Annotated in this window: 37 protein-coding genes and 1 tRNA gene; 11 read left to right on the top strand and 27 right to left on the bottom strand. The window is 60.8% G+C overall.

What is annotated here, in order from left to right:
* Window positions 1-71: 71 nt before the first annotated feature.
* From DXD49_RS09915 to DXD49_RS06910, 4 genes are all read right to left on the bottom strand, one after another.
* Window positions 72-1,514: an RNA-binding domain-containing protein gene (locus tag DXD49_RS09915; protein WP_117794587.1), complete on the bottom strand. Its 1,443-nt coding sequence runs from the start codon at window positions 1,512-1,514 to the stop codon at window positions 72-74.
* A gap of 275 nt (window positions 1,515-1,789) precedes the next feature.
* Window positions 1,790-2,722: a DUF4268 domain-containing protein gene (locus DXD49_RS06920; protein ID WP_117794586.1), complete on the bottom strand. Its 933-nt coding sequence runs from the start codon at window positions 2,720-2,722 to the stop codon at window positions 1,790-1,792.
* Between the two features lie 92 nt (window positions 2,723-2,814).
* Complete coding sequence (locus DXD49_RS06915) at window positions 2,815-3,690, bottom strand: hypothetical protein (protein ID WP_147347839.1); 876 nt, start codon at window positions 3,688-3,690, stop codon at window positions 2,815-2,817.
* Window positions 3,683-4,825, bottom strand: coding sequence for a type IIL restriction-modification enzyme MmeI (locus DXD49_RS06910; RefSeq protein ID WP_369831611.1), 1,143 nt, complete (start codon window positions 4,823-4,825; stop codon window positions 3,683-3,685). Before DXD49_RS06910 ends, DXD49_RS06915 begins: the two co-directional genes overlap by 8 nt.
* Before the next feature lie 166 nt (window positions 4,826-4,991).
* Here DXD49_RS06910 and DXD49_RS06905 point away from each other — a divergent pair, with 166 nt between their 5' ends.
* On the top strand, window positions 4,992-5,963 hold the full coding sequence (locus DXD49_RS06905) for an IS1595 family transposase (protein ID WP_117794605.1): 972 nt from the start codon (window positions 4,992-4,994) through the stop codon (window positions 5,961-5,963).
* A gap of 8 nt (window positions 5,964-5,971) precedes the next feature.
* Here DXD49_RS06905 and DXD49_RS06900 read toward each other — a convergent pair whose 3' ends face one another.
* Together DXD49_RS06900 and DXD49_RS06895 are read right to left on the bottom strand one after the other, a co-directional pair.
* Complete coding sequence (locus tag DXD49_RS06900; RefSeq protein WP_117794583.1) at window positions 5,972-7,645, bottom strand: DNA methyltransferase; 1,674 nt, start codon at window positions 7,643-7,645, stop codon at window positions 5,972-5,974.
* 205 nt (window positions 7,646-7,850) lie between these two features.
* A tRNA-Met gene (locus DXD49_RS06895) sits at window positions 7,851-7,927 on the bottom strand.
* A 196-nt stretch (window positions 7,928-8,123) separates the two neighbouring features.
* Here DXD49_RS06895 and DXD49_RS06890 point away from each other — a divergent pair.
* The gene (locus DXD49_RS06890; protein WP_158553175.1) at window positions 8,124-8,897 is read left to right on the top strand and encodes a type III pantothenate kinase; all 774 of its coding nucleotides are present in this window, start codon (window positions 8,124-8,126) and stop codon (window positions 8,895-8,897) included.
* Between the two features lie 105 nt (window positions 8,898-9,002).
* Here DXD49_RS06890 and DXD49_RS06885 read toward each other — a convergent pair whose 3' ends face one another.
* The 4 genes from DXD49_RS06885 to DXD49_RS06870 all read right to left on the bottom strand — a co-directional run bounded on the left by DXD49_RS06885 (window position 9,003) and on the right by DXD49_RS06870 (window position 13,727).
* Window positions 9,003-10,199, bottom strand: coding sequence for an ATP-binding protein (locus tag DXD49_RS06885; protein WP_117794582.1), 1,197 nt, complete (start codon window positions 10,197-10,199; stop codon window positions 9,003-9,005).
* 251 nt (window positions 10,200-10,450) lie between these two features.
* The gene (locus tag DXD49_RS06880; protein ID WP_117734763.1) at window positions 10,451-11,152 is read right to left on the bottom strand and encodes a hypothetical protein; all 702 of its coding nucleotides are present in this window, start codon (window positions 11,150-11,152) and stop codon (window positions 10,451-10,453) included.
* Complete coding sequence (folP, locus tag DXD49_RS06875) at window positions 11,153-12,880, bottom strand: dihydropteroate synthase (RefSeq protein ID WP_117734764.1); 1,728 nt, start codon at window positions 12,878-12,880, stop codon at window positions 11,153-11,155.
* A 94-nt stretch (window positions 12,881-12,974) separates the two neighbouring features.
* The gene (locus DXD49_RS06870; RefSeq protein WP_117794581.1) at window positions 12,975-13,727 is read right to left on the bottom strand and encodes an NAD-dependent protein deacylase; all 753 of its coding nucleotides are present in this window, start codon (window positions 13,725-13,727) and stop codon (window positions 12,975-12,977) included.
* Between the two features lie 135 nt (window positions 13,728-13,862).
* Between DXD49_RS06870 and DXD49_RS06865 the strand changes: the two genes are divergently transcribed.
* Entirely contained in the window at window positions 13,863-14,681 is an 819-nt protein-coding gene (locus tag DXD49_RS06865; RefSeq protein ID WP_117794580.1) for an exodeoxyribonuclease III, read from the top strand.
* A 348-nt stretch (window positions 14,682-15,029) separates the two neighbouring features.
* On the opposite strand, the gene DXD49_RS06860 is transcribed toward DXD49_RS06865, so the two are convergent.
* Genes DXD49_RS06860 through DXD49_RS06850 form a run of 3 tightly spaced genes read right to left on the bottom strand, consistent with a single transcriptional unit; the run spans window position 15,030 to window position 18,190 of the window.
* Entirely contained in the window at window positions 15,030-15,743 is a 714-nt protein-coding gene (locus tag DXD49_RS06860; RefSeq protein ID WP_117794579.1) for a DUF6580 family putative transport protein, read from the bottom strand.
* A 4-nt stretch (window positions 15,744-15,747) separates the two neighbouring features.
* Window positions 15,748-17,181, bottom strand: a complete 1,434-nt coding sequence (locus tag DXD49_RS06855; protein WP_199568986.1) for an ABC transporter ATP-binding protein — start codon at window positions 17,179-17,181, stop codon at window positions 15,748-15,750.
* Window positions 17,182-17,200: 19 nt separating this feature from the next.
* The gene (locus DXD49_RS06850) at window positions 17,201-18,190 is read right to left on the bottom strand and encodes an energy-coupling factor transporter transmembrane component T (protein ID WP_233541762.1); all 990 of its coding nucleotides are present in this window, start codon (window positions 18,188-18,190) and stop codon (window positions 17,201-17,203) included.
* 96 nt (window positions 18,191-18,286) lie between these two features.
* On the opposite strand from DXD49_RS06850, the gene glmU reads away from it, so the two are divergent.
* The 6 genes from glmU to gltA all read left to right on the top strand — a co-directional run bounded on the left by glmU (window position 18,287) and on the right by gltA (window position 25,875).
* Window positions 18,287-19,699, top strand: coding sequence for a bifunctional UDP-N-acetylglucosamine diphosphorylase/glucosamine-1-phosphate N-acetyltransferase GlmU (glmU, locus tag DXD49_RS06845; RefSeq protein ID WP_117794578.1), 1,413 nt, complete (start codon window positions 18,287-18,289; stop codon window positions 19,697-19,699).
* A 192-nt stretch (window positions 19,700-19,891) separates the two neighbouring features.
* Window positions 19,892-20,878: a ribose-phosphate pyrophosphokinase gene (locus DXD49_RS06840; RefSeq protein ID WP_089573682.1), complete on the top strand. Its 987-nt coding sequence runs from the start codon at window positions 19,892-19,894 to the stop codon at window positions 20,876-20,878.
* Between the two features lie 452 nt (window positions 20,879-21,330).
* Window positions 21,331-22,458, top strand: coding sequence for a hypothetical protein (locus DXD49_RS06835; RefSeq protein ID WP_117794577.1), 1,128 nt, complete (start codon window positions 21,331-21,333; stop codon window positions 22,456-22,458).
* Between the two features lie 351 nt (window positions 22,459-22,809).
* A complete protein-coding gene (gene pth / locus DXD49_RS06830) occupies window positions 22,810-23,439 on the top strand; it encodes an aminoacyl-tRNA hydrolase (protein WP_195246394.1) in 630 nt (209 codons plus the stop codon).
* 196 nt (window positions 23,440-23,635) lie between these two features.
* Window positions 23,636-24,475: a sulfide/dihydroorotate dehydrogenase-like FAD/NAD-binding protein gene (locus DXD49_RS06825; RefSeq protein ID WP_006235793.1), complete on the top strand. Its 840-nt coding sequence runs from the start codon at window positions 23,636-23,638 to the stop codon at window positions 24,473-24,475.
* The gene (gene gltA, locus DXD49_RS06820; RefSeq protein ID WP_117734771.1) at window positions 24,466-25,875 is read left to right on the top strand and encodes an NADPH-dependent glutamate synthase; all 1,410 of its coding nucleotides are present in this window, start codon (window positions 24,466-24,468) and stop codon (window positions 25,873-25,875) included. The genes DXD49_RS06825 and gltA overlap by 10 nt, the downstream gene beginning before the upstream one ends.
* Before the next feature lie 232 nt (window positions 25,876-26,107).
* On the opposite strand, the gene DXD49_RS06815 is transcribed toward gltA, so the two are convergent.
* The 3 genes from DXD49_RS06815 to DXD49_RS06805 form a co-directional block, all read right to left on the bottom strand.
* Window positions 26,108-31,717, bottom strand: coding sequence for an FN3 associated domain-containing protein (locus tag DXD49_RS06815; RefSeq protein WP_233541765.1), 5,610 nt, complete (start codon window positions 31,715-31,717; stop codon window positions 26,108-26,110).
* Window positions 31,663-32,727: a leucine-rich repeat domain-containing protein gene (locus DXD49_RS09910; protein ID WP_233541761.1), complete on the bottom strand. Its 1,065-nt coding sequence runs from the start codon at window positions 32,725-32,727 to the stop codon at window positions 31,663-31,665. Before DXD49_RS09910 ends, DXD49_RS06815 begins: the two co-directional genes overlap by 55 nt.
* 173 nt (window positions 32,728-32,900) lie before the next feature.
* Window positions 32,901-34,952, bottom strand: a complete 2,052-nt coding sequence (locus DXD49_RS06805; protein WP_117794574.1) for a hypothetical protein — start codon at window positions 34,950-34,952, stop codon at window positions 32,901-32,903.
* A gap of 226 nt (window positions 34,953-35,178) precedes the next feature.
* On the opposite strand from DXD49_RS06805, the gene DXD49_RS06800 reads away from it, so the two are divergent.
* Window positions 35,179-36,582 carry a helix-turn-helix transcriptional regulator gene (locus DXD49_RS06800; protein ID WP_117794573.1) on the top strand — a complete coding sequence of 468 codons (1,404 nt, stop codon included), beginning with the start codon at window positions 35,179-35,181 and terminating at the stop codon, window positions 36,580-36,582.
* 51 nt (window positions 36,583-36,633) lie between these two features.
* Here the strand turns inward: DXD49_RS06800 and DXD49_RS06795 are convergent, their stop codons facing one another.
* The 11 genes from DXD49_RS06795 to DXD49_RS06745 form a co-directional block, all read right to left on the bottom strand.
* Window positions 36,634-37,257 (bottom strand): AAA family ATPase, encoded by a 624-nt coding sequence (locus DXD49_RS06795; protein WP_055251542.1) that lies wholly within the window; start codon window positions 37,255-37,257, stop codon window positions 36,634-36,636.
* A 171-nt stretch (window positions 37,258-37,428) separates the two neighbouring features.
* Window positions 37,429-38,067 carry an amino acid ABC transporter permease gene (locus DXD49_RS06790; protein WP_055285379.1) on the bottom strand — a complete coding sequence of 213 codons (639 nt, stop codon included), beginning with the start codon at window positions 38,065-38,067 and terminating at the stop codon, window positions 37,429-37,431.
* A 3-nt stretch (window positions 38,068-38,070) separates the two neighbouring features.
* The gene (locus DXD49_RS06785; protein ID WP_117743673.1) at window positions 38,071-38,817 is read right to left on the bottom strand and encodes an amino acid ABC transporter permease; all 747 of its coding nucleotides are present in this window, start codon (window positions 38,815-38,817) and stop codon (window positions 38,071-38,073) included.
* 25 nt (window positions 38,818-38,842) lie between these two features.
* A complete protein-coding gene (locus DXD49_RS06780) occupies window positions 38,843-39,718 on the bottom strand; it encodes a transporter substrate-binding domain-containing protein (protein WP_117794572.1) in 876 nt (291 codons plus the stop codon).
* Window positions 39,719-39,726: 8 nt separating this feature from the next.
* Window positions 39,727-40,458, bottom strand: coding sequence for an amino acid ABC transporter ATP-binding protein (locus tag DXD49_RS06775; protein ID WP_055251548.1), 732 nt, complete (start codon window positions 40,456-40,458; stop codon window positions 39,727-39,729).
* Window positions 40,459-40,874: 416 nt separating this feature from the next.
* Entirely contained in the window at window positions 40,875-41,318 is a 444-nt protein-coding gene (locus DXD49_RS06770) for a GatB/YqeY domain-containing protein (protein WP_117743340.1), read from the bottom strand.
* Between the two features lie 54 nt (window positions 41,319-41,372).
* Entirely contained in the window at window positions 41,373-42,593 is a 1,221-nt protein-coding gene (locus tag DXD49_RS06765; protein WP_117743341.1) for a peptidylprolyl isomerase, read from the bottom strand.
* Window positions 42,594-42,728: 135 nt separating this feature from the next.
* Complete coding sequence (locus tag DXD49_RS06760) at window positions 42,729-43,190, bottom strand: PTS sugar transporter subunit IIA (RefSeq protein ID WP_117794571.1); 462 nt, start codon at window positions 43,188-43,190, stop codon at window positions 42,729-42,731.
* 155 nt (window positions 43,191-43,345) lie between these two features.
* Entirely contained in the window at window positions 43,346-44,047 is a 702-nt protein-coding gene (purN, locus tag DXD49_RS06755; RefSeq protein WP_117794570.1) for a phosphoribosylglycinamide formyltransferase, read from the bottom strand.
* A complete protein-coding gene (gene purM, locus DXD49_RS06750) occupies window positions 44,037-45,140 on the bottom strand; it encodes a phosphoribosylformylglycinamidine cyclo-ligase (RefSeq protein ID WP_117655823.1) in 1,104 nt (367 codons plus the stop codon). The genes purN and purM overlap by 11 nt, the downstream gene beginning before the upstream one ends.
* 157 nt (window positions 45,141-45,297) lie before the next feature.
* Window positions 45,298-46,968: an amidophosphoribosyltransferase gene (locus tag DXD49_RS06745; RefSeq protein ID WP_117743345.1), complete on the bottom strand. Its 1,671-nt coding sequence runs from the start codon at window positions 46,966-46,968 to the stop codon at window positions 45,298-45,300.
* Window positions 46,969-47,253: 285 nt separating this feature from the next.
* Between DXD49_RS06745 and DXD49_RS06740 the strand changes: the two genes are divergently transcribed.
* Window positions 47,254-48,483: a putative ABC transporter permease gene (locus tag DXD49_RS06740; protein WP_117743346.1), complete on the top strand. Its 1,230-nt coding sequence runs from the start codon at window positions 47,254-47,256 to the stop codon at window positions 48,481-48,483.
* Window positions 48,484-48,545 lie beyond the last annotated feature (62 nt).

The raw sequence follows: 48,545 nt of genomic DNA, 5'->3' as shown, positions 1-48,545 counted from the left end.
ACAGAGGTGCGACATTACTGCGACAGAGGTGCGACATTACTGCGACAGAGGTGCGACATAGAGCGATCACCCTATCTTATCGTGTAGAACTGTTTTGGGTCGTTGGGAGAGGAGCCATGCCATTCGAGCAGCCCATCCTCCTCGATTAGCTTGCCAAGCACTCGGCTTGCTGTGCGGCGATTTCTCCCGATGTACGTCGCAAGTTCCCTTGCTGTTACCCTTCCGTTTGCGAAGGCCAACCTGACGGCGGCGAGCTCATACTCTCCCAACGAGGCGATTACCTCGGGCGACACTTTGTCCTCAAGAGCCTCGCTTCTCCTAACAGTTCTGGCAACGATATTGTTCTCAAGCGTTAGCTGGACCCTCGCCCCATCAGGCTCCGTGTAGACCGGGTCGTTGAGTAGGAAGTTTTGCATCTCGGTATAAATGCGCTTGACACCCTCATTTAGCTCTCGGACCCAACCGAACTCGACCAGCGTGCGTGCGATGCGTGGGTTGCGCGAGTAACGAGTGGTCCTCATGTTGTCGAGCGTCACGATATTGGGAAGCGCACCCGGGCTGACAATTACCAAACGGTCGTCGAACATCGAGACCCGAATATAGTCGCCGCGGAACGAGTAGTCGCGATGCGTCACCGCGTTGACCAGACCCTCGAACCAAGCGAACTCAGGATACTCGGGAACGGTCTGGAATTTCCCGTCGGCCCCCAGGAACTGAAATTCGCGGAGCATGCTCGAAATGAGTTCGTAGGCGTCTTGGATAACCTTGGGCAGCGGCCCACAGAAGCTTCGTTCTTTCGTGATGTTGAGACGCTCACCCGTCTCCATCTTGACGCCGTCATAGCGCAGGACACGGACTCGGGCCTGCGGCATTATTGCGGACGGATCCCGCGCGAATAGCAGGGCTCCGGCAACAGTCAGCTTTCCGTCACGCATGAAACGGCGACTTCTAAGAACCTGGTCGTCGGAAACTTCGGTTCCAAGAATCTTTTTGTAGCGATCAAGCACCTCGTGGTCCACGTCATCTAGGGAGGAATCCTCGATAAGCTCGTCCTCGAAGATTCTCTGCCCCTTGTCGTACTCGAGGGCGTAGACCTGTTCACGGCTGAGCTTCACGCTCTTGTCGTCCTGCCGCAAGAACACCTCGCCGTCACTCATGCGAGCAACAGAGTGATTGGTCGAGGCATCGACGTCCAAAACGAGAATGAAATCGTCCTCGCCCGAGGAATTGACCACGGGGATTCGGTCTTTATGGACAATAGGGGTCGGCGTGCAGGTCGTAAGTGCAGCGCGCTCAAAATTCTCAATGTCGCGCGCGCCATTACGCTTGAAGCCCGTTACCTCACCGTTATCCTCGATACCGATAACAAGCTTGCCTCCCGCCGAGTTGGCGAATGCGCTGATATGCTTCGCGATCTCCTTGTCATCCTTGCGGGCGCTCTTTCGATCGAAGTATTGATTCTCCCCGAGGGTAGAAAATAGATTCACATCGTTTGTCGCGATAGGTTGTTGCATTGTCGCCTCCTTATATGGCTCCATAAAGAAGTGTAAGCCAAAGGCATCATAAGACGGACTATGTCTAGCGGCTCCTTTACAGTCTATTCAGACGTCACCATTTTAGTTAAGGATTGTCACAACTCCTGCTAATTGGAGTCTATCGGTCGACAAGGCAAACCATCCGGTCCGTGATTATCGATGGCCCATCCGCTTCATATAACAAAAAGAGTCAAGATCCCTTCAAAGGAAAAGCGGCAATCAAAACGCCCCGGCATTTACTGCCGGGGCGTTTTCTAGAGCCCAATCTCCGCGATTATTTTTTTCATCTCGAGGGCCCATCCGAGCTGTTCCTCGATGTACCCCGGCCATGCGTCCTGGTGGCCCTTGATGGGGTGGCCCGCCTTGTAGAAGCGCAGTCCCGAGGCCTTTTTCGCATCGAAGGGTGCCGCCGTCAGCCCGAGGTGCTCCTCGAAGACCCCGCTGTTGGCGATGGCGCGGTGCCCGATCTCCTTGTCGTCGTCCACGTACAGCTCGATGCCCGTGCGGCCCTTTTGCGTATCGATGAGCAGGGCGAGATGGTATGCCGAGACCCCTAGGCGAAGCGTCGACCAATGGTCCTTGCTGGGCTTCTGCGGGCTGAACTCCTTGAGGAACTCCGGATGGCCGCCCGCCACATCGCGGTAGGCCGTCCAGTACGCCAGCTTGACCTTTTCGGTCTCGCTGAGCCCCTCGGAGAGCTTCACGGTCTTGGTCCACTCGTTCGGCTGCTCGACCACGCCGAAGCGCGGGGCGGGCAGGGAGTCCCCGATCTTCCAGAGCTCAACCTCGACCAGGAAGAACCCGAAGTCGCTGTCGGTGTGCTGGTTGAGCCACTCGATGGCCTGGCGGTGCTCGTCGCGGGCGCGCGCCACGACCCAGATGACGACCTCAGCGCCCTTGCCGGCGGCGTACGTGATCACCTTGCCGAGATGGTCGTGGTTGGTGTCCTCGAGCTGGTTCTCGATGATCACCTTGCGGCCCGTACCGGACTCCTGCGCGTAGATGTCCACGTTGAACGATCCGACCGAGGACTCCGTCTCTATGAGCTCGAGCTCGATTCCGACCGCCGTCCCGAGGGTTGCGAGGTTCTGCTCCTCGGCCAGCCACTTGGTGAAGTCGTGGGCCTCATGCGGCCACACCTCGCGCAGGGGGACTTTCTGAATGGTGTCCAGGTTATAAGTCTTCATCCGTCATCCTCTCGCCCGATACGTGCCTTTCGCAGTCTTCAAGTTAACTGCCATATCTGGCTCCTCTTTCTGTTCTAGTTTACCGAATCGGCTTATAGTCCAACGGGGCCCGACCGTTCCGCAGTTGCGGGGCCTGTCGCCTGTGGCAATGACCTGAGCTCCCCTGCAAGTCTCCTGGACCCGCCCTTTAGGCTGACGAACGTGAGGCCTCCCGAGATGAACCCGCCGACGACCGGAACGACTTTGCTCACCGCGTCGCCGAAACTGCTTTTGGTGATCTTGACGCCGATCCCGGCAAGGACCTTTTTGATAATCGGGTAGTAACTTGTCTGCATAAGCGCCTTGTTGGCGACCTTCTTGGCCACATTGGCCTGAACCGTTTTGGAAAACGCCGTCAAGGCGGAGTTGGCACCGCTCACGCCGGCCATCACGGCCAGGAGAAGAGCGAAGGCCGCCAAGGTCTCATCGTCCATCTCGTCGCAATCGTCGATAAATGACTGCCAGCCGTAGAGATACGCCAGTTTCTGCATGATTCGAAAGGCGTGGACATAGTACTGCGTCACATCCGCCGGGATCGTTCCGAGCATCGCGAGCCCTCCGGGCAATCCCGCGGAAAACGAAAGGACGGTCGATTTCTTCGCCTCGAAATCAATAACGTCCATGGCGATGGAGTCGACAAGGCCGGAATCCAGCCCGGCGGATGCCGGGCTCGTTGAAATCGCGAGCTCCACTCGCTCGTCCGAGACGCCCCGCTTACGAAACTCTGAGCGGAGGAAATGGTCGCGCTCGATCGCCACGCCCTTCAGCCTCATCACCTTCTGGAGGAAGGCAATGGCATATCTCTGGGCTTCCTCCTCCTGCCGATCAGCTTCGACCTTTAGGTCCCTGATACCCTCCTCCACGGAATCGGGATCGGATAGCTCCGCTCCCTCTTTCGGCTTTACGGCACCCCCTTTCACGCTACTCACCGACCTTTTCGGCATAGAGATTGAATAGATGGGAGACGATCTTGTTCTCGTCTCCCTTGAAATCGACGCTGTAGGCCGATTCGATTGCCTCGTCGAGCTTGCCGTGGGCTTCGAACAGCTCTGGATACAGGAACTCGTCCGCCGGTTTATAGAGGTCGGCCAGGGATGCGCCGTGATACAGCCCCCTTGCAGAAAGCACCGCCTGACCGGCATCGATGATGGCCCGCCGTCCCTCATCGGTTAATTTCGGCAGGGGGAAGTTGTTCCACACGATGGTGTTCGAGAAACGGCAGTCGCTCTTGAGCTCGCCTCCGACCGCCTTCTGCCACGCCATGAAGACCCCTGATGAGATGATTCCGAACAGGAGACCATCGGGGTCGTCGGCGAAGAAACAGGCGTCCGTAGCGATTTCCCCGGATTCACACCGTTTGACCGTGAAGTACTTTCGCCCACCGGAAAAGTGACGCGGGACACAGAGGAACGGCCCGTCGGCCTTCCTCACCTCAGCATAGCGCCAGGGCTCATCAGCAAGCCGCCTCGTCGATGCTTTCTTCGAGGCCAAACGGAAATCTCGGACTCCCTGGACCCTCTCCCTCAAGATCGGGGATTTGGCGATATCCGATCTAGGCGCGTCCGCAAGCCACAAAGACCATCTTTCCTTGTTGTTAATCAACTCCTGGGCTCCCACACACGGGACTACATATTTTGCGGCGACGCTGTCGGAAATAACGTCCTCGTATTCTTCTCTTGTCTTAATCTGGAAGTATCCCCCATCCGCCGGTTTACCTCCGATGACCATAGGAGATACATCCTCAAACAGTGGTCTCATTTTCTTCTCAACAAAGACGTTCGGGGCGTCAAGCAAGTAACCGTTCAAATTGTTCGGATGCTCAATCGTCCTTTTGGCCCGATGATACGAGAAGGCAACAGGCTCCACGGGACCCTGGGAGAATCCAACGATGACTACGTGCACATGGGCCTCGTCGTCAGCCGCCGAATCCCATACGAAAGAACGGTGTGCGAAACTGACCCTCCATCCCGCGTCGAATAGGGGTCTGAAAAGGGATGGAACCGGCTGGCCCTGGCAAATCGAGTTCGTCGAGACAAACGAAAACTCCGCGTCAGTATTAACCAAATTTTAACAGTCTAGGAAACGGGTGATGGATCCGGCCCCGACATGGTCCGCCGGGCGCGCCGTGCTATCCTGTTCCCGCCAAACGAGAATTTGCAGCGGAGCTCACCCGGCTCTTGTTTGGCGACAATCCCGCCGGGTGGGCCCCGCTGCGGACGGGAACGCCCAGATGAACCGACACAGCGCCTTCGCGGACGCCGTCGCGGCGCTCGACGAGGGGGACTTCGAGCTCCTCCGCCGGGCCGTCGACGAGCGGTGCTGCCGCGAGAAGCACGGCTTCGGCACCCTCGCCGAGGCCGCCGACCTCTACCGCACCGACCCCGCCTGCCCCTCCTGCCGCGCGGCCTCGCCCTTCAGGGACGGGAGGACCGCCGGAGGGGTCCAGCGCTGGCGCTGCCGCGCCTGCGGGGCCAGGTTCACCTCGCTCACCGGCACGGTGCTTGAGGGGTCCAAGTCCGACATGGCGACCTGGTGCCGCTTCATCGGCCTCATGCGGTTCAACGTGCCCCTTGACGCCATGGCCGAGGAGCTGGGCATAACCCACCAGACGGCATGGGAGTGGCGCCACCGCGTGATGGCCGCCGTCGACGGCTACCAGGACCGCATCGTCCTGTGCGACCTGGTCTGGATAGACGAGACCTACGTGAACGACACCGACCTGCATCTTGGGTACGGCGTGGCGAGGAAGCGCGGGCCGTCCCGCCAGAAGGTCTGCATAGCGGTCGCCATCGACGTGCACAAGAACCCGGTCGCCGTGGTGTGCGGCCGCGGAAAGCCCAGCTCGGCGAGGGTGCTGGGGGCGCTCGGCGGGCATATCGCCGAGGGGAGCCTGGTCGTCCACGACAGGGAGAGGGCGCACGGCGCGCTGATCCGCGAGTCGGGCTGCGCCGAGGAGGCGCACAGGGCCGACGTCAACGACCCGGTCTACCTGGAGCGGATGGCCATGGTGAACAACCTCTGCTCCTGGCTCAAGCGGTACCTCTGGAGGTTCACGGGCATGTCGATGTCGAACCTCCAGTCGTACCTCAACTGGTTCGTTTACCTGTTCAGGGTCAAGCGGGACTCCGAGAGATGGCCCGAGACCGCAAGGGTGGTTCGCCATTTGCTGCTCACCGAGGCGCGTTTCCGCAGCTCGACATAGCGAATCCATCACCCGTTTCCTAGACTGTCAGAAACCAAATAATCGGCCGCTTTCCTATACCAGCAGGTCGCATAGTCGAGATAGCCGTCGTAGTCCCTGCCCCAAACGAATTTTAGGTCGTCCACCTGCTCATCGGTCCTCTGCGACTGTCCGATGAACGGCGGGTTGCCGAGTACGTAGTCGACCTCATCAGCCGGGACCACGCTGTTCCAGTCGATGCGTAGCGCGTTAGCGTTGACGATGCCCTTGTAATCGGTAAGAGGCAGTTCCTGGTAAACGCGTTGCGTCACCTTTGCCGTGTCGGCGTCCGCTTGCTTCTCGGCGATCCAGAGCGCCGTGCGGGCGACGCAGCAAGCGAAGTCCTCCAGCTCGATGCCGTGGAAGTTCCTCAGGCTTACGAGGACGTCACGGTCGCCCGACTCCTCGAAGCTGAACGATGCCTGATCGCCCTGGAGCTCGAAAAGAATGCGGTTCTCCAGCTGCCTCAGGCAAAGGTAGCTTTCGGTAAGGAAGTTGCCCGAGCCGGCGGCCGGGTCGAGGATAGAGATGCCGCCGATCTTTTCATGCAGGTCCTTGAGCGCACGGGTCCTCGCGCCGCCCGCGACGGGCTTGGCGCAGGCCTCATCGAACTCGGCTTTGAGGCCGTCGAGGAAGAGCGGGTCTATGACCTTGTGGATGTTTTCGGGGCTCGTGAAGTGCTGGCCGTTTGCGCGGCGGTGGTCGTGGGACAGCGCACCCTCGAAGATGGAGCCGAAAACCGTGGGGCTCACGCCCGACCAATCAAACTCCTGGCACCCCTCGACGATGAGCGTATGGCGGAAGTTCTCGGACAGGGGCGGAATCTCCGTCTTCTCCCGGAAGAGGCCGCCGTTCATGTAGGGCAGTTTCTTCAGCCAGGGCTCGGCGTACTTGTCGCGTTCCTCGTCCTTGGTGTCGAGCCAAACGAAAAGGTCCTTGAGGCCGCGCCTGAGATCGCCTGCCGAGAAGTGGGCGACGTAGTCGCGGAAGGCGTTGGGGGCCACGAGTCCCGAGTCCTCGCAGAACATGAGGAACATGAGGCGCGTCATGAGCACGGAGAGCGCATGGTGATTCTCGGGCGTGTCGGGATCATCGAACGCCTCGGCGACCTGGTCATGGAGTTTCGACATGATCTTGCCGGCCTCGACGGAAACGGCACGGGAAATCGTGGCCGGGGCCTCTGCCCCGCCCTTGAGGAACTGAATGGCCGCGAGGTTCTTGGGGAGCTCGGCGAGCGGCAACTTGAAGAGAGGCTCCCGGCATAGCGAGTCCCGCTCGCGGTCGAAGACCCAAAACTCGGCAAAATTGCAAGCGATGATGTAGCGAGGCTGTTGGGAGAGGGGCATGCCCTGAGCGTAGGCGTTGCCCTGCTTCGCGGGCGTCACCTTGCGGCCCTGGCGCGTCTCCTCCTTGGCGAGATCGATTCCCAGCGACTTTTGCTCGACAAGGGTTTTGGCCGACGGTATGAAGACGTCGATATACCCATCGTGCGTGCTCGCATCGGTGGAGACGGGCTTCTCGAACTCAAGTCTCGAGACCGCATCCTCCACGCCCAGGACATTCTGATAGAAGTCGATCCAGAACCGTTGCGTGTCCTGGTTCTCATTTCCCTTGTTCGCCCACCTGCTTGCAAAAGCTTCTGCATCGGCTTTCTTTCCTGGCATACGGACCCTCACTTGATAGCCTTTTCCACTGAGGAAGATTCTACGGGTTCTTCACTTCTATTTAGCTGGTTTTAGTTTTATTGGCATCTGTTTTGCCTTGGCGGTCGTTGCAATCTGCTCATATTCCGCTCAGGAGTCCTCGCTGCATTGTCAAGATAAAAGAAAACAGCTCAGAGGAACAATACCTCTGAGCTGCTAAAAGTCTTGGTCGCGGGGGCAGGATTTGAACCTACGACCTCCGGGTTATGAGCCCGGCGAGCTACCAGACTGCTCCACCCCGCAATGTCTGGGCGCCTCATGTGCGCAAAAAAGAATACTACGCGGGAGTTCGGTAAACGGCAAGGAAAATCTCGTAGAGCATAGTTCCTTCATATTTAAACCCCTCAGCCCCTATCACCGTAAACGAATCGCAGCCGAGCGCCGTCGACGGCACGTATACAATGGTGCGCGTCCTTTTATGCCGACACCGGGAGTAGACATGCTGCTCGCTATCGATATGGGAAACACGCAAACGGCCATGGGCCTGTTTGACGGAGACGAGCTGGTGCAGTCGTGGCGCATGCCCACCGACCGCTCCTATACCGCCGACGAGATCCACGTGCGCCTGATGGGTTTCTTTAAGATGTACGACCTTTCGCTCGATGCGGTCGACGCAATCGCCTTTGCCGGCGTGGTGCCGCAGCTCTCGCGCGAGTGGCACGCCGTGGCCGACCGCATTGCCGCGGACGCCATCGTCATCGGGCCGCAGACGGCTGCGGTGACCAAACTGCGGGCGGCGCGCCCCCAAGCCGTTGGTGCCGACCGCATCGCCAACGCCGTCGCTGCCGAGACCTTCTACGGCGCCCCGGCGATCGTGGTGGACTTTGGCACCGCAACCAATATCGACGTCATCGACGAGGACGGCTATTACATTGGCGGAGCGATCGCGCCGGGCATCCGCATTTCGATGGACGCGCTCGCCGCCCGAGCTGCCAAGCTCGCCAGCGTTCCGCTCGAGGCGCCCGAGTACGCCATCGGCCGCGATACCGAGGAGTGCATCAAGGTCGGCGCCGTGGTGGGCGCCGCCGCCATGGCCGAGGGCCTGGTCGCGCGCATGAAGCGCGAGCTGGGCCGCAAGGATGTCACCGTTATCGCCACGGGTGGCCTCGCCAGCATCGTCGCCGGTTCGACCGATGCCTTCGACGTGGTCGACGGACAACTTACCATTAAGGGTATCTGCGAAATCTATCGCCGCATGCAGGAGCTGGGGTAAGGCAGGGGCTTAAGTCGAGCACGGGCGCGAGCGGCGGACTAAGCAATGCATCGGTCCTATTCCTCAAAAACGAAATTTTTTCAGTTTTGAGGAATAGGCTTTCTGCTACGCCTCGCCGCACAACCACCTCGCCAGGTCCACGATCTGCACTCCGTCGCGATCCGTGGCCTCGTGATGCGTGCGGGCGAGAATCATCTTGGGATACGCATCGCCAATGCTCAGCAGTGGCGAAATCTCGCGTTCAAATGTCTTATCCGAGCTGATGTCGTCGCTCACCTGAATGTAGAGTTTCTCGCTCCGCTTGATTGCTACAAAGTCTATTTCCTTTTTATAGAGCACGCCGACGTATACCTCGTATCCGCGACGCAGCAGCTCGATTGCCACCATATTCTCGTATACGCGTCCCCAATCCATATCACGTGTACCAAGAAGCGCATATTTAAACGCATGATCCGCCAGATAGTACTTCTCGCCACTCTTAAGGTATTTTTTGCCGCGAATGTCGTACCGACGAACTTTATAGAAGGCAAACGCATCACACAGGTACCCCATGTACGTGCCGACCGTCTTGTTCGTAATCTTTAGCCCATCCGCATTTAATGCATCAGTAATGTTGCGTGCCGACGTAATGTTGGAAACGTTGTCCATCATGTAATCGGCAATGCGCAGCAGCGCCGATTCGTTTCTCACGTTATGCCGCTGCACGATATCTCTCACAATGAGCGTCTTGAAGACGTTGGAGAGATATTGATAGCGCTGCTCCTGCAGTGGATAAGGGTAAGAGCCGGACATACCGCCGGTTCTCGCGTACTCATCGAAGTCGCGGTCGACCTCGCCCTCGTCGCCATAGAGACGATACTCCTCAAACGAGAATGGGAAAACCTCGATCTCGAACGTGCGCCCCGTAAAGAGCGTCGACAGATCGCTCGACAGCAAAAAAGCGTTCGATCCGGTGATGAAGATGTCGTACTGCTCGGATGCATGGAGGCTGTTGATCGCGCGTTCAAAGCCGTCGCACATCTGAACCTCGTCGATAAGCAGGAAGTTTTGCTTGCCGGACACTCGATACTCTTTTACATAGGCGAGCAGGGCATGATATTCGAGCAGGCCCTCGAACTCGTCGAGGTTGTAATTGATATGGATGACATTCGAATTGGACAGATTTGCCTCCACGTAATCGCGGAGGGCCTCGAGCAATTTTGACTTACCGCTACGGCGAATGCCCGTTATGACCTTGATGTCCGGTACGCCAATAAGGCTCGTCAACGTGTCCATATATGACGTTCTATTGATGAGTTTCATTGGTGCCTCCCTGCGGTCTTCTATCGCTATTCCTCAAAATTGAAAAATTTTCAGTTTTGAGGAATAGGCTCTATAGCGAATATACCTCGCGAAAGACCGAGCTGCCTTAATCCTATTCCTCAAAAACGAAAATTTTTCAATTTTGAGGAATAGGCGCTGGCAACCCATTCCCCAGATAGGCGGAACCCTCCCCGGCACAGGCCGAAGAGGGCTTCGTTGTCATCGTTATCTTTGAGCGCGGGTGCCTCGCGTTACAGTCCGCGAATCCGTACGGCCTCGGGCGGAAACTCCTGCTCGCCGGCATCGGTCTTGATGGTCGCACGGCCCCAGATATCCAGGCCCGCAAACACACCGACCGCAAGCGGCAAACCGTTGGGCGACACCGCCGCAACCTGACGACCCAGCAGCGGCACCATATCGAAGTACTCGCCCAGCACCGGAGCCAACGGGCCGGCAGCGCCCTGCGGCGTGTTGGCAACAACTGCCCAAGCGCCCACGCGGGTCAGCACGGCGGCGGACAGCGCCTCAACCAGCGCCTCGTCGGCCATATCCACGCCAAGCCCGCTCAGCGCCGTGCGCTCAATATCCACCGTCACGGCACCGAACATGCCCGCGGCACCGGCGCCACCGTTCACGGCAACGCGTGCGAACGGCGTCTCGAACGCGGGCGCGCCGCACACGATGTTGCTCGGCCACTCAATACCCACCTTGCCGGCAAGGCCCAGACCCGGCGTCGAAGCCGTGCCCACAAGCGCGTCCATCATGCCCATCGCCGCCACAAACGGCAGGCCGTGGAAGGCATGCATATTCACGTCCGGGCGCACGACCAGCGAAAACGTCAACGACGCCTCACCCGCACTCCAAGCGCACCAACCCGCAGACGCACCCTCGCGGCCCGCGTCGCGCGCGGCATCAAGCTCGGTGCCGGCGGCTACAGCATTCATCTCAATCATCTACATACGCCCCAATTCGCCCACGATATGACCCACGCGGTCCTCGGGCTCCTTGACCTCGACGCCGTTGAAGCGGAAGAACCGCGCCGGGTCGTGCATCAGGTCCTCGAGCGGCACCAGCACAAAGTCGCGCTCGCCGATCAGCGGATGCGGCAGGCGCAGCTTCTTGCCGCCGTGCGTCTCACCATCCATCCACAGCAGGTCCAAGTCGATGGTGCGCGGGCCGTTGACCTTGGCCTTCTTGGAGCGGTCGCGGCCCAGCTCGAGCTCGATCTTCTGCAGCTCGTCAAGCAGTACCAGCGGCGCCAGCTCGGTCTTGATCTCAATGACGGCGTTGGCAAACGCGTCCTGGCGCGTCTCGTAGGCCGGCTCGCTCTCGTAGATGCGCGAGCAGTTGGACACGCAGGTGAGCGGGATCTCGGCGATCATGTCGCGCGCGGCTCGGATGTTGTCGCAGCGATGCCCCAGGTTGGAACCCACGGCCACAAACGCGCGGCGCGGCTGCGGCTTGGCGACGGCCCAGTAACCGTTCAGGAACTGCGCGAAGCCGGTGACGTCGTGCACGCGCACGATGTTGGCACCGGCCTGGATGGCGCCCAGGCACACACCAAACGTGGCGGCATCGCGCGCGGCCGCCTCGGTCACGCCCGAGACGGCGCCCACAAAACGCTTGCGCGACACGGCGCACATGAGCGGATAGCCCAGCGACGCCATCTTGGCGGTCTCGCGCTGGATGACGATATCCTCGTTGGCCGTCTTGCCAAAACCCGGGCCGGGATCGATGCAGATGCGATCGCGCGACACGCCGGCATGGATGAGCGTGCGGGCCTGGTCGGACAGGAAACCCATGACGCGGCGCATGATGGGCGCCGAATCGGGCAGGGTGAAGCGGCGGAGCTGAGAGGTGGGCACGTAGGCCTCCTCGCGGCGGGCGCTGCGGCGCATCATGGCTGCCAGGTGGTCATTGGGCTCCGGCGCGGGCTCGGGGGTCGCGGCAGGCTCGGCGGCAGGGGCGACCTGCTCGGCCGCCGGTGCCGCCTGCTTCTGCTCGTCCGCAGGCTCGGGCGCGGGCTCCGGGTCGCCAAACGGCAGCGAAGGCTGCACCACGCCGCCCGGAAGCTTGGCCTCCGTCTTGGGCTCGCCCAGCAGCTTGCCGCGACGGCGGCGAGCCGGCTTCTCGGCCTCTCGCGCGGCCTCGGCAGCCGCCTCGCGCGCCTTCTCGGCAACAAACGCCGCGGCCGAGGTATCGAGCTGCACCGTTGCATGTGTGCGGGTAGGTGCCGCGACCTCGCCGGCGTGCATCACGATGACGCCGCAGGTGCTTGTCGCGACAAACTCGACCATCTTGGGGTCGGTGAAGCCCGTCACGTCGTTGACGATCGAGGCACCGCAGCGCACGGCAGCCTTGGCAACCGCCACGTGGCGCGTGTCGATCGAGACGATGGCGCCCTCTTTTGCCAGCGCGCGCACCACGGGCAGCACGCGACGAGCCTCCTCGTCGGGATTGACCGGGGTAAAGCCGGGGCGCGTGGACTCGCCGCCTACGTCGATGATGTCGGCGCCGGCGTCGAGCATCGCCAGGCCGTACTCGATAGCGGCATCCGCATCGAAGTGCTCGCCGCCGTCGCTAAACGAATCGGGCGTCACGTTGAGGACGCCCATGATGCGCGGACGGTCAAAGCTGAGCTCGTACTTTCCGCACCGCCATGTCTTGCTATCGTTCGCCATGAACATCCTCCTAAAATGCCCACGCCGCCGCGCTTGGGCGCTGGCGGCGGGGTCGTTTTGCAGTCAGTCTTTCTATTGTATCCGCGTGCGCGGGCTAGAACGCAAACGCGGGTGCGATGTCGCAAGAAATCAGCAGGTCGGCATTTGCATCCTGATCGGTGGGAGCGAGATTGCAAATGGCCAGCGTATCGCCGGTAAAGCAGCGCGTAAGGCCCGCCGCCGGATACACCACGAGCGAAGTCCCGCCCACAATAAGGGCATCGGCCGCGGCGATGGCGGCAACGGCACCGGTAAGCACATGCTCGTCGAGCGGCTCCTCGTAGAGCACCACATCGGGCTTGATGCGGCCGCCGCACACAGGACACGCGGGCACGCCCGCGGCATCCTCGTGATCGCGCGCACAGATCCACTCGGCGCTATAGACTGCGCCGCACGCCTGGCAAATGTTGCGGTGGACCGAGCCGTGCAGCTCGAACACGCGCTGCGAGCCGGCCATCTGATGCAGGCCGTCGATATTTTGCGTCACCACGGCGCTAAGCTTGCCGGTCCGCTCCAGCTCGGCCAGTTTGGTGTGGCAGCGATTGGGCTTGGCGCCAAGCGCGATCATCTTGGTGCGGTAGAAGTCAAAGAACTCGGCCGGATGCGTCTCGTAAAAGCTATGCGAGAGCATAGTCTCGGGCGGGTAGGCAAACTGCTGATGATACAGGCCGTCCACGCTGCGGAAATCGGGAATGCCGCTCGCCGTGGAAACGCCCGCGCCGCCAAAGAACACCACGCGCTCGTGGGTATCGAACAGCTCCGCCAGCGCCGCGGAGGCCTGCTTGGGGTCCGATATTGCCTGCGTCATACGAGTCCTCCGTCCTGGTTGGTCGGGCAGCGTCGGGCAATATCCCAGCACGCGGCCCTTGGGTTGTCACGCATGGTGCCCGCTCCGCCCTTGTTGCGCTAATCTTAAGCCTGCCAACCCCGTCGAAAGGACACCATGCCTCAGACTTACACTTTCGCCTCGTGGAACGTCAACGGCCTGCGCGCCGTGCTCAAAAAGGACCCGAGCTTTATCCAGATCGCGCAGGAGCTCGATGTCGACATCTTGGCGCTGCAAGAGACCAAGCTGCAAGAGGGCCAGGTCGATATCGACCTGCCCGGCTATCACCAAACCTGGAGCTACGCCGAGCGCAAAGGCTATTCGGGCACCGCGGTCTTTAGCCGCCAGGAACCGCTGCGCGTGCTGCGCGCCGATGCCCTGCTGCCCTACGCCGGCGAGGGCGAGGCGGCAGAGCTCGTGGCGCAGGCCGCAACCGAGGGCCGCGTCTGCGCGCTCGAGTTCGATAAGTTTTGGTTTGTCGACGTCTATACGCCCAACGCCCAAAACGAGCTCGCCCGCATCGATGTGCGCATGGCGTGGGACGATGCCTACCGCGGCTTTTTAAGCGCACTTGAGCGCGATGCCGGTAAACCCGTGGTGACCTGCGGCGACTTTAACGTGGCGCACGAGGAGATCGACCTTAAGAGCCCCAAGTCCAACCGCGGCAACGCGGGTTTTTCGGACGAAGAGCGCGGCAAGTTCACCGAGCTGCTCGATGCCGGCTTTACCGATACCTGGCGCGCGGCAAACCCCGACGTCGAGGGCGTCTACAGCTGGTGGAGCTACCGCTTTAATGCTCGCAAAAACAACGCTGGCTGGCGCATTGATTACTTCCTGGTGAGCGACGCAATCGCCGGCAACGTGCGCGACACGGGCATCCGCGGTGACATCTTTGGCAGCGACCACTGCCCCGTCACCCTCGCCCTTGAGCTCTAACCCAACCGATCTCCCAAAGACGAAGAAAAGCGGGGCGATTTCGTGGCGGGCGGGTTCAGCTGATTCCCGGGGACGTCTGGGGACGGAAGAAAACGGATCAATTTGGCTCTCTGAGGGCCACGATGCCCGTCATGTCAACCGGCCATTTCAAAACTATGCCGGTTTACGGGGCTAAATCGCAAACCCCCAACCATACGCAATTCAGAAATAATAAAACTGCAGGTAAACGGCTTACTCTATTTCGAAAAAAGTCGGTATGGCCTGCCTGTGCCAATCTAGCCCCGTAAACCGGCATAGTTTTGAAATGGTACTTCGACAGTATTGATTCCCGCCCCGACACAACCAGCCCTACAGCCCGTACTTCACGACGACTCGGTTGATGCGGCGACACCAGGGCTTGTACAGGGCGGCCAAAAACACGCAGGTCGCGAGTCCGTGCGTGATGTCGAACGGCACCGCCGTGGCAAGACGCGCCACGGCGCCCGCCCACGTGAGCGGCTGCACAAAACCGATGATGTCGTATGCGTTGATCACGACGCCATAGAGCAGGCCCGATGCAAAACCGTACGCAAGCAATGCCGGCATGCGCACGGTCCCATCCGCACGGTCAAACGCACCCGCATGCGCCCGGGCGCCGCCAACATAGCCGACGAGTCCCCAGGCATACATCTGCCACGGCGTCCACATACCCTGGCCAAAAAAGAAGTTGCTGGTCAGCGCCGCCAGCGCGCCGACCATAAACCCGTTGCGACGCCCAAGCGTCGCCCCCGCGATAATGGCGATGGCACTCACGGGTTTAAAGTCGGGAATGGGGCCAAACAAGATACGCCCCGCCGCGGCCAACGCCGCCAGAACCAGCGTTGGCATAATCTGGCGCAGGCCGGGGCGCGACGCCTCGTAGCCCGCAAAGAACAGCGCGAGCACCAACGCCACCACGACAAGCATGGCAAGCGCCGCCTGTTCAACGCCCGCCAGCAACGCCGCAGTCATCACTGCGGGGACCGCCAGCAGCAGCGGGATTTCCATTTTTGCAAGTAGGCGCGAGACGCGATAATCCGCCATTCCATCACGCCCTATAAAACACGTTGTCGGCAAAGAAGTCGGTCGGCGGCTCCACGCAGGCGATCTCGCCGTCAAACATCATGGCGATTTCGTCAGCGACCTGCTCGGCAAAGTCCAGGTCGTGCGTGGCCATGATGACGGTGCCGCCGGCCTGCGCATGCTCACGCAGGGCTCGGGCGATAATGCAGCGACTTGCCAGATCAAGGCCCTTGGTGGGCTCATCAAGCAGCAACAGCTCGGGGCCAATCAGCAGCAGCTTTGCCAATGCAAGCAGTTGACGCTGTCCGCCCGAAAGATCGTACGGGTGGCGCCCATCCAGGCCCGACAGCCCCAGACTTGCCGCGCGCTCCTGTGCCACGGCCTCGTCGTACCCGCAGGTCGAAGCCCATTCCATTAGTTCATCGCGAACCGTCTCGGCAACCAGCAGGGCCTTGGGATTCTGAGGCAGCAGCGCCGCCGAAGCCGTCCCACGCACCATGCGGCCACGCTGCAGCTTAGCCGTCTTGGCCAGCACCGAGAGCATCGTTGACTTGCCGCAGCCGTTTCCGCCCACGACCGCATGCACCACGCCGGCCGAAAACGCCACGTCGAGCCCGCGCAGCACCCAACCGCCCGCGCGATCGTAGCGAAACCAGCCCTCGCGGATAGCCGCTGCCGCACTCGTCGCCGCCCCCTGCGCGGGCCGGCAAGAGTCCAAAGCCAAAAGTCCCTCGCGACTACCCAAACTCGCTAGGTCAACCGCCTCGCGCACGCGACCGCCCTTAATCCGGTACGCACACGTCGCATACTCGAGCATCGGCCGCGGCTGGTGCGTTGCCACAACAACCGTGCAGCCCAGCTCGCGATTCACACGAAACAGCGCATGCAGGAAATTCTTCTCGGCAACGGGATCGAGCTGGGACGTGGGCTCATCGAGCAGCAGCACGCGCGGGCGCAACGCCAGCACGGCCGCCAACGACAGCAGCTGCTTGCGTCCGCCCGAAAGCGTGTCGGTATCGCGGTGGAGCCAATCCTCCAACCCAAAGAAATAGCTGGTCTCGGCCACGCGACGGCGCATCTCGTCGCGCGACATGCCCAAGTTTTCCAGGCCAAACGCCATCTCGTGCCACACGGTCTCGCACACAATCTGGTTTTCGGGGTCCTGAAACACATAGCCCACGCGCTCCGCGGACGCCCGAACGTCCATGTCGGCAACGTTCTCGCCCAGCACGCGCAACTCACCAGCGCATTCACCCGTCGGCGCAATCTCGGGCTTAAGCAGCGAGAGCAGCGTCGACTTACCCGACCCGGTACCACCAACGAGCAGCGCAAACGCGCCCTGGGAAACGCGCCAATCGAGACCATCGAACACCGGCGCCTCGGCCCCGGGGTAGGCAAAGCGCAGGCCTCGCACTTCAATCGCCGGCTCATCCGAGCCGCGCACCATGTCCGTCATCATGCTCCCGTCCACCGAGTCATCAGCCAAACCTCTTTTCGTCAACCGCGTGCAGCACACAGGGCAGTGCCATCCAAGCCGCGTATACAACATAGCCCGGCCACGGTGCCGGCACCGAAAGCTGCGGGTAAAACGAATACTGCGTCGTCGCAACCCATGCCACCGCTACCGCGGCGGCACCAAACGCCGCAAGCCCAACCAGCGCGGCAACATCGCCGCGCCCCAGCCGATACCGCGCGTACGTCGTGCGACGCGTCGCGACGCCCCACCCACGGGAACGCATGGCGTCCGCGCGCTCCAGCGAATCTTCCATGCCCCAGCCCATCAGCACGCTCGATGCCCGCAGGCGCGAGCGCACGGGGTCGGCCGGCGCGCGCCCCGGCACGTCAATCGCATCTTGCACCGCCAGCACCGTGCGGCCGCGGCGCAGAAACTGCGGAATCAACCGCATACACATCGAAATCATGAGCGCGACCACCGGCGCAGCGTTGCCCAAAAGCGCAAGCACCTTGTCGTAGCCAAGCATCGACGCCGCAGCCTCAAACCACAGCACGCTCGCCACAAACAGCCCACCCATGCACAGGCCGTATACCATGCTCTCCAAATACACCGCGCGCATGCCGATGCGGAACAGCTCCGTCGAGCCCGAGGCGCTAAACAGCGGATTGACCAGCGCGATGATCAAAATCACCGGCAGCTGCCAGCGAAGCGCCCCCAGCGCACGCGCTGCACCGCGCGTCGCAAACCCGTACGCCAGCCCGCCCGCAAGCGACAGCGCAATCAACACCGGTTGCATCGAGAACATGGTAAGCCCCAGCGTCAGCACCATATAGAGCGCCGGCACCGCCGGGTGCGACATCGAGAATGCCGCGACGGGCTCACTGCCCGATTCCTCTCGCGTGATGTCCACGGCCCCCCCATCCCCTCGCTCAAACGCCAACGCCGCAGCGCCGCCGACGCCATACACAACCAGCGCAAACGCCACACCGGCGACACCGACATCGGCCGCCATGCGCCAATCGTTACGCGCTCATCATATGCCTGCGGTATCATATTGCGCCGTGTATCGTTTCCAAACACACGTCTCTATAACGTAACAGGAGATCACATGGACGCAACCGCAATTATCCTCGCCGCCGGCGAGGGCACCCGCATGAAGTCGAACCACTGCAAGGTTTCGCACAAGATCCTGGGCAAGCCCATGGTTCAGTGGATCGTCGACGCCACCATCAAGGCCGGCTGCAGCCGCGTCGTGGTCGTCATCGGCAGCCACGCCGACGAGATGCGCGCCCTTATCGACGGCGCCTACGCCACCAGCGCCACCAAAGTCGAGTGCGTCGAGCAGACCGAGCGCCTGGGCACTGGCCACGCCGTGAAGGTCGCACTCGAGGCCTGTGGCATCACGCAAGGCCCCGTCGTCGTGCTCAACGGCGACCTGCCGCTCATCACCGCCGACACCGTCGCAAAGTTCGCACAGACCGTCGCCACCGGCGAGCTCGCCTGCACCGTCATGACCATGACCCCGCCCGATCCCTTCGGCTACGGCCGCATCAAGCTGGGCGCCGATGGCCAGATCGAGCGCATCATCGAGCAGAAGGACTGCACGCCCGAGCAGGCCGCCGCGCTGCTCGAGTGCAACGCCGGCTGCTACGCCTTTGACGGCGCGCAGCTCGCCGCCCACATTGACGAGATCGGCAACGACAACGCGCAGTCCGAGTATTACCTGCCCGACATGCTCGAAATTCTCAAGGGCCACGGCCAGGCGGTCTCCATCTTCCACTGCGATGATTACCGCGACGGTCTGGGCGTCAACAGCCGCATCCAGCTCGCGCAGCTCACCGCCATCGCGCGCGATCGCATCAACGAGCACTGGATGGCCGAGGGCGTCACCTTCATCGACCCCACGCAGGCTTGGATCGGTCCCGACGCCGTCATCGGCCGCGACACCGTCGTGTGGCCGCAGACGCACCTGATCGGCCACGTCACCGTGGGCGAGGAGTGCCAGCTCGGCCCCAACAGCCGCCTCACCGACACCACCGTCGGCAGCGGCTGCACCATCGATGAGACCATCGCCATCGAGGCCGTCATCGAGAACGGCGTCGACTGCGGCCCGCGCGCCTACCTGCGCCCGGGCACCCACATGCTCGATGGCTCCAAGGCCGGCACGCACGTGGAGATCAAGAAGTCCACGATCGGCGAGGGCTCCAAGGTGCCGCACCTGTCCTACATCGGCGACACCACCATGGGCTCCGGCGTCAACGTGGGCGCGGGCTCCATCACCTGCAACTACGATGGCGTCCACAAGCACAAGACCGTCATCGGCAAGGACGCCTTCATCGGCTCCGACACCATGATGGTCGCGCCCGCCCAGATCGGCGACGGCGCGCTCGTTGCCGCCGGCTCCGTCATCACCGAGCCGGTTCCGGCAGACGCACTCGGCCTGGGCCGCGCCCGTCAGGTAAATATTGAGGGCTGGGCCGCCGATTATCGCCGCCGTCTGCACGAGGACGACGAGGTATAACGTTTTACCAAGCACAAAAGGAGCTGTTCCATGGAGCAGCTCTTTTTTTCTATCGTGACCTGCGCAACCGGATGAGTGGTCGGTTCGTGTCCGTTGACGGTAAAGACGTTATCAAGACTCGATAAACCCTATCGCGCGGTTACAATGCAACAAGGCATCTATATGGCATTCGATGTATAAAGGAGAAGGGTAATGCCGATTAATGATCCCGAGAAGTCGGAGAATATGCGCAAGTCCATCCGCGTGTATTCCGGTTCCTCCAACCGTCCCCTCGCTCAGAAGATCGCTGAGTACCTTGGGGTCGAGCTTTCGGGCCTTACGCTAAAGCAGTTCGCCAATGGTGAGATTTACGCCCGCTACGACGAGACCGTCCGCGGCGCCGACGTCTTCCTGATTCAGTCCGTAGCCGGCGGCAACGTCAATGACATGCTCATGGAGCTGCTCATCGCCACCGACGCTGCCAAGCGCGCGTCTGCCCGCTCCATCACCGCCGTCATCACCCACTACGGCTATGCCCGCCAGGACCGCAAGGCCGGCCCGCGCGAGCCCATCACTGCCCGCCTCGTCGCCAACCTGCTCGAGCGCGCCGGCGTCAACCGCATCATCACCCTCGACCTGCACCAGGGCCAGATCCAGGGCTTCTTCGATATCCCGGTTAACCACCTGTCCGCACTGCCGCTGTTCGGCCAGTACTACAACGACATGCACTTCGACACCGACAACCTGGTTGTCGTGTCCCCCGACGTGGGTCGCGCCAAGGCCGCCAAGAAGCTGTCCGACATGCTCGGTTGCGATCTCGCCATCGCCCACAAGGGCCGTCCGCGCCACAACGCCGCCGAGGTCATGGGCATCATCGGTGACATCAAGGGCAAGACCTGCATCATCAATGACGACATGATCGACACCGCTGGCACCCTGTGCGCCAACGTCAAGGAGCTCAAGGCCATGGGCGCCGGCGACATCTACGTGTGCGCCACCCACGGCATCTTCTCCGGCCCGGCCATCGAGCGCCTGAACGACGCCCCCATCGTCGAGTGCGTCGTCACCGACGCCATCCCCGTCGAGGTCGGCGGCAAGATCAAGACCATCTCGGTCGCCGAGGAGTTCGCCCAGGCCATTTCCGCCGTTTACCACGAGGAGCCCGTCTCCACGCTCGTCGGCGGCGACTTCGCACTGTAATCCAACGCGCATCGCATCATCTTTGATGCTTTTAAAGGGTCGGAAGCTCGCTTCCGACCCTTTTTCTATCCCTCGCCAACCTTCCCTGGACAATTAGTTCAGATACGTATTTTTTTAAAGCCCCAAAGGGCCGTTCGGAGCCTTCTGAGCTCCCCGGCGGATGCCATGCCGCCCAATGCTCATCGTTTTCGAGCACAATCGCCGCATATTTACCCTCAAATCGCCCTCGAAGGCCCTTAGAAACGCCTCGAACGCCCGCCGTCTTATACGTATCTGAACTAACTGTCCAGTAGCTATCGTCAACCTTCGCGGCAGAGCTCAATTTCCTGCAATCCCCTCAACCGATTCCATCGATTTCATAACACCCAGCCGTTCATGGCGCGCAGCGCCCCGCTGAGCGAAAAGAACGGTATGGCGGTCGCATTCTGCCGCCAACTTAGTACGTTATAGCTATGACGACCGTGATTTCACATCTCTCCGCCCTCCGCGCAATTCGTCGCGCACGACGGGCGTACTCTGCCCTACCCTGGGACTCCGTTGATAGTGAACAGCAAGCACAGGCCTTGGCTAGCTGCATTCCCAATAATGACGCGATAGACTTTGGCGCACTTTCGATACTCGACGCCTGGAATGAAGATGATTCCGAACTGCTCGATCTTCTCGTTTCAAGCGAAGACAACAGACGCCCCGACAAGCGACTTCTTCAGCATATTCTCTCCGCTCCTCTTCCTGAAGGTGCAATTATGCACGTCGAGGCCGACATCTACGCAACGTCTCCTGCCATGACAGCCATGCTTTGTTCCAAAAATGAATCAGTCGCCAAAACCTTGATGCTTCTCATGGAACTGCTCGGAACCTACTCCCTTCCTCCCGGGGCAACATACCCCATTGCCTATGACGACATCTGGCCCAAGGGCGATGGCTACGAAGCGATGGACGACCTCGATTGCCGGGGCGATCGGTCGGCGGCCGAACAGCAGAACGAAACCCGCTACGAACAGGCGCACTACAAATGCGAGCCCGCCACAACTATCGAAGAGCTTGAGGCGGTCGCGCGCTTCGCCAAAAGTAGCTCATACACCTCGTTTCGCACGGCAGTCAATCTCGCCCGACCCGGATCTGCATCCCCAGCCGAATCCCTAATGTTTGCCGTTCTCGGAGCGCCCATGCGCTTTGGCGGATTCGGATGCTGCAGCCTGCCCATGGGAGGCCTGCTACTCAACCATCGAATCGACTTCGACACTCTTGCGGTCAACATGTCCTCCGGCATCCCTTACGCCATCTGCGACCTATATTGCCCGGCAGCCGGAGTCGACAACGAATACAACGGAATTGGGCATGAGCTTCAAAACGCTCGCATCCACGATGGCAATCGAAATAATGGACTCAAAGCAATGGGCATCCACGTCCTGGTTATCAATCGCGACCAAATGAAAGACCTTGTTGCACTCGAAGCCTTCGCCCAAACGATGCATCGACTCGCGGGAGTCCGATTCCGGTATCGCATCAAGGGCTATCGCAAGCGTCAGGGCGCTTGGCTCAACGCTCTGCGGGCCGGAATCGGCCTTGCGCCGGTCTAAACGGCGAATCACCCGTGCGCCGTCGAGCAGGGCTGGACAGTTAGTTCAAATACGTATAAATGGACACAGTGAATTAGGCTGTTTTACAGCTATCTCTATACCATTCGCCCTATTTGAAGGCAGGGTAGACTTCAAAACGGCGCCATATGGACTAACTAAAGCTCCAAAACAACGTATCGGCATCGAATTAAGCACTTCGAGTCCTCAGAACTTATACGTATCTGAACTAACTGTCCACCTCGGATTTTGACGGGCGTCCAAACGCCCCCAAACAACCTCAATTGCCCTCCATTTGACAGTGGCAACAGGGTCGCTCACCATAGCAGGCGACAAATCAACGAAAGGATGAACATGGCAGCTGCACAGCCGCTCAAGATTCGCATGGTTGCCGGACTTGGCAACCCTGGCGAGGAATATGCCGAGACCCGCCACAACGCTGGCTTTAAGGCAATCGACGAGCTGGCCCGTCAGGCCGGCGTCACGTACTGGAAAAACCAGGCCGGCGCCGAGGTCGCGCTCATCAACATCAACGATCCCGAGGAAGAGGGCGGCAAGCGCCAGATCGTGCTGGTCAAGCCGCAGTCGTACATGAATACCTCGGGCGGTCCCATCTCCAAGCTCTGCCGTGAGTACAAGATCAAGGCCGAGGAGCTGCTCGTCATCCACGACGAGCTCGACATTCCCGCCGGTGATGTGCGCGTCAAGGTGGGCGGAGGCCATGCCGGTCACAACGGCCTGCGCTCCATCATCGACAAGATGGGCAGCCGCGACTTTAGCCGCATCCGCACCGGCATCGGCAACCCTCCCGGCAAGATGGCCGTGGCAGACTACGTACTCAAGCAGCTGCGCGCCCGCGAGGCCGAGGACTTCCAGGACACCTGCGCCCGTGCCGCCGACGCTGCCGGTCTGGCCATCGTCCACGGCGTAATCTACGCCCGCGATCACGTAAACGGCGCCGCTTCCGCCAACGGCAAGCACTAAAACCTGCCAAAATAAACCTGTCCCTTTTTGGCCGGTCACTTTTCCCACCTGCCGAAGATACACGCAAGCGACATGCCCATGAGGGTATAATTTGCACCGTATGTCTGCACAACGCCTGTGCGCGTACGGTTCTAATCGGGCTGCCGTCCATTTCCGTGGAGGCACGGTTCGGTCGCCCTAACAAGAGAGGGGTTCTATGTATAAGATCCTGGAGAAGACGCAGTTCTCGGAGAAGGTGTTCAAGTTCCGCATCGAGGCGCCCGCAATCGCCAAGCATGCGCATGCTGGACAGTTCCTCATGGTTCGCGCCAACGAGACGGGCGAGCGCGTCCCGTTCACCCTGGCCGGCTGGAACGGTGACGAGGGCTGGGTCGAGTTCATCTTCATGGTGATCGGCAAGACCACCGAGATGCTTTCCACCTACGAGGCCGGCGAGTCGCTGCGCGACGTCGTGGGCCCGCTGGGCGTTCCCACCGAGATGGCCGAGGGCCCCTGTGCCGTCATTGGCGGCGGCGTCGGCCTAGCAATTGCCTTCCCGGTCGCCAAGCACCTGGTCGAGACCGGTCACGAGGTGCACGCCATCATGGGCGCCCGCACCAAGGACCTCCTGCTCATGGAGGACCAGTTCCGCGAGCTCCTCGACGAGGACCACATCCACATCACCACCGACGACGGCTCCTACGGCGAGCAGGGCGTTGTCACCGCTCCGCTGGAGCGCCTGCTGCAGGACAAGGCCGTGAGCCAGGTCTTCTGCGTCGGCCCCGTTCCGATGATGAAGTTCTCGACCCTCACCGCCCAGAAGTACGACACCCCCATCACCGCGTCGCTCAACCCCATCATGGTTGACGGCACCGGTATGTGCGGCTGCTGCCGCGTCGAGGTGGGCGGCGTGACCAAGTTCGCTTGCGTCGACGGCCCCGACTTCGATGCCACCCTGGTCGACTGGGATGACCTTCGTGCCCGCCAGGCCGCTTACCGTTCCGAAGAGGGCGAGTCCCTCAAGGCCTATGAGGAAAAGAGCTGCGCATGCCACTAGTTAACGGTCGTTTCGTTGCCGATATGAAGTCGCCCCGCACCCCCGATAACGAGGAGCCGGCTGCCGAGCGCGCCTGCGACTTCCGCCCCGTCGACAAGGGCTTCACCGAGGAGATGGCGCTGGCCGAGGCCGAGCGCTGCCTCAACTGCAAGAAGCCGTTCTGCGTTGAGGGCTGCCCCGTCAACATCAACATCCCCCGCTTTATCGAGCAGATCCGCGAGAAGGACTTCGGCGGCGCCCTCGATACCATCCGCGAGGACTCCATGCTTCCCGCCATCTGCGGCCGCGTCTGCCCGCAGGAGAACCAGTGCGAGGGCAAGTGCATCCGTGGTAAGAAGTCCGAGCCCGTGGCCATCGGTCAGCTCGAGCGCTTCCTGGGTGACCGCCCCGAGCTCGCCTCCACGCCCAAGATGGCCCCCAAGAACGGCAAGAAGGTCGCCGTCGTCGGCTCCGGCCCGTCCGGCATCACCTGCGCCGGCGAGCTCGCCCGCAACGGCTTTGACGTCACCGTCTTCGAGGCTTTCTTCACCGGCGGCGGCGTGCTGGTCTACGGCATCCCCGAGTTCCGTCTGCCCAAGGCAGTCGTCAAGCGCGAAATTGACGGCCTGGAGGACATGGGCGTTAAGTTTGAGTACAACTCCGTCGTGGGCAACATGGCCACGGCCGAGGAGCTGTTCGAGCAGGGCTTCGACGCCATCTACGTGGCGACCGGCGCCGGCCTGCCCAAGTTCCTCAACGTCCCCGGCGAGAACCTGCCCAACGTCTTCTTCGCTAACGAGTACCTCACCCGCGTGAACCTGATGAAGGCCAACAAGTTCCCCGAGTACGACACCCCCACCAAGCACGGCAAGAACGTCGTCGTCTTTGGTGGCGGCAACGTGGCTATGGACGCCGTCCGTACCGCCAAGCGCCTGGGCGCCGAGCACGCCATCATCGCCTACCGTCGTACCGAGGACGAGATGCCCTGCCGTCGCGCCGAGCTGCACCATGCTAAGGCCGAGGGCGTCGAGGTTCTGCCGCTCGTTTCCCCGCTCGAGTTTGTCGCTGGCGAGGACGGCTCCGTGTGCGCCGTCAAGGTCCAGAAGATGGAGCTCGGCGAGCCCGACGAGTCCGGCCGCCGTCGTCCGGTTGCCATCGAGGGTGCCATCGAGGAGATCCCCTGCGACGTCGCGATCTCGGCTATCGGCACCAACGCCAACCCCTTCGCTGCCAAGATCGGCGGCAAGATGGAGCTCAACAAGTGGGGCTACATCGTCGCTGACGAGGAGACCGGCCAGACCACCGATCCCCGCATTTGGGCCGGCGGCGACATCGTCACCGGTGCCGCTACGGTCATTCTGGCGATGGGCGCCGGCAAGAAGGCCGCCGCTTCCATCACCAAGAGCCTGCTGGGCGAGTAATCACCTACAGCGCTAGCCATGAAACGGCAAAGTCCCCGTCGAGCACACGCCCGGCGGGGACTTTTTTGTGCCGGCCGTCCAAACCACCACAAAGGGGACAGGCACCTTTGTGGTGGTTTGGGACTTGCCTGGTCGTTTCGTCTCAATCTGTAACACCTTGAGTCCAAATATCTGGCTTGGTGTTACAGATTGAAATTTTGCAAAAGCCGAGAATGGGCGCCGCCACCAAAACCTAGCGCTTGCGGCGCTTGGTCACGGCGACGCCGGCCGCGGCAACGGTTGCGCCGGCGATGCCCAGGGCGGCGACCGTCATCGCGGCGGAGTCACCCGTGCTGGCAAGCTCCGTGCCGCCGGACTTCTTGCCGTTTTCGCCCTTACCCTTGGACTTGTCCGTCGTCACTGTGGTCGTCGTCGAAGTCGAACCACCCGCAGGAGCCCCGGTACCGCCAGAGCCATCCGCACCGCCACCCTGCTCGCCACCGCCAGGCGTCGGCTCGGGCTCCGGCTTGGGATCGGGCGTCGGCTCAGGCACCGTCTCATCGGTCACCGTAATCGTAATGTTCAGACGCTCGGAATACTCGCTGTACGACATGCCAGGGCGTTGTGCCGCAATGCGCACATACATGTTGCTATCGAGCGCAATAGGCTCGGTGTACTTTACGCGGCCTTCGTCACGGCAGGGGCAGGTGTCGTTGGTGGTGTACCAAATGGTCGCGCCATCCTCCGCCGAAAGCTCCAACTTCGTACCCTTGGGCACCGTAATGTAATTCTCCTTGGGCGACCACGAGCCAAACGTCGTCGCACCAATCGTCGCCGCCGGTCGCGCCGGTCGCACGGCCTCGGCAGACACGCGCACGTCAACCTGCTTGGACAGCGCCGTGCCATCCACCGCCGCCGTCAACGTCGTCAAACCGGGCAGAGCACCATGCAGCACAAACGTCGCCGCGCCGTCCTCGCCCGTCACGGCCTGGGTGGCATCGACAGAGCAGATAGCCGAGGACTCCAGCCCAACACTAACCTTGGCGCCCGCAAACGGCTTGCCCGCCTTATCGGTCACATGTGCCACTAGCTCATAGTCGCCGCCCTCAAGCATGGTCACAGCTTGTTCCACGTTGAGCTTGAGCTTGTCGGCACGAACGCCCACGGCAAGCTCCCCGCTTGCCCAGCGCGACATGGCCGTGCCGGCATAGTTCCGAGCGCCATCAAGCTCAAACGCCACCATCGAGCCCGCCTCACGCGCATCGACATAGCGAATACGCAGCACGCGCGACAACGGCTTGCCATTGGGATCGTCCTGCTTGTCGAGCCACGTATACGTCACGTCGCCCAAGCCCTGCGCGCACAATGCGACCAGAGCATCGTCGCTCGCGTCCATATACTGCGCAAACTCAACCTCGATGCAATCGGTATAGGCATGGGCCGAAGCCACCTCGGGCGCCGCCGTCGACACCAAGCCAATGTTCACCTCAGTCTGAATCGGCGGCACGCACAGCCAAGCCGAACGCGCCTCCTCATACCCGTCCTTGGTCACGCGCACCTGATACCAGCCGGTCGGCGTATTCCAGTTGTACGCACCGTCCGCACCCGTTGCAAGCGGATTGTCCTGCTCATACTCCTCGGCATCCCAACGCGTGGCATTGGTGCCGGTGGCATCGTCGGCGCTCCACAGCTCAACCGTTGCACCCTCGACCGTATTGGACAGCAGGCCCTCATACACCACGCCCGCAAGGTCGGGTGCAGCCTTGGCAGCCACATGGCGGTAACGTGCCTCAAAGATCGACTGCATCTTCTCGTCCGAAATCAAGCCGTCCTTGTTGGCGTTATAGACCTCGGTATCGGTCAGCTCGCCCCAGTTGACCGTAATACGATTCTGACACGCGCGCTCCACCTGCTCGCAGGCAACATCGTAGGCGCATTCGGCATTGGTCAGCTTAATCGCGCGCTCCGAGCCCACACTCGTCGAAGCCGCATCATAGGCAGCGCCCACCACGGTACCCGCCGAACCGGCCGTCAGCACACCGGCGATTGTCATAATGGAGCCCACTGCCACATCGGTGCTGTCGTGGCAGAGCTGGCGATACAGCAGATCCTCAAACGCACGCGCCTTCTCCATGGCGTCACGCAGCGCGTAAATGCACTTCCAGTCGTCCTCGGTCTTCTCGGGCTTGGCAAGCAAACGCGTATGCTGAAGCTCATAGCCCTCGCGCTCGCCCTTCACCTTCTGCATACGGACGTTCACGTTCTCCCAGTTCTTGCTGGCATCATTCACGCCGTAAATGCCGGTAAAGATGCCGATGCCCTGGGTCGCCGCGGGAAACGCCTGGCCGGCCGCCTTCCACGCATCGGTCTTAAAGACCTGTCCGAACATCTCGCACTCGATCTTATAGCTCTTGAGCGAACGGATCGTGCGGATGAGCTTCATATGGGCGCTCACGTCGCCGTTGAGCTTCCAGGCCATGAGCCATCCGCGCACCTTGGAGTTGTTGAGGCTATGGACCACATTCCAGTTGTCGTACAGGTTGTCCAGAATGTCGCACTGCATGGCAATCGAGTTAAACAGAAGCGCCTGGTTCTTGTTGTTATTGGAGTTCTCGATAAATTCCGACTCTATATAGGCCGTCTGCTCGCCATCGGGCGCAGCGACCTTAAAGCCCTTGACGGTATCGTCGTCAGCCGCCTTGTAGCTCAGCGAGCTGCCGAGCGCCTGGCCCAAATCGTTAAACCCGCTCGTCGACTGCCCGTTGTACTCGCTGGCCTTAATGCCCGCACACTTGTTGAGCGCCGCAGCGGTTGCGTCATTCCAGCTTCCGTATTGGTTGAGCTGGCCGATACCCATCGACTGACCCACCAGATCCTCGGCCTGCTGGGCAATAAACTCCGCTCGCGACGCATGGTCGATGAGCTCCTTGATGGCGGCCGCATCCGCAGCGTTCGCGCCCTGGGCCGCCGCGAGTTCCTGATACCAATCCTCGCTGGTGCCGTAAGCATCCTCAAAGATCATCTTGTCCACGTTGACGCCATAGCTGTCGCCCTGCTTGGTCAGCAGCGCCGACGAGCCGCCAACCGCGGCCTTAAGCTCGGCGGCAAACTGCGCCGCCTCGTCGTTGCCAGCATCATCACCCTCGCCGTCGCGGGCAGCAGGGGCACGACGGGCCTTGCGAGCAGCTCTACCTTGGGCTTCGTCCTCTTTACCGTCCTTGTCCTCCTCGGCAAACGCATCGGCGACCATCTGGTCAATCGCGTCGTTAAAGGCCTCGTCGACATCATTAAACGAGTTGTCCATCATATACTCGTGCCACTGCTGTACGGCATTCGAGAACTCCTGTTGGCGCTCCTCGGCCGTGGCGGAATGCTTTTTGGCCGAAGCGTTGGCATCAAAACTCAGCATGGTCATAAGCTGAGCATTGGAGATGCGGTAGGTCTGCGGCATAAAGATCTGCTCAAAGTTTCCGCAGTTCACATAGGTCGAGTCATTCGCCTTGTTAAACTCGTCGAGCAGCTTAAGGTAACCCTCGTCCACATACTCCGCCACATAGCGCACACGGGTGCCCTCGCGCGACTTTTGAGTCAGAGGAATCGTCACCGTCTTGCCATCCACGCAGTCCACATACAGGTCGAGCGTGTCGGCGGCCTCTTCGTTTCCCACCTCGAGCGTGATGTCAAAGGTCCAGTAGGCGTTCTTCTTTTGTGGCAGATGATGGAAGGTCCACAGGCTCTTGCCGGTGTCCTTGCCGTCCTTGGCCAGGCTTTGCGTACCGCCACGATACGTCACATCAAAGTTCCAGACCGAAGCGCCCGGAACATAGCGCACATAATTGCGAGCCGTCACATCGGCGGCAGCCGCGGCAACATCGGTCGAACCCACACGCGCCTCGAGCATCACGCGCTCGGCGGCAAGCGTATCCTGCGGCAGGTCGTATTCAATCTTGGCACGGCCGAGTTTATTGGTCTTGCCGGTGTACTTTGCAGCCGACGAGCCCGTCCCCACGGTGAGCTGCACGCTCTTGCCCGGCGCCGCATAGATGTAGGCCACATTGCCCAGCAGGCTGTGAACGTCGGTGCTGTCGACCTCGATACACGATCCGCTAACCTCGAGTGTGGTGCTTCCCAGCGGCAATGTCACCTCGCCCAGCGTAATAAGCGGCGAGACGGCATAGGTGCCCGCGGCCTTAGGATTAAAGCGCACGAACACATCGGCGCCCATGCCCTCTTTCATGTCGAGAACGAGGTTATCGCCCTCCCACGTCGCGTCAGTCCACCATGTACGGGAGCTATCACCGGGGTCGCGGGAGCCTGCGGACACATCCTCGACGGCATCCTTGGCCAGCGGAATCTCAATCTTGGCAGCCTGGCTGTCCTTGAGCTCGTAATGAATGCGCAGCTCGGTCTCCACGCCAACGACCGCGGACGAATCAGCGATAACCGAGCCCGCCGTCAGCCCGCGCTCGGCACGATACGTCTCCACGTCAAACGTGAGGACGTCGAGCGTCGCGTCGAGCTGTTTGCCGTCCTCGATCTTCACCTGCTTTTGCGCGATATGCTTGCCCGCGGTCAGCCCTAGGCGGCTAAACGTGGAGCAGTCCTTCGCCTGAATGTCGTAGCTCGTCTTGTTAAAGGCAACGATCGTATAGGAACCGGCCTTAAGGCGCGGCGTCTCGGCCTTCATGATAGGCGTGGTGCCGTCATCCTCATAGCCCGTCAGATACGTGACGCCGTCGGCGACCAGCTTGCCATCGGATGCGCGGAACACGAGCACGCGGTTGGCTCCCATATACTCGCCCTTGGTGGTAACCGTCGCCGTACCCCAGGGCGTCAAGTCGATAGCGACCTTACCAGCCGAAGGCTTCACCGCTGCAGTCTCCCCACCCAGCTTAAGGTTATCCTTGGGCTTGAGTGCAATCTCGAGCTCCTGGTCCGCGTCGGCAATAGCCTGCGACACCACGAGCACCGTGCCCTGGATGCGATAGTCGTTTTCCTTGTCACCCTTGGCCGGCTTGAGGGTCTTGCCGCCGCTCTTCACCGTCAGATCGATGTTATCGAGACTATCGAGCTCAATGCGTTCGGTCTTATCCTGGCCCACAATCGGTTCAAGATAGCCCACGTTGAGCTCAATCGCGCGCGAGGCCGGAATCTTGGTAAAGTCCTCGGCATTGATCTCCCCGACGTCCCACGTGCCCGCCATTTGATCGCCCGGGCGAGCGAGCACCATATCGTAGCAACCATCAAGCGAAATGCGCAGCGTGGCCGCCGTCTTGGAGAGAGCGTCGGCGGTAAAGCTGCCGTCATCGCCAACCGCCAGAGGCGTGGACTGCCCCGCCTGCACGAGCACGGCCGCCGCGCCCTGGGGAAGCTTACCCGTTACCTGGGCAGCCTCGCCCATCCACTCAAAAGTGTAGGCAGGACGCGAAGGATCGGCCGAGTCCATGCGATCGGCAACGGCATCGGCAATTTTCTTAATCATCGAAGGATTGCCCGCCGAGTCCGTCGCATAGGCATAGATGGTCTGGCCCTCGCTAAAAGGCATCGAGTAATCGACGCCATCGATCGTCACGTTATTTGTGTACAGGCCTGCCTCTTCGAGCTTGACATCGGGATTCATGATGCGCAGCGCCACCGCGTTGTGATTAGTGGTTGAGCTGCCGGCGCTGCTGGTAATACGCGTGTTGTCGAACGGCTCCAGATCAATTGTCTGCACGCTCTTGGGCACAACGATTTCCTTACCGGCCAGTGCGGGATCGAGGTAAGTAAACGCGTGCGCTCCGATATATTTAACGCCGTCGCCGATCGTCACCGACGACACATGCGAGCACCCGTCAAAGGCATAGCGCTCAATCCGTTCCACGGTACCCGGCACGTTGATCTGGGTAAAGGTGAGTACCGTTGTGTCCGAGACATAGAACTGTGGCACGCCGCAATTGGCGAAGGCGCGATAGTCGATGGTTTTGACCGAAGGCGGCAGCGTTGCCACCACCTTGTCGTCAAGTTGTTCGCAGCCCTCAAAGGCCTGCTCGGGAATCGTGGTAAAAGCCGCGTTGTTGGCCAGGTCACCGTCTGAAGTGTCTTGCTTCCGGTAAACGCATTCCAGCCCAACTCCTCAACCGAATCGGGCAGTGTGATTGCCTTGATGCTGCTGCCGCCCAAACCGCCCACAGAGCGGATATGCGAATCGGGGGCAAACGTAATTGATGTGAGCGCAGCGCTTCCCATACCCGTAAGGCTTACGACATGCTTGCCGTCGATGGTCGAGGGCACCTCCAACGTGGTAATGCCCGCGTCGCCATACTCAATAGAAATTTCGTTGGTGAGGCTATCGATCGAGAAGTAGTACTGCGCGGGGGTCTGCTCGCCGGCCACGTAGCCATCATCGGATTCGCCTTTTACGCCCGTGGCGCCCTTCGAGGTTGCCCAGAGTTCAAGTCCCTCGTTCCAGGTTGCCTCGGCACCGGAAGCCTCCTCTTGCTTCTGCTGCTCGGCGAGTTCCTTGCCCTCGACAAGATCGGTGGCGAGCGTACCCGCAGGTGTGCTCTCGGTCTGCCCGGCGCCCGTCAGGCCCGCCGCCGATGCAATCTCGGAGGCCGGGGGCGTAGGGGCGTCACCGGTATCGAGCACTGTGGGGTCGGCAGCGTCGGCATCGGGCATGGGGCCGGCGGAAGCAGAGTCTGACGTTTGGACGTCAGCCGAATCGGCGGAAGCGGCGTCGCCTGCTTGGCCGTTATCCGTCTGTACAAAAGTGCCGTCGGTGTTGAGGGCCTCGGCAAACGCGCCCGCGGGCAACGAACCCGTCACCATGGTGAGGGTCACAGCGACAACGGTCAGGCGGCAACAAAGCGCTCGAACAGTGGTCCACCTCATGGTCGTTCCTTTCCCGAAAACCAAAAGTCATCCAGCATAATCGTCGTCCAAAAACAAAGCGAACGGTAGGTTCATATATACGAACCTACCGTTCTACCTGTGCAAACCGCCACAAAGGGGACAGGCACCTTTGTGGTGGTTGGGGTTATTCATCCGTCGTGGCGGAGCGCAACCTAACGCTTGCGACGCTTGGTCGCAGCAACACCGGCAGCGGCAACAGTTGCGCCAGCGATGCCCAGGGCGGCGACCGTTATCGCGGTGGTGTCTCCCGTGGCGACCAGGACAGCATCGGGCTTCTTGGCCGGCGTGGTTTTCTCAACCGTCTTGGTCGTGGTGGTTGTCGTGACCGGCTTAGCCGCTGGTTTGGTCTCGGGCTTCACTTCGGGCTTAGCCTCAGGCTTAACCTCAGGCTGCGGTGTCGGCTTGGGATCCGGCGTAGGCTGCGGATCGGGAGCCGGCGTGGCTTCAGGCGTAAAGGTCAAATCGGTGTTGAGCCACAGGGTGTAGATCCAGCCGCTCTCGGGATCAACTACACTCGCTTCGCCCATCTGGTAGCCGCACTCCTGGCCGTTGATCACCAGCTTGGTGTCGGGCGTGAAGTAGAAGCCGCGCGCGGGCTTGAGGTAGATGCCGTAGCGATAGGTCACGCCGGGTTTAAAGGCGTCGATGTGATTGGTGATGTGCTGGTCCCAAAACTCAACGGAATTCACCTCACTGCCGTCGCTACCCGTCCAGTACTCACACTGAGGAAGGGAATTGGAGCCCGTCGGAACATTCGCCGTAAAGACCGGCTTATCGCCCGCCTTAAAGGTGGTCGTGGCGCCGTTGATCTCGATAACGTCGATGGCACGCCATTCGTCAATCGGCTGCTCGCACAGCATATTGTCAGCGTTTGGCGCGAAGACACCGTTGACGGTCTTGATGTGGTGCGCCCAATGACCGTTGACGTTCATTTCGCAGTCATCGGCCACGGTATTGTCGCCCTTGAGCCTCAGCTCAACGGAGTACATGTAGAACTTGCCCTCTTCGAAGTGGTCAATCTTCTTCATGCCCGGCGTGTACTTTGCGGGGTCGGAATACCAGAAGGCAACGGGTACCGACTCCCCGGATTCCATGTCGAGCTCCATTTCCTCCCAGCATTCGTAGGCGATCTCATACTTGTCGGCATCGGCGGCGGGGATCGTCGCGGTCGCGCGGGGCGCCTCGCCGGGCGCGTAGTCGGTCTTCACGTCGTTGACGTCCAAGTTATGGAGGGCTTCGTTTTCCGATGCAACAAGCGTAATTTCGCTATTGATGGCATAGCGGAGGTAATAGTCGTCCCTGGTTTCGTTGAGGGTAATCGAGCTGCCTGGCTGATAGGCGTTGAAGATATCATCGGGATCCCCAACAATGATGGCACCGCCCTCATAGTCAGTTCCGGTATACGTCAGTGCCGCGCCAATATAAAGAACCTCATTGCGTGTGAGTCGATACGAGCCGCCTGCCGCGGCACCCGTAAAGGTCAGCGTCAGCCTCATGTGATCGCCAACAGGCTCAAAGTGAGCCGTCACATCGGACATAGATGTGTCCTGGACTTCAGCCAGGGTGCCCGAAACAGCATCGGCCCGGTAGTACTTGGTTTCGACAAGTTCGCAGAGCGGCTCATCCGGCATGCCGCCCTCTACATCGGGAAAATCATAGGTATACGACTGGCCCTTTTCGAGCGTGATGTTGCCCGGAAGCACACAGTCCGTATAATGATCGACCACGGTCGTGTTGAAGTTGACGCCACCAGGGTTCTCGGTGGCGTCGGTCACGCCACAGGGCATGATGGCATCGTTTGCCGGCGTGGCGGCGTTGTCGCTGGGAGTGTTTTGTTCGGCGGGTGTCGCATCGTTCACCGTTGCCGCCGGTGCGTCCTGCTGACCCTGCTGAGGTTCTGCCGTGGATTGCGCCACCGGAGCCGCGTCAGCCATCGGCGCAGCCGGGGCCACCGGTACCGGCGCCGGAGCCGCCGTATCCTCCGCAACCGTCGGCGTCACCGGAGCCGCGGCGACCTCGCCCGTCGCAGCGGCGGGATCGGCATATTCGGTCGCCAGCGCCACGCTCGGCAGCAGCAACTGACCGACCATAAGCGCACACGCGCCGGCACAAGCGATTTTGGCACCTACACAACGCCAGGTACCATGAACCAACGAGCAGGTGCGCTCGCGCTGAGTTTGCTTATCAAAGCGGCTTCCGTACATAACGGCCTCCTTGGTCGCAGGGGCATACCACCACAAAGGTGCCTGTCCCCTTTGCGGTGGTCCTGTACCACCAAGATGTGCAAAATGACTCCGCACGCCTAGGTTCGTAGATGTGAACCTAGGCCTCTACCTGCGGTTTAATTCAATATGATTTCACCATCGCCACACTCGTCCCAGGAACGCTACAATCGAGGACACGATTATTCGTCCATCCAAAGGACCGTTCTTGAACCTGAGTAAGCCTAAAATCAACGCGCTTCTGGCACTTGCGCTCTTTACCTTTGTCTTTCTTGCCGCCGAGTTTCGATTCGACATTAATGTCGGGCTGCTCGCCGGTGCCGAGCGTGTTGTGATTGCGCAGGGCTTCATCCTCGGCGCCAGCGTGATCGGCTTTATCGGATATGCGCCGCTGCTCGGGCTCGCACAGCGCAAAAGCCGGCCTCAGGCAGTTGTCAGCGCCGCCGTCCCCATCGCCATCTTGGGGTTGACTCAGATTCAGTCCCCCACGAGCCCGCTTGCGCTCGAGATTCTGGGATGCCTCGCATTCCTCGGACTCGGCCTACTGGGCGGCGCGGCACACCATGCCTTCGCAACGACATTCCAAGACGATCCCAAGCTCGCCACCGGTGCGGGAGCAGCCTATGCCGCGGGCATCCTGATACAGTTCGCCATCAACTCGCTCAATTGCGGCGGCATCGCAGAGCTCATCGTCCTTGGCACAGCGACGATCGCTATCTCCGCCCTCAGCGTCGTTCCCCAAAAGGCTGCTGAGAGCTCCAGCCCCGCCATCAATCCCTTTGTTGAGCCATCGCACGCCCTTGCCAAGCAGGCATGTTGGAGCATCGCGCTCGTCATGATTCTTGCCTGCTTGTTCTCGACCCTCGACAACGTGGTCACGTTCTCCAACGCCCACGGCACCATCGCCGTGCAGACCTGGCCGCGCCTCTTTTTGGCAGCGAGCGGTCTTGCCGCCGGTCTTATCTTTGATCTTGCCGAGCGTCGCTACATGGGACTCGTCATGTTCGGCGTCACGGTACTCTCCACCATTTCGATCTTAGCCGTCGAAGCAGGAGCCGATCCCAACCTGGGCCTCATTGTCTTTTACCTGAGCTCGGGCTTTTTTGTCACGTTCTTTACCGCCACGTTTACTCAGCTGGCACCGCGCATGCACGTGCCCGCCTTCTGGGCCGGCATGGGCCGTGCAGCCAATAACGTGTGCGCGTTCACCACGTCGGGCGTCTCGCTTGCGCTTGTGACCTCTGGCAACGTCGCCCTCATCATGATTGGCGCGGTCGTGCTTCTCGTCGCCGCCTGCGCGGCATTCGTTGCCGCGGGCCTATTCCGCCTGCCCCAAACCGAGCAGGAGCGCGAACATCAACAGCTTGCCGAGGAGGCGCTGGCAGCACCGAGTATCGAGGAGCAGCGTCAGGTCTTCATCACCGATCACGCTCTCACCCCACGCGAAGTTGACGTGCTGGTGGCTGTGACCCAAGATGAGCGCCCGCTCAAACAGGTCGCCGAGGAGCTTGGTATCTCGATGCGCATGGTACAGCGCCACCTGAGCTCCATTTATCAAAAGACCGACACGCAGACGCGCGCCGGTCTCACCAAGGCCTTTCCCTCGGCCTAAAACAAAAACCACCACAAAGGTGCCTGTCCCCTTTGTGGTGGTTTTGGTCGGCTAGCCTTCGAGCTGGGCCACTTTGTAGCGGTAGGCCGCCGCGATGACGTCTTTGCAGCCCTCGCGACCCAGCTTGGCGCGATTGACGACGATGTCTTTACCGCTCGTCATCTTCCACTTTCCGGCGCTATAGCGCTTATAGAACGCCTCGCGCGCCTTCTGCTGCTGTTTGACCAGCTTGGCGCCCTTCTTTTTGTTAAGGCCACGCTTCTTGCGCACAATCTCGACGCGGTCCTCAAAGGGTGCGGTCACCAACACGGCAATGTGGTTGGGGTTGTTGCGCAGCAGGTAATCGGACAGACGGCCTTCGATAATGCAGCTCTCGGTCTCGCCCAGATCCAAAATCACCTGGCTCATCTTTTGGAACAATTTATCCGAGTACGAACGCGCATCGTAGCGGTCGGGCAGAAACGCCATGTTCTCAACGGCCAGACGCTCGTCATAGGCGGCCATCTTATCGAGCGACTCGCCCGCGCGCAGCGATGCGCGCACCAGCAGCTCGTTATCGTACAGCGGAATCCCCAACTCGTCGGCAAGCATGCGGCCAATCTCGTGGCCCTCGGCGCCAAAGTCGCGCGCGATGGTAATGACCACAGGATTCTTCTTGTTCTCCAGATCGCTCATCGCGATTCCTTTCTAACAAATGAGAAAAAGGCAGTCTCTGTTTCCCATTTTGTCACTTACGCCGGTCCTGGTTTCCCAAGTGCGGCAGATTGCCCCGAAAGAGGAGCGCCGCGTACTAAATGTACGCAAGCGACGATTGAGGGGCAAGGTGCCGTGCTTGGGGAAGCAGGACTATGCGGCCACGATACGACGTTGATATGCCCTCACCAGCAACGAGATACCAAAGTTGAGCACAAAGTACATCGCAAACACCAGGCCGTAGAGCATAAGCACCTGCGACAGGTCGATCGCATGGGCCATCACGACGTTTGCCGTGTACATGAGCTCGGCCACGTTAATGCCCGAAAGATACGAGCTGTCCTTGATGACGGTCGTGCACTGGCTGAACAGCGCCGGAATGATCGTCTTAAACGTCTGCGGCAGAATGATGTAGCGCATGGTGGCAAAAAAGCCAAAACCCTGGCTCTGCGCTGCCTCAAACTGGCCGCGCGGAATCGAGTTGAGGCCGCCGCGCACAATCTCGGCCATAACAGCGCTGGTAAACAGCGTAAAGGCTATGGTCGAGATCACAATGTCCAAACCCTGCACCGTAAAGTAGATAAACAGAATCCACAGCAGGTTCGGCGTACAACGGAACAGCTCGATATAGGCGCTCACCAAAATACGGAACGGGCGAGGCGCATAGCTTTTAACGAGCGCTAGCACCGTGCCAAAGATGAGCGAGAAAAAGATCGACAGCGCCGAGATCTCGATGGTCTTAACAAAGCCGCCCCAAATGTAGAGCAGGTTGGTCGCGTTGAAGATTTCCATGCGCTAGGCCTCCTCTACGTTGTCGAGCCCCAGCTCGGCCAGGCTCACGCCGCGCGGACGCTCCTTGGAGCGGCGCTCGAGCCACTGCACCAGCATGGCGAGCGGAAAGCAGATGATGAAGTACATAAGGCAGCAGACGATGTATCCCTGCAGGTAACCGTACAGACTCACAAAGTTGTCGGAACGGTACATAAGGTCGCCACCGGCTACGAGCGCCAGCACCGACGTGTTCTTGACCAAGTTGAGCGCCTGATTACACAGCGGCGGCAGGATGATCTTGAACGTCTGGGGCAGCACGATGTACCAGTAAGCCTGCGCGCGGGTGAAGCCCTGGCTCTGGGCCGCCTCCATCTGACCGCGCGGAACGGCCTCGATGCCGGTGCGGATGACCTCCGAGATGTAGGCCGCGTGGTACAGGCCCACACCCAAGAAGCCCAGCACAAACGGCGCGATGCGCACCGGCTGGTCGGCGCCGGTTATGGCCTGCAAAAACTGCGGGCCGGCCATGTACATAAAGAGTACCTGCACGGGCAGCGGAGTGTTCTGGTAAAACTCCACGTACACGCGGCTGATGGCACGCAGCACGCGCGAACGGGTGGTCGAGAACACGCCCAGCAGCGTGCCCAGCGCCAGCGACAACAGCAGACCGGCAACAACCACCTGCAGCGTCACGCCAAAGCCCTCCCAGAAGGGCCCCATGTTTTGAAATGTCGTCGACCAGCGATCGGCGTCAAACAATCCTTCGAGCATTTGATTCCTTCCTTGGACGATGCGCCTACACAAGACCCCAGGTCTTGACCTCTTGATCGAGCCAGCCGTCGGCCAGGCGATCGCAGACCACCCGATCGACCACGGCCGAAAGGTCGCAGTCCTTCTTGGTCGCCACGCCGTAGCCCTGCTCGCCAAACTTGATCTCGGGCTGCAGCAGCTCGACGGTCTCATTCATATAGCCGGCCAGCGTGGAGCGGTCCATGGCAAAGACGTCGATATTGCCGGCGTCGAGCGAACTCTTGATGATGGGATAGCCACTAAAGGCCCTAAATTCGGGCTCGCAGCTAAAGCCGTTATCCTTGATCATCTGCTCGATCAGGCCCTGTGTGGTGGCACCCTGGCTCACGCCGATGACCTTGCCGTCCAGGTCCTCAATCGAGGAAAAGCCCGAACGCTTCTTGACCATGAGTCCCACGTAGTCGGTGCGATACGGCGTCGAGAAATCCCAGCTCTTCTTGCGCTCGTCGGTGATGGTGTAGGTCGCCGCGACCACATCGAGTTGGCCGTTGTCGATCAGCGGGCCGCGCGTCTTGGGCGTTACGTCGGTAAACTCGACAAGCTCCTGGGCGCGGGCCTCCTTGTAGCTCACATCAAAGACGGCGGCGGCAATCTGGTAGCACAAATCGACTTCCATGCCCTCAAAGCGACCCTTGGCGGTGTCGTAATAGCCGTAGCCGGGAACGTCCTTCTTAACGCCGGCATTCAGATGACCGCGCGACTTGATGGCCGCAAGCTTGGAGCCCTTGTCGGAGGCCTCGCCGCTGGTGGAGTTGCCGCAACCGGTGAGCGCGGTCCCCGTCAGCGCGAGCATGCCAGCGCCCGCCAGCTGCAAAAAGTGACGGCGCGACACGGCCGCCCTCGTCATATCCGTCATGTCCATCACCGCGCCTAATGCAGAATCTTGGACAGGAACTCGCGGCAGCGCGGGTTCTCGGGGTTATCGAAGAAGTGCTCGGGCGTGCCCTCCTCCAGGATGCGGCCGTCCTCCATAAAGATGACGCGGTCGGCCACCTGGCGCGCAAAGCCCATCTCATGCGTCACGCAGATCATGGTGATGTCCTCCTGCGCGAGCTCAATCATAACGTCGAGCACCTCCTGCACCATCTCGGGGTCGAGCGCCGAGGTCGGCTCGTCAAACAGGATGATGGGCTGCTTGGTGCACAGGGCACGGGCGATGGCGATGCGCTGCTGCTGACCGCCCGAGAGGTTTTGCGGATACTCGCCGGCCTTATGCGCCATGCCGACGCGCTTGAGCGCGGCGATGGCGATCTCGGTCGCCTCCTCCTTGCTCTTCTTTTGCAGCTTGATGGGCGCGAGCGTCAGGTTGCCGAGCACCGTCATGTTGGGATACAGGTTGAACTGCTGAAACACCATGGAGCTGTACTTGCGAGCCATCTCCAGGTGATTCTTCTTGGTGAGCGGCGTACCGTCGATGATGACCTCGCCCGATGTGGGCTCCTCCAGATAGTCGACGCAACGGATGAGCGTCGACTTGCCCGAACCGGAAGGCCCGATCATTACGAGCTTCTCGCCGCGCTTGACGGTGAGGTTGATATCTTTGAGCACATGCAGGTCGCCAAAGTACTTGTTGAGATGCTTGATCTCGATCATGTCTGCCATGAATGCCCCTTCCCTGCGTTTACACGAATTGCATCATTGTACGGAAAGAATCGCGTTTCCGCAGCCCACACTGCACCCCCGTAAAGAACCCGCAATCTTCCACCCACTCGTTGGCACCCATTGGGGACAGACTTAAATGAGTACCTGCTCATTGGGCACTCATTTAAGTCTGTCCCCAATGGGTGCCCCACCAAAAAGGGGCGCGACCATGACGGCCACGCCCCTCAAGACCCGAAAATAATACAACCGCCCTTGTTGAGCATAAGTCAGCGAAAACCCGTACACGCGAGCAAGGTGACGTGAAATGAAAGGGCGCAGACCTTATGGTCGCGCCCTTGAAATTGAACGTCAGATTGCCGTGTTTGCGGGTTTGCAGCGTCGAGCCGTTACGCGGTTTGGTAAAACCGCGTAACAAATTACGCCAATTTCGCTCCGACGATCTTTGCCGCAGCCGGCTTGTCGAAGTTGCCGCCGGTGGCCTTGCCGAGTGCACCCATGACCTGGCCCATCTGCTTCTTGGACGTGGCGCCCAGCTCGGCGATGACCTGCTCGATCAGGGCCTCGAGTTCCTCGCCCGAAACCTGCGCGGGCAGCAGGCTCTCCAGAATCTTGACCTGCTCGGTCAGGTTGTCGGTACGCTCTTGGTCGGTGCCGGCCTTGATGGACATCTCCAGCGTCTCGCTTGTCTGCTTGATCAGACGTTTGATCATGCTGTTGACGTCTTCCTCGGTCACGTCGCGGCGCTCATTGACCTCGATGTTCTTCACCTCAGCCTTAACCTGGCGAATGATAGACAGGCGAACCCTGTCCTTGGCCTTCATGGCCGCAATCATTTCCTTCTGCAGCTCTTCGTTGGTCATCTGCAAATCCTCCTCAATAGTGCGGGCGGCACTCACACGAGCGCCGCCCCATGATTACTCAGTCGTCGACGAATCGTCGGTCGAACTCTTGGTGACGCCCTTCAGGCTGACGTTGTACGGCACGTCCTTGGGCATGGGGTTAACGGTAATGTCGGCATCCTTCTTGTACTGCTCCAGCCACTCGCTATACGCAGTGCTCTCTGCCTGCGTCTTCACCACGTTGGAGACGTACTTTTTGATGGCCTTGGGCACCTGGTTGATGTCATCGACCTGATTATCGACATGGAAGTAGTCGGTGCACTTGATGATGTGATAGCCGTACGTCGACTCGACCACGTCGCTCACATCGCCCTTGTTGAGCCCCTCGAGTGCCGCCTGGTAGCTGTCGACGAAGGTGGTGAGCTTGTCCCAGCCCACGTCACCCTTCTTCTCCTTGGAGCCGGTGTCGTCGGAATACTGCTTCACGGCGTCTTCAAAGCTCAGCTCGCCGGAGTTGATCTTGTCCAGGCACTCCTGCGCCTTAGCCTTGGCGGCAGCCTTGTCCTCGTCGGATGCGTCGGAATCGACCTTGATCAGGATGTTCGACGAGCGGCGGGCATCGTTGTAGTTCGACAGATTCTCGTTGATGTAATCGACGATCTCGCTGTCCTTGGGCTTGCTGGTGGGCGCCACGGCATCTTTGAGCTTTTGCTGCGCCAGGCTCTCCTTGAGCGAGCTCTTATAGGTGTCCTCGGTGTAGCCGTAGGTCTTAAGGGTCTTCTTAAAGGCCTTGGCACCGCCCGCGCTCTTGCACGCGTCCTTCCAAGCCTTCTCGACCTCCTCGTCCGACACCGTCACGCCGTTCTCCTTCTGTGCCTGTTGAAGCAGAATCTGCTGCGTGTAGGAGTCGATGAGTTGCTTGCGGTACTTCTTGGGCGTGAGGTCGTTGTCGACCAGATACTGCGCCCAGTCCTTGTCCTTGGTGTAGCCGTAGGACGTGCGCATGCTCATGATCTGCTTGGTCACGGTGTCCTCGGTAAGGTTGGTGCCGTTGATAGTGGCAGCCACACCACCGGTAAGCTTGTAGCCCGAGGTATCCTCTGCTTGCGACATAAGGCCGGAGCACGCCATGGCCGAGACGGAAAGCAGCATCGCCAGCACGCCGATGACCACCAGAACGATCTTGACGGTCTTAGACACGTACGTCTTGCGCTGCTTCTTACGAGAGTTGGAGGCAGCGCGAGCCTGCTGCTCGGGCGTCGGCGCGGCCTCGGAGTTCTTTTTCTTATTTGCCATGTTTGGCCTTTCGCATAACGAATCGAACAAACGCCATTGTGTCACAACGCGGCCCCCGCGACAAAGGGGGCAACCCTGGCACTTGGGGACGTTCCTTTTCTGCCGGCAGTTAGGGACTGTCCCCAAGTGCCGGCTTTAAAAGTGGCGGCGGATGGCGTCGACCATGCCTTGAGGTGTGGTCTGGCCGAGCACATCGGCCGCGACATCCGCGTCCATAAAGATGTTCATGAGCGCCTGCAGGGCCTCGACCTGGCCGCCCGGCTCGGCGATGCCCAGATTGATGACGATCTGCGCCGGCACCGGAGCGCCCATGCCAGCCATAGCGTTAAATGTTACGGGTGCGGCGGGCTTTACCACCGCGATATAGGGCTTGGCTACAAACCCCGGATCGGTATGCGGAATGGCGATATTTGCCACCGGCATGGCAAGACCCGTGGGATAGGCATCCTCGCGCATGCGGACGGCATCGAGCCAACCGGGCGCAGTGTAGCCGCGAGGCGCAAGCTCGTCCTCGAGCCGCGCAAACACCTCATCCGGCGTCGCGCACTCCCAATCAAAAAACACCAGCTCAGGCGTAAACAGCGCTTCGTTATCCACCGTGCGCTCACCTCTCTCACCTAGTCACCTGCGACGTTCTTAAACGACTAGTCATTCAAGAACGTCGCAGGTGACTACCTAAAACAAAAGGTGGCCACGCGCGCCTTGGCGCCAATGACCACCCTGACTACTCGGCTAAATTGTACTGTGCGCCGCTAGCCGCGTGCCGCGTCAATTGCGACCTTGCCGCTCTCCAGCACGTGGACGCGGCCGTCGGCGAGCATCTGGACCACCTCGGGATACAGCACATGCTCGATCGCGTGGATGTGCTCCTCGAGCGTGTCGACGTCCCAGCCTTCCTCGACAGCCAGCGCACGCTGGGCGATGATGGGACCGTTGTCGTAGATCTCGTTGGCAAAGTGCACGGTCACACCGGTCACCTTGACGCCGCGCGCAAAGGCATCGTCGATCGCATGCGCGCCGGTAAAGCTCGGCAGCAGCGCCGGATGCAGATTTACCACGCGGTTGGGGAACGCCGCCAGCAGGGGCGTGCGGACCATGCGCATGTAGCCGGCCATGACCACATACTCGCAACCGCGTTCGAGCAGCTCGTGCGCGATGATCTCGTCGGCGGCAATAGGGTCGGCATAGACATCCTTGGACAGCGTGAGCGTCTGAATGCCCGCACGCTCGGCACGCTGCAGGCCCTTGGCCGAAGGACGGCTCGAGACCACCAGCTCAATCGAAGCATTGAGCTTGCCAGCGGCGATCAGGTCGATCAGCGCCTGCAGATTGGTGCCAGAGCCGCTGATGAGCACACCGATCTTGAGCGGCTCGGCCGTATCAGTGCCGGTTGGACGGGTGTAGGGCACAAAGCCCAGACCTTCGCCGGCAGTCACCTGCCCGTTAGCGCTCATCGGAGTACACAACCTTACCGGAGCCCTCGACGCACTCGCCTACGCGGAACGGCTTCTCGCCCAGCGCGACCAGGGCCTCGGTAACCGCGGCCTCGTCCTCGGGGGCGACGATCAGGCACAGGCCAACGCCCATGTTGAAGGTCTTGCACGCCTCGTTGGGCGCGAGCTCAGCCTGGCGCGACACGTAGGTGATGACGGGCGGAACGTCCCAGCCCATCTCAGCGCCATTGCGGGTGACCACGGCGTCGACGTCGTCGGCGAGCGCGCGGTTGAGGTTCTCGGTAATACCGCCGCCGGTGATGTGGGCAATCGCGTGCACCGGAGCGCCGCCGCGCAGCAGCTCAAGAATCGGCTTGACGTAGATGCGCGTGGGAGCGAGCAGGGCGTCAGCGAGCGATGCGCCGCCGAGCTCCTCGAGCGGACGGCTCAGCTCCTCGGCCTTAGCGGCGGCCTCGGGCGTGCCCGGCTTAATGCCGTCGACGCCGATGACCTTGCGCACGAGCGAGTAGCCGTTGGAGTGCACGCCGGTGGAAGGCAGGCCCAGGATTACATCGCCCGGGCGGACGTTTGCGGGGTCGAGCATCTTGGGACGGTCGACGACACCCACGGTAAAGCCGGCGAGGTCGTAATCGGCGGGGGCCATGACGCCCGGGTGCTCGGCCATCTCGCCGCCCACAAGCGCGCAGCCCGCGAGCTTACAGCCATCGGCCACGCCCTTGATGATCTTTGCCATGTGCTCGGCCTCGATGTGACCGATGGCAACGTAGTCCAGGAAGAACAGCGGCTCGGCGCCCGAAGCCAGAATGTCGTTGACGCACATAGCGACCAGGTCCTGACCCACCGTCTCGTGACGGTCCATGATCTGGGCGAGCACGAGCTTGGTGCCCACGCCGTCGGTGCCGCTGATCAGGATCGGGTCTTCCATATCCTTAAGCGCGGCAGCCGAGAACAGGCCACCGAAGCCGCCAATGCCGCCGATAACCTCGGGGCGATTGGTGTCCTTGACCATCTGCTTAATCGCGTCGACGGCGCGGCCGCCCTCGGCGGTATCGACGCCGGCATCCTCATACGTCACATGCTTGCTGTCGCTCATCTGAGCCTTCCTCTCCCATTACCGTGGCGCCGCGCGGGCGCCAAACGGTGCTCATAGTTGCGTTCATTTCGGCGCGCGCCATAACAGCACGCGCCGCCATATCAACAAAACAGCAGGTAAAACCTACCAAAATAAACCTGTCCCTTTTTGGCAGGCTTTAGGCCTCGCCGTGTTCCTCTTCCCAGCTGCGGTCGTCGTATTTCTCGACCACGGCGTCGTCGTCAAAGTGCAGCGGCTTGTCCAGGTTGCGGGGCTTAAAGCCCTCCATAAATTTGTCGCGGCCAAAGCTCTCGGGAATCGCCACGGGATAGCGGCCGGTAAAGCATGCATCGCAATAGCCGCCCTTGGGCATGACCTTCAGCAGGCCCTCGACCGAAAGGAAGGCCAGCGAATCGGCGCCAATGTACTCGCAGATCTCATCGACCGTCTTGTTGGCACTGATGAGCTGCGACTGCACGTCGGTATCGATGCCGTAGAAGCACGGCCAAATGACCTCGGGCGAGTTGATGCGAATGTGAATCTCCTTGGCGCCGGCGTTACGCAGCATCTTGACGAGCTGCACCATGGTGGTGCCGCGCACGATGGAGTCGTCGATGACGACCAGGCGCTTGCCCTCGATGTTGTCGCGCAGCGGGTTGAGCTTCATGCGCACGCCCATGGCGCGCAGCTCCTGCGTGGGCTCGATAAACGTACGGCCCACATAGCGATTCTTGATGAGGCCCTCGCCAAAGGGAATGCCGCTCTCGTGCGAATACCCCTCCGCGGGCGGCAGGCCGGAGTCGGGCACGCCGATGACCAGATCAGCCTCGACGGGCTCCTCGTGTGCCAGCTGGCGACCCATGTCGTAGCGGCAGGCGTAGACGCTCTTGCCGTTCATGATGGAGTCGGGGCGGGCGAAGTAGACCTGCTCAAAGATGCAGTTGGCAGGCTCTTCGGCTGCAGGTACGCCCTGCTCGGATACCAGGCCCTCGGCGCTGATGCGCAAAATCTCACCGGGGCGGACATCACGGACGTACTCGGCACCCACGATGTCGAGCGCACAGGTCTCCGAGGCAACGACCCAGCCGCCAGCGCGCGTGACATGGGTGGTGGCGTCGACCGTCGCGGCGTCGTCTTGCGACGGCAGCTGCGAAACGGATGCGGCATCGGCTTGGTCCAGGCCCTCGTCCACGAGCTTGCCCAGCACCAGCGGGCGAATGCCGTGCGGGTCGCGGAAGGCATAGAGCGCCTGCTCATTGATGAGCGTCATGGCGTAGCCGCCGCGCACGAGTTCCATGGTCTTACGAATGCCCTCGCGCAGATGGCCTGTACGCTGAGTAAAGTAGCCGATGAGCTTGGTCGCGACCTCGGAATCCGAATTGGAGAGGAACGGCACGCCCAGCTCGATCAGCTGGCGGCGCAGCTCGTCGGTGTTGACCAGCGTGCCGTTGTGAGCAAGCGCGATAATGACGCTGTTGATGGTAGAAAGATGCGGCTGAGAGGCTTCCCAGCTCTTGGCACCGGCGGTGCCATAGCGCACGTGGCCCACGGCCAGCTGGCCGGAGAGCGTCGACAGGTCGGCGTTGGAGAACACGCGGTCGAGCAGGCCCAGATCCTTGCGGACCATAACCGTGCCGCCGTCACCCACGGCGATTCCCGCCGATTCCTGGCCACGGTGCTGCAGCGCACGCAGGCCAAAGTACGTCAGTCGAGCCACGTCGCGATCGGGCGCCCATACGCCGAAAATGCCACATTCCTCATGCAGCTGGTCGGAGTCCGGATCATACGTCGACATGGTGTTCACCTGTCCCGCGGCACGCTCGGCCGCGCGGATGGTTTCTTGAGACATGGCATCCCCTCAGAGCCTCGTATTTTGGCGTTACCCACCTTATTATACGCACGGCAGGACAAGCACTCCCGCGCATGAACAGCGCTTTTTAAAAGCCCACCGAGCTAATAATCAGTTTTGTAGCCAAACATTTTATCGGTCTGTCCAGCGCAAGCGCCCGCTCCCCCAGATGGCCGCCGTGTCCACCGTTGGGGATTACAAAGTTGCAATTGGGTCGTTTGTCCTGTCTTTTGGCAGGTCGGCGGCGTATCCTTATAACCTGCAACAAAGCGAGAAAGGTTATGTATGGATCGAAATGAACTCGACCCCAGCGTCCCCAGCGCCACCGAGGTCAAGAAGATCCCCCTGATCATTAAGGTGTACGCCGCCCTGTGCATTCTGTCCGGCGTGGGCACGCTCCCGTCGGTCGCCGCCTTTATGTGGCAGGTCATCACCGCGCTCATCACCGGCAACACCGCCGCCAAGCTCGGCGACAACACGCTCGTCGCGGTTGGACTCATCGTCGCCGGCATCATGCTCTCTGCGGCAAGTGCCGTCATCCTGATCATCTTTGGCCTGGACCTTATCAAAAACCAGCGCCGCAACGCCGCGCGCCTGTCCTATATCCTTATCGCATTTACCGTCGTTGAGCTTTTGGTCGACGTGATGCTCCAGGGTATCGGGCCGTTCTTGCTGCGCCCCGCCATCCAGCTCGGCATCCTCGTCGCGCTTTCGGCCACCGTCGACCCCACGCTTCGTCAGGAGCGCGAGCTGCAGCGCCGCCTGCAGGAGATGCTCGATCGCGACGCCGCCGCCGAGGGCATGCTCGGCCGCGATGAGACCGGCGAAGGCTACATCAAGCTCAACTACTTCAACCTGTTCTGGGTATTCTTTGTCTGCTGCGTACTCGGCCTGATCCTGGAGGACATCTGGCATATGACGGTCGACGACCCGGGCGTCTACCAGAACCGCGCCGGCATGCTGTTTGGCCCCTTCAGCCCCATCTACGGATTTGGCGCCGTACTCATGACCATGGTGCTCAACCGCTTCTACAAAAAGAACCCCATCATTATCTTTTTGGTGAGTGCCCTACTTGGCGCAAGCTTTGAGGTGTTCGTGGGCTGGTTTATGCAGACCTCGTTCGGTGTGGTCTCGTGGAACTACTCGCACATGAAGCTCTTTGGCATGCCCGACCCACTCGCCGTCCTTACCGGCGGACGCACCTGCACGGGCTTTGCCTGCCTGTGGGGCCTGGGTGGCCTCATCTGGATCAAGCTGCTGCTGCCGAGGCTGCTCAATCTCATCAACATGATTCCGTGGAAGAGCCGCTACTCCGCTACCGTCATCTTCACCATCATTATGCTGGTCGACGGCGTCATGACGCTGCAGTCGCTCGATTACTGGTACCAGCGCGTCAACGGCACGGTCAGCGATATTCCCGTTGCGCAGTTCTACGGCACGTACTTCGATAATGAGTATATGGAAAATCGTTTCCAGAGCATGACCATGAGCCCCAAGGATGCGACGCGCGTGTAGCGTCCACCGCGCCCAAAACGCAAGGCTCTGTTAGACCAGGATTGACATACATGTGTCCCCAC

Source organism: Collinsella sp. TM05-38 (assembly GCF_003466445.1).
Classification (GTDB): Bacteria; Actinomycetota; Coriobacteriia; order Coriobacteriales; family Coriobacteriaceae; genus Collinsella.
Note: the sequence above shows the minus strand (reverse complement) of the source record. Positions and strands in the feature narration are given on the sequence as shown.

Bases quoted from the DNA above. Each gene is read 5' to 3' on its own strand.
- DXD49_RS06795 (WP_055251542.1), bottom strand. From the start codon at position 37,257: ATGAGCGATCTGGAGAACAAGAAGAATCCTGTGGTCATTACCATCGCG.
- DXD49_RS06900 (WP_117794583.1), bottom strand. From the start codon at position 7,645: ATGCCAGGAAAGAAAGCCGATGCAGAAGCTTTTGCAAGCAGGTGGGCG.
- DXD49_RS06790 (WP_055285379.1), bottom strand. From the start codon at position 38,067: ATGGAAATCTTCAACGCGACCAACCTGCTCTACATTTGGGGCGGCTTT.
- DXD49_RS06865 (WP_117794580.1), top strand. From the start codon at position 13,863: ATGCCTCAGACTTACACTTTCGCCTCGTGGAACGTCAACGGCCTGCGC.
- glmU (WP_117794578.1), top strand. From the start codon at position 18,287: ATGGACGCAACCGCAATTATCCTCGCCGCCGGCGAGGGCACCCGCATG.
- DXD49_RS06805 (WP_117794574.1), bottom strand. From the start codon at position 34,952: ATGTACGGAAGCCGCTTTGATAAGCAAACTCAGCGCGAGCGCACCTGC.
- DXD49_RS06770 (WP_117743340.1), bottom strand. From the start codon at position 41,318: ATGACCAACGAAGAGCTGCAGAAGGAAATGATTGCGGCCATGAAGGCC.
- DXD49_RS09910 (WP_233541761.1), bottom strand. From the start codon at position 32,727: ATGAGGTGGACCACTGTTCGAGCGCTTTGTTGCCGCCTGACCGTTGTC.
- DXD49_RS06740 (WP_117743346.1), top strand. From the start codon at position 47,254: ATGGATCGAAATGAACTCGACCCCAGCGTCCCCAGCGCCACCGAGGTC.
- purM (WP_117655823.1), bottom strand. From the start codon at position 45,140: ATGAGCGACAGCAAGCATGTGACGTATGAGGATGCCGGCGTCGATACC.
- purN (WP_117794570.1), bottom strand. From the start codon at position 44,047: ATGAGCGCTAACGGGCAGGTGACTGCCGGCGAAGGTCTGGGCTTTGTG.
- DXD49_RS06780 (WP_117794572.1), bottom strand. From the start codon at position 39,718: ATGGACATGACGGATATGACGAGGGCGGCCGTGTCGCGCCGTCACTTT.
- pth (WP_195246394.1), top strand. From the start codon at position 22,810: ATGGCAGCTGCACAGCCGCTCAAGATTCGCATGGTTGCCGGACTTGGC.
- DXD49_RS06860 (WP_117794579.1), bottom strand. From the start codon at position 15,743: ATGGCGGATTATCGCGTCTCGCGCCTACTTGCAAAAATGGAAATCCCG.
- folP (WP_117734764.1), bottom strand. From the start codon at position 12,880: ATGGCGAACGATAGCAAGACATGGCGGTGCGGAAAGTACGAGCTCAGC.
- DXD49_RS06775 (WP_055251548.1), bottom strand. From the start codon at position 40,458: ATGGCAGACATGATCGAGATCAAGCATCTCAACAAGTACTTTGGCGAC.
- DXD49_RS06920 (WP_117794586.1), bottom strand. From the start codon at position 2,722: ATGAAGACTTATAACCTGGACACCATTCAGAAAGTCCCCCTGCGCGAG.
- DXD49_RS06885 (WP_117794582.1), bottom strand. From the start codon at position 10,199: ATGAAACTCATCAATAGAACGTCATATATGGACACGTTGACGAGCCTT.
- DXD49_RS06880 (WP_117734763.1), bottom strand. From the start codon at position 11,152: ATGATTGAGATGAATGCTGTAGCCGCCGGCACCGAGCTTGATGCCGCG.
- gltA (WP_117734771.1), top strand. From the start codon at position 24,466: ATGCCACTAGTTAACGGTCGTTTCGTTGCCGATATGAAGTCGCCCCGC.
- DXD49_RS06870 (WP_117794581.1), bottom strand. From the start codon at position 13,727: ATGACGCAGGCAATATCGGACCCCAAGCAGGCCTCCGCGGCGCTGGCG.
- DXD49_RS06765 (WP_117743341.1), bottom strand. From the start codon at position 42,593: ATGGCAAATAAGAAAAAGAACTCCGAGGCCGCGCCGACGCCCGAGCAG.
- DXD49_RS09915 (WP_117794587.1), bottom strand. From the start codon at position 1,514: ATGCAACAACCTATCGCGACAAACGATGTGAATCTATTTTCTACCCTC.
- DXD49_RS06905 (WP_117794605.1), top strand. From the start codon at position 4,992: ATGAACCGACACAGCGCCTTCGCGGACGCCGTCGCGGCGCTCGACGAG.
- DXD49_RS06855 (WP_199568986.1), bottom strand. From the start codon at position 17,181: ATGATGACGGACATGGTGCGCGGCTCGGATGAGCCGGCGATTGAAGTG.
- DXD49_RS06745 (WP_117743345.1), bottom strand. From the start codon at position 46,968: ATGTCTCAAGAAACCATCCGCGCGGCCGAGCGTGCCGCGGGACAGGTG.
- DXD49_RS06835 (WP_117794577.1), top strand. From the start codon at position 21,331: ATGACGACCGTGATTTCACATCTCTCCGCCCTCCGCGCAATTCGTCGC.
- DXD49_RS06825 (WP_006235793.1), top strand. From the start codon at position 23,636: ATGTATAAGATCCTGGAGAAGACGCAGTTCTCGGAGAAGGTGTTCAAG.
- DXD49_RS06785 (WP_117743673.1), bottom strand. From the start codon at position 38,817: ATGCTCGAAGGATTGTTTGACGCCGATCGCTGGTCGACGACATTTCAA.
- DXD49_RS06850 (WP_233541762.1), bottom strand. From the start codon at position 18,190: ATGGCGGCCGATGTCGGTGTCGCCGGTGTGGCGTTTGCGCTGGTTGTG.
- DXD49_RS06840 (WP_089573682.1), top strand. From the start codon at position 19,892: ATGCCGATTAATGATCCCGAGAAGTCGGAGAATATGCGCAAGTCCATC.
- DXD49_RS06890 (WP_158553175.1), top strand. From the start codon at position 8,124: ATGCTGCTCGCTATCGATATGGGAAACACGCAAACGGCCATGGGCCTG.